Here is a 45,826-nt window from a genome sequence, read left to right on the forward strand (position 1 = left end):
TCGCCATCGACCACGGGCAGGCAGGACAATCGAGCTTCCGCCAGAGTGCGCGCAGCCATTTTGACCGGCATTTCGGGGTCGATCGCTGGCGCTCGCATTGCGGCGTATTCTGAGATGGGCCGCCTTGGATCGGCGTCTACCAGCGCGCTCTGTTCGATGACGCCCAGCACCTTGCCCGCCTCGACGACCGGGAGTCCCACTAAATGATGGCCTCGCATAAGAATGATAGCGGTTTCGACGGTTTGATCCGGGTCGATCCAGGCTTTGGCAGGACGCATCAGTTCGCGGACTTTTCTCATTGTAACGGTCTCAAAAGTGAGCGCTTTGTCCGTCGGACGGCTCGGCGGTCGCGGCTCAAACGTCGTTACATCCTTGTTCATTGCCCAATCTCCTTTAACTTTAGCCCGACTATTTGGCAACAGGTCGCAGTTTCAGGATCGGAATGATCAACTCATCCTTGACCTTCGACCGCCCTTGAGAGACGTCCCAAAGGAGCCTCGCGGCTCGATATCCCGCGTTTTCGGCGTTGTCGATTAGCAACAGCCGATACCGTCCGGTATCCAGCAGCTTGGCCTGCTCGGTGTCTGCCGTTATGGCCGCCACCGGCAAGCTCCCGCTCGCGTCAGCGCTCTTTTGAAACTCCTCGACGGCCTCTCGGCCCACGAGGAAAAGACCATTTCGACCTTCTCGACCAACTTCCTTTACAATGTTCGAGATTTCTTCTTTTTTGTTCGTTTCCTTTTCTATCACGCGGATTCTCGCATCCGAACGACCAGCCGCGAACAATCCGTTTGCCAACTCCTTCATTGCGCCAGGCGGATCGTACGACCCTGCGATCGTGATCGTCCTAGCGCCCGCGGCGATCAAATCGCCGGCCGCCTCTCTGCCGATCGCAAAGTAGTTTGGCCTAACGACGCAAGCCCTCACCGCGCCGGGCAGATCGCCGCCCACCAGCGCTACTGGCACGCCGACCGACGAAAGTTTTGACAGAAGATCCAAACTCTCGCTGCCCGGTTGCAACATTGCGACGATACCGGACAACCCCCCTGCGTCGCGCTCGATCGACCCGCCGTCAGACGGATAATACCGCTCTATTTTAACACGAAAAGACGCTAATCCGCGCCGAAATCCCTGCTCGACCCGTTGCCAATAGATTCCGTCTGGACGATCGGTCAATAAAGCGAACTGATAGGGTTCTGGCGTTGCTTTGCCTCTGCCGCAACCAGACGCCAAAATTGCGCCCAGGGCGAGCAGAACAAACCGACCCCAGCCTTGCACGACGATAGTATTAGACGCGAAGATGGCAGAATCCTGCCGTCAGGCCGCAATCAATTCGGGCGAAAGCGGGTGTTCGAGGTCGTGCAGCAGCAGGCTCCATTGAATCTGCTCGGACGGCTCGACTTGTGCCTGGCGTCCGATTACGCATCCGTGCAGACGGCTTTGCGCGCCGATCGTGGCCTGCGAGCCGACGATGCTCGCGCTCAAGATCGCGTGATCGTGAACCTGAGAGTTTTCGCCCAGAACGGTGAATCGTCCGAGGGAGGCTCCTCGTCCGACCGAGGCGCCCCGGCCTACATAGATCGGACCATCGATGCGCGCTTCGTTCGAGACCTCTGCCTCGGGGTGGATCCAGACGCCGTTGTCCGAAGGCCCAAACCCCCAAGGCAGATTGAGCCGGCCCATCAGAGCGTCAAAATGCACCTGTCGATAGCTGCTCAGATTGCCGATGTCGCACCAATAGCCGTCCATCGGTTTGCCATACAGCCCGTAATCCTGCGATAACAGCGAAGGGAAGAGATTGCGGCTGAAGTCGAACGGCCGGTCGTTCGGGATGAAGTCTAAGATTTCTGGCTCGAAGATATAGATCCCGGTGTTGGCCACGGTCGAGAACGCTTCGCTTGGCTGGGGCTTCTCGATAAAGCGAATGACGCGATCGTGCGCGTCCGTCTCCACAATGCCGTACTCGGATGGGTCTTCGACCGGCTTTAGGAGAAGCGTGGATAGTGCGCCCTTAGCCTTGTGCCAGGCAATAGCCTCGGTAAGGTCAAAGTCGGTTACCCCATCGCCGCTGACGACGATAAAGGTGTCTGTCAACTTCTCTTGAAAGGGCTTGAGGCTGCCGGCCGTGCCCAAAGGAGACTCTTCAAGGCTGTATTCGATGCAAGCGTTCCAGCGCTCTCCCGATCCGCAGTGCTCGATGATCCGCTCCGCCTGATAAGAGACCGTCATGCCGATGTTGTCGATGCCGTGCCGTTTGAGAAGGCTCAGCGTGTGGTCCAGCACGGGTCGGTCGAAGAGCGTTACAAGGGGTTTCGGCGTGGAGCGAGTGAGCGGATAAAGACGAGTACCGCGGCCGCCGGCGAGAACGACTGCTTGCATCGATAGGCCTCCTTTATTCCCCAAGATTCACGGTTCGTTTCAGCCCCAGGGGTACCGTTGATTATCGGAAAGCCTCGCAAAAATCCTTAGAGTTCAGGTAAGGATTGGGGGGCTAATCGCAGAATTCGCGATCCCTCGATTCGAACTCAAAGTTGTGCTACAAATTTTCAAAAAGCCGTTCGCGCATGAGGGTAACCTATGCCACATGCGCTATTGGCCAGCGTTAGCGATCTTGGCAGCCTCCGTGCCTGGCATCAGCCAAGTTTTTGTCGAAGGCTCTCTGCGCCTGGACTCCGATACGGCCGCCATGCTGGACGCGATGCGCGATTCGGGCGGATGGTCGGGCGCATGGCAATGGCTCACTGGCGACTGGTTCTTGCAGAACGGCTTCTATCGCCCGACGACCTGTCTTTCGCTGTTGCTCGACTACTCGATCTATGGCGAGACGGCTTGGGGCTTTCGGCTGACCAACTGGCTGCTTTGTATAGCGATCGGGTTAGGCGTCTGGCGGATGCTGGCGGTGTTGCCCGTGCCTGTGCGTCTGCAATGGTCGATTCCGATTTGGCTCATGCTTCAGATGTGCTCGGCCGTGCCCTTGGTCGTTGGTTCGTGGGCGGCCCTGGCAACGGTTGTGGCGGTTTCTATTGGGAATGCCCGAACGTCGGGGGTCGCATGGAGCCAGCTTCAGACCCGCCACCTAACGGGAGGTCAGTCTCTATTACTGTTTGTCGGCGCGGCGTTGGCCTTAGGCTACGGCATCGATCGAATGACGACGATGGAGTTTGGGAGGCTGATCGCATGGACGCCATCGCGCACGGCGCTTTTGGCGACGGCTTTTTCTGTCTGGTCGTTGGCAGCGCTTCTAGAACGTCGCATCGCAATCGGCTTGGCGTTCTTTTTGTTGGGCTTGGGCGCTTACGAACAGCCGCTCTTTCTTGCGCCGGTCGTCTGCCTCTATGCCGCGTTCAAGATGCCGAAAGGAGGACGGATCGCAATCGGCGTCGCGATGATGTGCGCCTTATACATCGTTCTTAGGCTATCGTTGGTCCAAACGGAGACCAGCGACTATCAGAAGCAGCAGATGCGCAGCAGCCCGATCGCTTGGGCGGCCAGTTATCTAGGCGATCTCTTTCCTCCCGCGGCCGAGTGGAACTTCTGGCGCAGCATCGAGCCGTCGCCCTATATGCTCTTGTCGCCCCAACCGTGGCGCAGCCTGTTGCTAATGGCGAGCGGGATCGCGGCCATTGCCATCGCCTTGAGGCGCCGCGCTTGGTTTGGTTGGTGGTTCCTTTGGCACGCTGTAACGCTTTTGCCCATGAGCTTCCTGCACAGTTTCGAGCATTACCATTTGCTGCCTCAAATCGGACGGCTCGCGCTCGATATGGGCTGGGCCTTGATGGGCTTTTCGATCTTGACGGGCAGGGCATTCTGGCCGGGCGTCGAACCAAGTGAGAAATCGGAGGCAACGAATGAACACATTGATAGCGATAGCGGCATTAGGAGCGATCTTGAGCACGATTGACGCGGCGTCGCAGAAGAAACGCATCTTGGTCGTAACGCACACGACTGGCTTTCGTCATGCCGACTCGATCAAAGTCGGCGAACCGATCGTCAAGCAAATAGGAGCGGGCGACGGCGATTTTGAGGTCGAGTATTGCCGAGACGGCGAGGACGTCAAGACGATGCTGACCCCAGAAGGCCTTAAGCGGTTCGACGGCGTTTTCTTTTTGAACACTACCGGCGATCTGGGCATTCCCGATCTGAACGCGTTCCTGGCTTGGATCAAATCGGGCAAGGCGTTTATTGGCGTGCATTCGGCCACAGACACCTATCACAATCGCAAAGAGTTTATCGAGATGATCGGCGGCGAGTTCAAGACGCACGGCAAGCAGTGCACGGTGGAGATGAAGGTGGAGCAGCCCAACCATCCTGCCGTGCGCCATCTTGGCCAATCTTGGACCTTGTTCGACGAGATATACATCATGACTGAGAACAATCGCAAGAACGTAACCGTTCTGCTCTCGCTCGATAACTATCCGGACGACGGCTCGCCGCAAGCCAATCAGCCTGGCGATCACCTCTTGGCCTGGACGCGCGCCTATGGCAGCGGTCGGGTTTTTTACACTGCGCTCGGGCATCGGCCCGACGTATGGGAGAAGCCCGAGTATCAGCGGCATCTGATCGGCGGCATTCGCTGGGCATTGGGTTTGGACGAGGCCCGATAGCGAAACGGGTAGACTCTCCTTTGCATGGCCGCCAATTGGCTGGAAGCCCTGCGGCAAAGATTAGAACTCGAACCCCCCGGCGCTCCGACCGAGTGGGCCGATCTTTGCCAAGAAGCCAAGCCCCCTCTCTTCTCGGCAGTATTCCGCTCGTCCGACAAGCCCGCGCTGATCATTGCCTCGACCTTGGAGCGCGCCGAGACGTGGATCGCAGCGCTGTTGCGACTGGGGTTTCCCGAGGATCGGCTCGTTCGACTGCCCTCTGGCGCAGCGTCTTGGTTCGATCCGTCCGGCGTCGAACTGGAAGCCCGCAACGACCGGATCCAAGCGATGACTCGAGTTCAGAACGGCGACCCAGTAGTCGTTGTGGCTCCTGTGTCAGCCGCATTGCATCGCACGGGTCGCCCCGATTGGTTTGGCGATCAGACCGTCCGCATTGCCAAAGGCGAAGCGCTCGAGCCGGAAGCGCTGATCAAACGACTTCTTTGGACGGGTTATGAGCATCAAGATCCGGTGCGTCTGCCAGGCCAGTTTGCTCGGCGCGGCGGCATTGTGGATTTCTTTCCTCTCGGCTCCGGATTGCCCGTGCGAGTGGAGTTTTTTGGGGACGAGATCGAGAGTTTAAGACGATTTGAGCCTTCCACTCAGCGATCGGTCAAAACAATGGAGCGCGCGACCGCGCCGCCCGCCAGGGAGATTCCGCTTGGAAATCCGCAAGTCGCTGCGCAGATTCGAGAGCTTTGGACGGACGTGGAGGACGATCTGCTTCATGCCGATCTGGGCGCGCTTCACCAAGGGTTGCCGTTCGATCGATTAGAGGTCTATCTGCCGTGGCTGGAGGAGCGCCCGACCTGTTTTATCGACTTCATGCCTTCGGACGGCCTGATCTGTCTGGACGAGCCGTTGCTGATCGCGTCTGCCTATCAGCGCTGGATGGAGGAATTGCAGGCTGCGCTCAACTCTCGCGCAGAAAGACACGATCTGGCATCGATGAGCGCGGAAGTCTACGCGCGACCGTTGACCGAGTTGAAAGGTCGAGCCTCCCTGGCGATGAGCGCGATGGACTCAGGAAAGTTGGATTGGTTCGCGCCCAAAAAGAGCATAAAAATAGGGGCCAAGTCGCTCGAATCGTATCGCGGCCGTCTGCCCGCGCTATTGGACACCGTTAAGCAGTGGCAAGCCAGCGGCCTCGATCTGATCGTGGCGACCGATCAGGCAACGAGGGTTGCGCGCGCCTTTCAAGACCAAGGCATCCCTTACATCAGCAACGAGGAGGCGACCGAGCTTCAACCTCGGATCGCGCTGTTAGAAAGGGGCAATTTGGGCGGCGGATTCATCTGCGAGACGGCAAAGATGGCGCTGCTGACCGACGGCGAACTGTTCGACCTCCATCGCTTGCGGCTCCCGCCCCGTCGATTTACCGAGGGTGTGCCGATCTCGTCTGTGCTCGACTTGAAACCAGGCGACTATGTGGTGCACATTCATCAGGGCATCGGCATGTTTCGGGGGCTGGTTACGATCGAGCGAGACGGCGTTACGAAGGAGTATCTGCACATCGACTACGCTCCTCCGGACAAGATCTACGTGCCGTCCGACCAGTTGGACCGCGTTCAAAAGTACTACGCTGCAGACGACAAACCGCCCGAAATTCGCCGCCTTAACAGTCTGGCTTGGGCCAAGGCCGTCGCGACTGCTAGAAAGAAGGCGCAGGAGATTGCGGGCGAATTGGTCGCTATCTACGCTCGGCGAGAGAAGGCGACCCGACCATCGTGCGGACCAGACACGCCTTGGCAACAGGAGATGGAACTGGCGTTCCCCTATACGGAGACGCCCGGCCAGATGAACGCGATTGTCGAGACCAAGAGCGACATGATGGCGCCGCATCCGATGGATCGACTGGTTTGCGGCGATGTGGGCTTTGGCAAGACGGAAGTCGCCGTTCGAGCCGCGTTCAAAGCGCTGCAGGAAGGACGCCAAGTGGCCGTGCTCTGCCCGACGACCGTGCTGGCCTATCAGCATTGGCAGACCTTTACCGAACGGTTCGGGGCCTACCCGATTCGTGTCGAACTGCTGAGCCGTTTGATCAGCGCGAAGAATCAGAAGCCGATCGTGCAGGCGATCCATGCCGGAGCGGTCGATTTGGTAGTAGGCACGCATCGTTTGCTGTCAAAGGACATCGCATTTAAGAACCTGGGCCTTGTGATCATCGACGAGGAGCAGCGATTTGGAGTGATGCAAAAGGAGAAGTTCAAACAATTGCGGGCGACGGTGGATGTGATGACGCTCACCGCAACGCCGATTCCGCGCACGCTCTACATGGCTCTGACCGAGATACGGGATATGAGCCTGATTTCCGACCCGCCGCCTGGCAGGATGCCGATCCGCACCCACGTACAGCCCCACGCCGATTGGCTGGTGCGGGAGGCCGTGCTGCGGGAGCTCCAGAGGGATGGACAGATTTTCTATGTGCACAATCGAGTCAGCGCGCTCCCCCACATTGCGGAAAAACTTCGCCAACTGGCGCCCCATTGTCGCATCGAGATCGCTCATGGCCAAATGCCGGCAGAGGAGATGGAATCGATCATGCTGGCGTTCTATCGCCGAGAGTTCGATGCGCTGGTCTGCACCACGATCATCGAAAACGGGCTGGACATCCCAAATGTTAACACGCTGATCGTCGATCAGGCAGACAAGTTCGGCCTGTCCCAGCTTTATCAATTGCGCGGGCGCGTAGGACGGAGCGATCGGCAGGCGTACGCCTACTTTCTTTATCGACCGGGGCAGAAACTGACAGACGCGGCCTTTGACAGGTTAGAAGCGCTGAAGGAGTTCAGTCACTTGGGCTCTGGATTTGCGCTGGCGATGCGCGACTTAGAGATTCGCGGCGCGGGCAATCTGTTGGGCAGCGAGCAGCACGGCGCGGTGCGGATGGTCGGGTTCGAACTCTATCAGACCATGCTGCGCGAGGAGATTCGCAGGCTCAAGCGCGGCGGCGAGGCGGTCTCGCTCGATCAGGCTTTGACGACCGAATTACCGACGCTTGAGATCCCGCTGAACGCCTACATCCCCAAGGATTACATCAAAGACGACGCCCAGCGGCTTTGGTACTACAAACGATTGGCAGGAGTAACGAACGAGCAAGAGTTGGACGACTTGAAGCGGGAGATTCGAGATCGATACGGCCCGCCGCCGACGCCCGTCAAGGCTCTGGCAAGGGCGATGAACTTGAGGCTCCTGGCATACGCCGTAGGCGTCGCAAAGATCGCCGGCGACCGGTACAAAATCGAGATCGAATTGAAAGCAACGCACCGCCTGCCGGCCAAGAGGCAGATCGAACTGCAAAAGCGCTTCAAGGGACTTCGGGCGACGCCAGACAGCATAACCGCGCTCAAACCCGCCGATCTGCCCGAAGCGATCAAACTGATCTTGACCGCGCTAACGGAGCCTGCGACGTGAGGCGGTATATCGATTCGACGGCGTCGGAGAAGGACAAAATGAGGGCGCTGCTGGCGGTGCTCGGCACGATCTTCGTCAGCCTGATGGGATTTGGGATCATCATCCCGATTCTGCCCAAATATGCCCAGGAACGGGGCGCGACGCAGTGGGAAGTGGGCGTCATTTTTGCCAGTTTTTCGATCGCGCAGATGCTCGCGTCGCCCTACTTGGGAGGGCTGTCGGATCGCATCGGACGGCGGCCTGTTTTGGTGTTCAGCATGTTCGGATCGGTCGCAAGCTTTGCGATCTTGGCGCTGGCGACCTCGATGCCGCTGGTGCTGCTGTCGCGAGTAGTGGACGGGTTGTCGGCGGCCAGCGTCGTTACGGCGCGAGCCTACATTGCCGACTTGTTGGCCGAGCACGAGCGAGCAAAGGGCTACGGCATGATGGGCGCTGCTTTTGGACTGGGCTTTATCGCCGGTCCGGCGATCGGCGGGCAATTGGCTCGGATTGGGCCGACCGCGCCCGCATGGGGCGCGGCAGGTCTGTCTCTTATCGCAATGATCCTGGCATGGCTCTACGTCTCGGAAACCCAGCATGCGTCGCAAGCGCGGGGCCCCAATCCGTTGCGCCATGCGCCGGGAATGCTCGGAAGACCGATCCTTGGACGCATTCTGTTCGTCAATCTACTGGTATGGAGCTGCTTTGCGGTCTATCACTCCACCTTTCCAGAGTTCGGGATGAAGCAATTTGGGTTCAAAGAGTGGCACTTGGGCAACATCTTGGCCTTGGTGGGCGGCACGGCGGTCGTAACGCAGCTTTACATCATGCCGCGCCTGGTGAAGCTATATGGCGAGCGATCGTGCATTGCCGGCGGTTTGGCAGTGTGCGCGTTGGGATTGGTCGGAGCGGCGACAACCCGCGATTCAAACCTGTTTATCGCGATGGCGGTGCCGATCACAGTGGGCGGCGCGTTCGCCTCGCCCTGTTTGACCTCGCTGCTCAGCCAAACAGCGGGGAAGCACGAAATGGGCCTGGTGCAAGGCGTTGCGAACTCGTTGGAGAGCCTTGGACGGATCATCGGGCCACTGTGGGGCTACATGATCATGGCGAAAGGCATTAGTTTGGCATGGCTTTCGGCGGGACTTGTAATGGTGGGCGTGGCCGCATTTGCCCTGACAATGAAACCTGCGGCTAATACAATTGAGGCAACCGGGGTATAATATAGTGTGGAACCGCATGGGCGATGCCGCCCGTGCCGACTGCCCGCAACGGTGCGGACCCGGGCCATGAGGCCCAACGCGACGCGCGATCGAATATCGATCACGGCGGGCAGACTTCTGCTTCTTCGCCGTGTCTTGCCGATCCCGCTTCGCCGCATGGAGCATAGGCTCCGCTACCAAACGGAGGTCGGGAAAACTTGAAAGCAGAATTTTTGAGCGCGGTCAATCTGCCCAGTCCGGCAGAGCAAATGCGCATGTATCGGCAGATGACCCTTATCCGCCGGTTTGAAGATCGAAGCAACCGAGCCTATCGAGAGGGCAAGGTCGGCGGCTATCTGCACGTCTATAGCGGGCAGGAAGCCGTCGCAGTGGGCTTTATCAACCAGCTGAAGCAACAAGACCAAGTTGTCGGCCATTATCGAGACCACGCCTATGTATTGGCGCTGGGCAGCGATCCGAACAAAGTGATGGCCGAACTGTACGGCAAAGCGACCGGCCTGTGCCACGGCAAGGGCGGCTCGATGCACCTTTACGACAAGCCCAATCGATTTTTGGGCGGATACGGCATCATCGGCGGCATGATCGGCATTGCGACCGGCGTCGCTTTTGCCGCCAAGTATCGGCGCGAAGACTCCGTTACCCTCTGTTTCTTTGGCGACGGATCGATGAACGCCGGGATGCTGCACGAGTGCTTTAACATGGCCGGACTGTGGGACCTGCCGGTAGTCTTCATAGTGGAGAACAACAAGTATGCGATGGGCACTCCGCTGGAGTTGCACAGCGCGGAGACGAATCTGGCCAAGCGAGCGTCCGTCTATGGCTTCCCATCGATTCAGGTCGATGGCATGGATCCGTTTAAGGTCTGGGATGCGGCCGGATCGGTCATCGAGTACGTGCGCGAGCGGAAGTCGCCCTACTTTGTCGAGGCGCTGACCTATCGATTTGCCGGCCATGGCGCGGCAGACATCACCGACCCTGGCTCCTATCGAACCAAAGAAGAGCTCGAAGAGTGGAAGCAGCGCGACCCCATCCTAACGCTTGGACGAGAACTCGTCGCGAATGGCATCGCTACCCAGGCCGAGTTGGACGAGATCGATCGGGAAGCCCAGAGCATCGTGAGCGAAGCGGCCAAGTTTGCCGAGGAGAGCCCTGAGCCGGCTCCAGAAGCACTGTTCGCCGACGTGCTGGCCTCCTAAAGCCCGATGCGAGAAATCACCTATCGAGAGGCGCTGCGCGAAGCGCTGATAGAGGAATTAGACCGCGACGAGAAGGTGTTCCTGATCGGCGAGGACATTGGCCGTTATCAAGGCACCTTTCGCGTAACCGAAGGGCTTTTTGAGAAGTACGGCCCGCATCGAGTGTGGGACGCGCCTATATCCGAGCCTGGCTTTACCGCCATTGCCGTGGGCGCCGCGATCGACGGGTTGAGGCCGGTCGTCGAGATGATGACCTGGAGCTTCGGTATCTTGGCGATGGACCAGATCGTCAATCACGCGGCTAAGATTCTGTACAAGTCGGGCGGCATGTGCCCCGTGCCGATGGTGATAAGAGGTCCTGCAGGACCTGGCAAGCAGCTGGCCGCCCAGCACTCGCACAGTCTGGAGTCTTGGTTTGCCCATTCGCCCGGATTGAAGGTCGCTCTGCCGGCTACGCCTGCCGACGCCAAGGGATTGCTGAAGACCTCGATCAGGGACAGCAACCCGATCGTCTTTATGGAGCACCCGCATCTGTACGGGGTGAAGGGCCCTGTACCGGAGGGCGAACACTTGGTTCCGTTTGGCGTGGCCGACATCAAGCGCGAGGGGAGCGATGCGACCATCATCACCTACAGCCGCGGCGTGCACTTAGCATTGGAAGCGGCCGAAACCCTGAGCAAGGAAGGCATCGAGATCGAGATCGTTGATCTGCGCACGATCAACCCGATCGACATGGAGACGGCGATCAATTCGGTTGCCAAGACGCATCGAGCCGTCGTTGTGCACGACGATTGGAAGTTCGCCGGCTTTGGCGGCGAGATCATCGCTCAGATACAGGAGCAGGCTTTTGACGAACTGGACGCTCCCATCTTGCGCGTGGCGGGGGCGGACGTGCCGATGCCTTACGCCAAGAACTTGGAGCAATTAGCGATACCGCACGCGCCGGACATTGTGGAAGCGGTCAAGCAGACGCTTCAGTGAGGGATGGAACTGAATGGTTGAAGTGATCATGCCCAAGATGGGCGACGGCATGGAAGAAGGCGTCATCATTCGCTGGCTGAAGCAGGAAGGCGACCCGGTCGAGGACGGCGAAACGATCGCCGAGATCGGCACGGACAAGGCGAATGTGGAGCTTCCTGCGTCTGGCTCTGGCGTGCTTGGCGGCGTACGATACAAGGACGGCGACACGGTTCCGGTCGGCCAGGCGATGGCCTACATCTTGGCCAGCGGCGAGGAGCCGCCCAAGGCGGATGCCGCGCCCGTTGTGGCAGCAAAGAAAGAGCCTGACCCCGTGGTAGAGGTTGCTGAAAAGCCAACGATCCGGGAAAACGATCGCATAAAGGCTTCGCCCCTGGCCAAGAAACTGGCCACTGCCAGCGGTGTTAACCTAAAGGAGGTTGCCGGCAGCGGGCCTCACGGCCGCATAGTGCAAAGAGACGTCTTGGCAGCGCAGAGCATCGTGCCATCGAAAGCGCCCGTATCCACGGCCGAGCCGATACCATACCTTCGCAAGCTCATCGCCCAGCGAATGACCGAAGCCAAGCAGACCATCCCGCATTTCTATCTCACAATAGAGGTCGAGATGGACGCCGCGTTGGCCCTGCGCAAGCAGCTGAACGAAGTGGAGGACGCGCCAAAAGTCAGCGTCAACGATCTGATTGTCAAGGCTTGCGCGCTCGCGTTGGAGAGGCATCCCAACATCTACGCTCAGATCAAAGACGACCAACTCGCCCATCCGCCCTCGATCGACATCGGTAGCGCGGTGGCCGTGCCGAACGGCTTGCTAGTGGCTGTGGTTAAATCGTGCGAGAAGAAGAGTCTTCGGCAGATTGCCGCAGAAAGCCGAGCGCTGGCGGAGAAGGCTCGCGACGGCAAGCTGATGCCGGATGAGATGAGCGGAAACGTCTTCACCGTCAGCAACTTGGGGATGTTCGGCATCGACGAGTTCAGCGCCATCATCAATTCGCCCGCGACCGCGATTTTGGCCGTCGGCGCGACAAAAAAGACCCCTGTTGCCCTAGAGGACGATTCGATCGTTGTTCGACAAGTCCTGAAAGTAACCCTGAGTTGCGACCACCGCACGATCGACGGCGCGTCGGGCGCGATTTTCTTGCAAGATGTCAAGCAGAATCTGGAGCAGGCGATTCGGTTGGTGGGGTAGAATGCCCAAATGGTCGATCGGAGGCCCTCGCAGAGCATTGCCCCGATCGTTACCGAGCCCGCCTGCGCTCTCCCGTTTGAACAAAGATGACGGCGGTTCTCGCTAGTGGCTGGCACGATGAACTGGCGCGGCTGATCCGTAGCGCTCGGCATCGACTGACCGTCGCAGCGCCGTTTATCAGTCGCGATGGAGCCGCACTGGTCGTCGATCAATTGACGCCTGCCCTAAGACGTTCGGGGCGCATCGAAGTCGTAACCGACTTGGGGCCGGCACACGTGTGCGATGGCTCGTTGGACCTGTCCGCTGTGGAGCAGCTGCTACAGGTAGCCCCCAAATCGGCGCTGTGGCACGTGCCGCGATTCCATGCCAAGGTCTATGTCGCGGATGGCGCCAGGGCGATAGTAACATCCGGCAATCTCACGGGCGGGGCTTTCTATGGAAATGTCGAGTGCGGCCTCTTGGTCGACGACCCCTTGGCTTTAGAGGCCATAGAAGGCCTCTTTCAAGATTGCAGAGCAACAGGGGCCGCTGTGGGGCAGGTGCAATTAGCAAACTATGCGGCCGTGGCTTCCAAGGCTCGCGAGCGCTACGCCCGGCAACTGAAGACGACCGACTCGCGTTTGCGGCGAGCCTTCCGGCGGGCGCTGCTCGTTGCCGAAGACGAACTGATTCGCCTGCGGTTGGCTGGCGGACCAATCCATGCCGTGTTCGCGCTGACCATCGAGCACCTTCTGCGAAAGCACGGGCCCCTGCCAACCGCGCGCTTGCATGAGTTTATCAGCCGTCTCCACCCGGATCTATGCGACGACACGATCGATCGCGTCATTGACGGCAAGCGCTTCGGCAAAAAATGGAAGCACGCCGTCCGCACCGCGCAACAACACCTTAAGCGCACGGGAGTCATCAGCTATACCGACCGGCTCTGGGACCTGTCGGACGGTCCCTGATTGGCTATTTGCGATGGGATGTCTGCGCGCCCATCCGTTCATTCTCGAGACTATAGAATTCGAATGAACGATCCGCTAAGGCGATCGGGCTCGTCGATTAGCGGGGTTGTCTAAGTTCGACCGGCAAAACCTGTAAAATTAACAGGGTGGATTCAATCCATAATTCTCTTTTCTGTCTTATAATCTCCTCACTTGACTTTGCAAAAGGAGGAGTTTCGATGAAACGCTTTATCGCTTTAGCGCTGGCTGGCGTCATGGCGCTGTCGGCAAACGCAGTGGTGATTTACGACGCATTGACCGGTACGCCTGGCCTCACCTTCACCAGCGGCACCCCGCGACACCTGATGGGCGACGGCATGGACGTGCTGGCTCCCAGCGGCACGATGGTATGGGAACTGAACCAGGTCGACTTTGTGCTGATCGCGGCGGCAGCCGTCAACTTCCAGAACGTAACCGCGCGCCTGCGCGTCTTCGACAGTTACGGACCGCTTCCGCTCGACGCCAATCCGGCCTTTGGCACGATGATCGGCGATTTCAACTACAATCTGGGCGCTTTGAGCACCACCGGAGCCGCCGCGTTCATCGTCAGTCTGGCCGTGCCTGCCGGCGTCATGCTGGGCGCGAATCTGGACAAGGGCATTGAGATCATGCTGATGGGCGACAACGTCGTTACGCAGACCCTGACGTGCGGCGTGGTCGATATGGCGCCGCTAGTGGGCGGCCAGGGCGGCCTTGTCGACGCTTTCTATCGGGATGCCAACGCCAACGGCCTGATCGACCGGAATGACGCCCGAACTTTCAGCGGCAGATTGAACGACAACACCGCTCTGCGCTTGCACGCCACCGAAGTGCCGGAGCCGGCTTCGATGATCGCTCTGGGCATGGGCTTGGCCGGCATCGCTCTGCGACGCCGAAACAAGTAGTCCGTACCTAAAGGCTGTTCCTCCAGCGCGGCTCGAATCACCGGGCCGCGCTTCACTCCTCCTGATACCTTGGCTTCCTGCGCTCCAAGAACGCCTTCATCCCGTCTTGCCCTTCATCGCCAGACCGAAGGTTCGCAATCAACCTGGCTGTTTCCTCGCGCGCTTGACCAGAATCCCATGACGGCAACTCGCTCAGCAGTTTCTTGATCGCCGCCATAGCAACGGGGCCGTTCTCTAGCAACATACGGACAACCTCGTCCGCACTATCGCCAAGCCGATTCACAAGGCCGATCCTCAGCGCGGTCTCAGCGTCAAATCGCTCGGCCGACAAGAACAAAGCCCTCGCATGGCCGATACCGATCTTCCGTACGACGTATGGCGAGATGACCGAAGGCGCCAACCCCAATCGAGCTTCCGTAAATCCAAATTGAGCGTCCAGCGCGCTCACTACATAGTCGCAGGCGGCTAACAGACCCGCCCCGCCCCCCAAGCAGGCGCCGTGAGCATAGGCGACTACGGGTTTGGGGCAAGCGGCAATCGACTCAAACGCATCGGCCAATCGAAGCGAGTCTTGATAGTTTTCTTCTTTTCCGAATGCTGCAATTTCCGCCATATAGTTCAGATCCGCGCCGGCGCAGAACGACTTGCCTTCGCCGGACAACGAGACCACCTTAACGCTCGCGTCTGTAGAGAGTTGGCGAAACGCATCCGTGATCGCTTGAATCAGCTCTGCGTTCAAGGCGTTGTGCTTGTCAGGCCGATCAAGAACGACCTTCGCGACCCGACCTTCTTTCTCAATCCGAAGCATGGCTTAAATCAAGGCGCCCAACTCGGATGCGAAACGATCGATCTCTTCCCGAGTTCGCGTCTCCGTTACCGCCACCAACAGGCAATCCCTCAGTTCTGGATAGTAGTCGCCCAAAGGCAAACCGGCCAGGACGCTCTTCTCCAACAGCCGATCTCGGGCTACCGTCGGATCGATCGGCAGTCTCAAAGCGAACTCGTTAAAGAACTTTGCATCGGGAAAAGCCATAGAGCATCCGGGCAGGGAGGAGAGTCGTTCAGCCGCGTAATGGGCCTTCTGAGCGCACGTTTCGGCAACCGCCGTAATTCCGTGCTTGCCCAAAGAGGCCATATAGATGGTCGCTGCCAAAGCGCACAGCGCTTCGTTCGTGCAGATGTTCGACGTTGCTTTCTCTCGCCGAATGTCCTGCTCGCGAGCGCGAAGCGTCATCACAAAGCCGCGGCGTCCTTCCACATCGGTCGTCTCGCCCACAATGCGCCCCGGAATCTTGCGGATATGCTCCTGCTTGCAGGCAAAGAAGCCCAACAGAGGTCCGCCAAAGTTCATCGAGAGGCCTAGGGTCTGACCCTCGCCCACGACGATGTCGAACCCAAACTGGGACGGTGGCTTGAGTACGCCCAGCGAGATCGGGTTGACCGAAACGACCGCCAACGCGCCAACCGAGCGCGCAGCGGCTACGATCGACGCCAGATCGTCAATGTTGCCAAAGAAGTTTGGATACTGCACCAATACGGCGGCGGTCCGATCGTCCAACACATCGATTACGTTCTCGACCTCGACATAGTCGCGCTCGGTCGTCTTTAGATAGGTTTCGGTTACCTCTCGATAGTGAGGATGCACCGACCTCGCGCAGACGATTCGGTTTCGCCCCGTAACGTTGCAGGCCATCAGACCCGCCTCTGCAAGCGCGGTCGCGGCGTCGTACATCGAGGCGTTGCAGACGTCCATGCCCGTCAAGGCGCAGATCATGCTTTGGAATTCAAAAATGCTTTGCAACAGCCCTTGGCTAACTTCCGGCTGATAGGGCGTGTAGGCGGTCAGAAACTCGCCTCGGCTAAAGAGCGCGGGCACAATGCTGGGCACGAAGTGATCGTAGATGCCTGCGCCCAAGAAGCAGACGTTCTCGACCATGTTGGCGTTCTGCGATGCCATGCGGGAGAGGTTTCGGAAGATCGCATGTTCGTCCAAGCCAGCGGGAACGCTGAGCGGGCCATCGATGTAGAGGTCGTCCGGAATATCGCGAAAGAGTTCTCGAACCGAACGAGCGCCGATCTCCGCCAGCATTCTTCGCCGATCTTCGTCGGTATGGGGGATGTACCGCATTAGTGATCCGACCGGTACGCCGCATACTCGTCCGCGCTCATCAAATCGTCCAACGGCGATAGGTCCGTTGCCCGGATTCGCACGATCCAACCCTCGCCATAGGGGTCGGTGTTGATCAGTTCCATCGCGCTGACCAGATTTCCGTTCGCAGCGGCTACCTCGCCTTCAACGGGCGTATACAGCTCGGACGTGGTCTTGTTCGAATCGACCGCTCCAAAGGCTTGCTCTTTCTGCAGATAACGGCCCGGCTCTGGCAGTTCGACGTAGACGATGTCGCCTAACTCGCCTTGCGCGTAATCAGTGATCCCGATGACGATCTCGTCGCCTTCGACGCGAACCCACTCATCGGTCTTGGTGTACTTAAGATTGGAAGGAACGTCCATGCCTTGCGACCTCCGGGTCGGATTTGCTCCGATTCTACCCGGGCGTCAGCGGGCAGCTTTGTCTTTGTTGGGCGTTTGGCCTCTTTGGTCTTCCTTTCTGCGCCCGCGACCGTTCAAGCGCTCCATTTTTTGGCTGTATTGGAGCGCGGTGTGCACAAAGGCCGCATGAGACCAGGTGAGCGGCGCAACGGAGAGCGGCTCGCCCGTGTAGGGATGGATCTGTTCGGACAATGCGCCTGTCGGCAGCGCCCACCGGATGCACCATTCGAGCAGTTCGAGCGGTCGCTCCATATCGCAGGGCTCATCGGCAGCCAAGATCAGGTGCTCGGCCAGCCACAGAGTGCAGATAAACCAGGGATTGCCCGGCACGCTGTGCGACTGGCGGAAGTAGTAGTCGTTTTCGTATCGCGCCATGCCGCCTACTTCTGTATTGACCCAGAGCCGTTGCTCGATCGTGCGCGCGGACGACTCGACCTCGGGATCGTCGATGGGGAACATGCCAAAAAGCGGTATCACCAGCGAACTGGAGTCGGGCACCAAGTCTGGCGAGTAACCCCCTCGTTTGGACGGATAGAGCGTGCGCAGGAAGAAGCCTCGATCGTGATCGTAAAAGTAGGTTTTGAAGTTTTCTTTGATCTGGTTGGCGGCGGTCTTAAACTTCTTGGCGCGGGTATCGCCGATCAACTCGGCAAAGCGCGCGCCGGCCTCCAATCCTGCCCAAACGGCGACGGTCGTAAAGCAGTGCACGCCGCGCCGCTCTTCCCAAAGATCCCAACTGGGAAGAGGCAAATGCGAGTGCGGATCGCGAAAATCGACCATAAAGTCGCACATCGGCACGATCATCTTTTCGTAGAGCGGCTCGACGAACTCGATGTCTTGCAGACTTTCGTAATGCCGCCACAGCGCCCACATCACTAGCCCTGTGCCGTCCTCTTGAAACGGAACTTCGGCCTTGCCATCGATGTACCAAGGATGCCAAGACGCTCCCATACTGCCGTCGGGCGTATATTTGTGCATCAGCGCCGCTCGATCGGGCGGCAGCACGCGAGCGCAGAACTTAAAAAAGTTTCGAGAGACTAGCGCAAATCGAAGCTCGTCGAAAACGCTCGTGATGATCGCTCCGTCTCTCGGCCACAGGTAGCTGTAGTGCGCCTTCACGTTCTGCATGATGTCCGAATCGTTGGCGGCGGTTACTGCGCCTCGGTCGTCGATTTGCGTCCGCATGATCAGCAGGCTGCGAGCGCAAAAATCGGCTATGCGTTGAGGAAGCTTCGAGAAGTTCTCAGCGCTTTTGGAGACCCAAGCGCGCCAAAAGCTCTCCGTTTCCCGCGCCAGCGCCTCTGGCCCGCGCGCTTGAACCAATTGATGAAGGTCCGACACCTGCTGCAAGTTTCGACCGCAGGCAATCCAATACCACATCGTTTGGGCGCCTTCTGCCGGCAGAGGCAAATGAAACGCGACCGTGCTGTCGACCGAGCCTTGCTCGATCGGATTGCCCGCTAGTTGCCCATCCTCGGCGTCGCGCCATGTTCCCACCAGATGGCTGTAGCCCTTGACGCCCGTCGTGTATTGAGAGATGCCGCCATAAGCATCGTAACCAGAAATCAAGAAGTAGTTGTCGAGCTTATAGTGGACGATGGCGTTTAGATAAGGGTTGAAGAAGGCGGTGTCGCCAATGTCGCTCTCCATGATGCGCAAGTCGTGAGAAAAGAAGATTCGCGCCTCTCGGGGGCGGTTCGCCAGGTTCTTGGCTTCGATGCGCTTGATGTAGAGGTTGTGGCCGTGATGCACGACATCGACCAAGTGGAGTTCCAACTCCAATTCTTCGTTGCGGCAAAGCACGTTGCTGGCCAGGGTGCCGTCCATGTAGTCGATCGCTTTCGACCAGGAAGGGTCTTCCAACCACGCAAATCGGTCCTCGACCCATACGCCCATGCGAAGCTTGGCGCCGCTCAGGTGATTATAAAGACCAACGTACGGGAAATAGAAGTCGCGGACGTTGAGACCGCTGTCAAAGGCGAGCAGCATCTCGCCGTTTCCGATGGCTAATGGTCTGGGCATACTCTCTCTATTTTCGGCGGCTGACCGCCTGCTCCTCGGCCAAGTTCGCCCGTAAGAGCGCCGGGAACTCTGGCCCATTTCTCGCTGTTACGTAAGAAGCCCTATGCGGGCTTTGGCTTCCAGCGGGAATCAAGGGTATACTATTATGCCCGTTGGGGCGATGTAAAGGAGGTTTTGGATGAAGCTTAGAATAACGTTTTTGGCTCTTGGGCTGCTCGCGGTATTTGTATCGACGGCGCAACCAGGCAAGCAAGAGAGCGTACTTCCGTTCGAGTACGTCCCCAACCGTTTGCTGCTCAAGTTTCGAGATTCAGCGCTGCCGACAGGTTGGCAGAACGGGAAGATCGTCAACGCCCATCCGTTGCTAGTGCAGCTCAATCCCAGCCGAGCGCAGGTCATGGACCTGATCGATGTCATCGTTCTCGATTTCGACCGGCCTGTCAGCGTCCCCAACCTAGTTCGATTTGTAGCCGGCCACCCGGACGTTGAGTTCGCAGAGCCGGACGGCATTGCTCGAATCGCGTGGACGCCTAACGATCCGAATTTCCTCAACAACAACCAATACGGCCCCCGCAAGATCGATGCAGAGCCCGCTTGGGACGTATGGAGAGGCGACGATAACTTCATCATCGCCATTCTGGATACGGGCGTGCAGTCGAACCACAGCGACCTTAACGGCAAGTTTGTCACAGGCTACAACTACATCGCCAATAATAGCAACGCCGAGGACGACCATGGCCACGGTACGCACGTGGCCGGCATTGCATCGGCGAATACTAACAATGGCGTGCTGATGGCCGGCATCTGTCCAATGGGCAAGATCATGTCGGTCAAGGTGTGCAATTCGGGCGGAAGCTGCAGCTGGAACGGTATGGCCAGCGGCGTTACGTTCGCCATGGCCAACGGCGCCCACGTGATCAACATGAGCATTACCGGCTCGGGCGGAAGCGCAACCTTGGCGACGGCCCTGACTCTTGCGCACAACAATGGCGTGCTCACCATCGCGGCGGCCGGCAACAACGGCTCGTCCAGCAGCAACTTCTATCCGGCCAACTATCCCGAGGTGATCGCGGTCGCGGCCAGCAACAACACGCCCACCAATAATAAGTGGCAGTGGAGCAACTATGGCAACTGGGTGGATGTGGCCGCTCCGGGAGAGAACATATTCTCAACCTGGCGCTTCGACAGCACGAACTGGCTCAGTGGCACCTCGATGGCTTCCCCGCACGTTGCGGGCGCGGCTCTGTTGCTCTATTCGAAACTGGTCGAACTGCCCGCTCAGCGCAGCATGGCGACCGCCTTGCAGGTTCGGACGCTATTGGAGACGACGACCGATCCGGTCAACGATACGCTCTTGGGGTCGTATGTGCGCACCGGAAAGATCAACCTGAACCGGGCGTTGCGCTCCATCTTGCTGGACGGCGACATCAACGGCGACGGTTGCGTCAACGACACCGACCTTGCGATCATTCTCGAAAGATTTGGTCAATCAGGTCCAAACCGAGCCGACCGTAACAGCGACGGTGTGGTAGACGACACGGACTTGGCGATCGTCCTGTCCCAGTTTGGCCAAGGCTGTTGATCGATAGCAGGCTCTCATCGCGAGAGCCTGCTACTTTGACTTCTCCAACTCCATCGAGAAAAACTTCTGAAACGGCTCGCCGGTGCGGGCGAACTCGCCGACTTCAATCCATCGTCCCTTTTCGTCTAGTTTGATCGTATATCGGACGTTGCCCGGGCCTGCTTTGAAACCCCAGACGATCGATTTGTCGCCTACTTCGATGTCGGAGTCTGCGGTCATTCCCTGCTGCGTGATCGATCGCATAATGTGCTTTTGCTTCGTCGTATCGTACAAGATCATGCCGAGCGCATGGTGCACGACCAACTCCTCGCCGCCCTCTCCCTTGATGACGCCCTTTCCTTCCACAACCAGCGCAAGACCGTCCAGGCGCGATTCGACCACTTCAATTACGTCGGCCGTATGCTTCTCGCCTCCAGCCATCAGCATCTCGGCTTTGCCTTTCCATGTGCCGATCATAAAGGCCAGTTTCTTCATGGCCTCTTTCTGATTGCCTGCTGGGGGCTGGGCGACAGCGCTGCAATTAAGAGCAGCGAGCGCGACGAGAAGAGCGGCCTGCCATAGGGTCTTTGTCATCCTCATGGGATAACGTTCGACCTGGCAGGCCGCTTTCCTATTGGAGGTGTGTTAGTTTTGTGCGGCTCGTTGATTCTGCTGGAGTCGAGCGACTGCCGAAGGGCCGGCAGGGTTGAGCAGGAGTTCGACCATTTCATCCGTAACCATCTCTTGGATTCGAGCGTTGCTCAACTGTTGCTGGGCCACGGTGAAGGTCGCGTTCTGCGCCTGTTGGGGCGTCATTCGTCGGATGTTGTTCAACTGCAGCATCGCATCGTTGCGAAGCTGCTCGACAACGCCTTGGACGCTTTGTCGGGCTTCGCGCTGCTGATCGCGGTTGCCCCCGCGGCCAGGCTGCCTCAAGTTGACGCCGGTTTGACGCTCGATCTGGCGCATCGATTGCCCCATCATTTGCCAAACGTATCGGTCGGATCGCCTTCGCCACTCCTCGTCCGAAATGCCGCGAATCTCTCGGATCATTTCGTTAGCCGACTCGCGACGCGAATCGGTGTACCAGATGGACTGTGTCTGCTCGGGCCTGAGGATCGTCGCCAAGCGCGCAGCCTGATTGCGGATAAAGGTCTCGAACTCTTGATCGAGCGCCCTCAATCCGTTCTCAAGCGTCTGCACCTGTGCATTCAGATCGCCGGCAAGCGCGCTCCCGCGCCCGACAGAATCGTTGGCCGATCCGATCAGGCTCGCGTTCTTGTCGATAAGGGCTTTGCGGGCCTCCTCATAGGTCGCCCGCTTCTCGACCGCGCCCTTGGTTATTCTTGCAAACTCTGCCAGCTGGCCCGAGTTGAGGTTCAGCGGCTGCATAATGCGGAGAGCGTCCAATTCGTACATCGCCAACTCGGCAGAATTGGACTGCTGTGCAACGGCGCCAATTACGGTTGCGGTTGTCAAAGCCGCCAAAGCAAATCTAATCATGAGAATGCCTCGCACAAAACTGAATTTACGTACTATCAAACGGTACGAATGAGGAGAACGAAGGTTCGGCGCTTTTGCCTAAACGGTCCAATCGGAGCGAGGAATCTCAACGCGAGATCGAGCTGCCATCGCTTCGTTCGCGCGCAGCGCCGCGACGCACGCCTTAAGAGCCTCGGATGCGGGCACGAGCGGCTTCTCGCCCTGCTGGATGCAGCGGATAAACTGCGCAAGCTCCAGCCAGTAGGCGTTGCGGTTCTCGCCGTAGGCCAGCTCTTCCGGCTTGGCGTCGCTGCGCTTGGTCGGCCCGCCTTCGACCACGATCGCCTCGCGCCCGCCGACCTTCTCGCGCTGTGCGGCGTCCAGCCAGGTCAATTGCTCGGCCTTTGCCTCTCGGAACAGGTAGCCCTTTGATTCTTCGATAAAGCCGATGCTGCCTTTATCGCCAAAAACCCATTCGGAGTAAGAGTCGTGCGCGTTGCTGGTGATGGAACTGTAAAGAGCCCGCACGCCGTTGGGATACTCGAAGACGCACGAAACGTTGTCGAACGCCTCGCGACCGTCTTGCCAATAATCCACCCCGCCAAACCCGACCACGGCGGTCGGCGCAGAGCCTAAGAACCAGTTGAAGATGTCGATTTGATGGGATCCTAACTCGGCCATCAGACCGCCCGAATACTCATCATAGAGCCGCCAGTTTAGACGCCGCTCCAGCGAGGCGTCAGGCACGGATCGCCGCCAGCTTCCGTTGCGATGCCAGACGGCTCTCAAGTGGGTAACGCGACCGACGGCGTCGGCCTTGACCCCGTTTCGGGCCTTTTGATAGATCGGGTTGTGCCTTCGCTGATGACCGATCATCAATGTTTTCCCGGTTGATGCCGCGGCAGCCGCCATCGCCTTAGCGTCTTGTACCGTTTTGGCCATCATCTTCTCGCACAGCGCGTGTTTGCCCGCCCGCAGGGCAGCGATCGTCATCTGGGCATGAAGATGAAGCGGCGTCGCGATCACGACGCCCTCGATCGAGGCATCGTCCAATACGGCTCGATAGTCGCTGACGGCCTTGGCCGCGGGCGCGATTTTTCGACCGTTCTCCAGATGCGGCGCGTAATCGTCGCAAATCATGACGATGTCTGCGCCGGGCACGGTCGTCAGTTGGCGCAATAGGTTCGTCCCTTGGGCGCCCGTGCCGACCAGCGCGATCTTGGACTTGGGCTGAGCGTTAGCCTTAGAGGTGAGAACGCCAAACGAGACGAGGGCCGCGCCAATGGCCGATTGCCGCAAAAAGTCGCGCCGAGAGAGATCCATCAAGTAAAGAAGTTCGCCGCAATCGGCAAGGACTCCTGCCTAGGCCGCTCGCTTCTCTCGACCGTCCATAATGGCCGAGCGCACCTGTTCCCACTGTTCCACGGGAATCGAGAGGAACAACTTGACCACTTCGGGATCGAACTGAGCGCCGGCGCACTTTTCGATCTCGGCCTGCGCCTCTTCGATCGACCGTCCCTGGCGATACGGCCTGTCCGATGTGATCGCGTCCACGGTGTCGGATATGGAGAAGATGCGAGCGCCTAACGGGATCTCATCGCCCGATAGCCCATACGGATAGCCCGCTCCGTCCCAGCGCTCGTGATGATGAAGCACGATCGGCGCGGCCGGACGCAGCATATCGACCTTCATGCACATGCGATAACCGACAACCGGATGTTGCTTCATGATCACCCATTCTGCGTCGTCTAACGGGCCGGGCTTGTAGAGGATGTTGTCCGGCACACCGATCTTGCCGATGTCGTGCAAGAGAGCGCCTCGCTCGATGGCGGTCAGTTCGTCGCCCTCGATCCCCATCTGGCGAGCCATCAGCATCGTATAGGCCGCAACCCGTTCGCTATGGCCCTCCGTCTCCGTGTCCCGCGTATTCAGGGCGGCCAGCAGCGCTTCCATCGTCGCCCGGTAAGTCTTCTGGAGCTCCTCGTGCAACAGATCTTCGCGCTTGGTCTCCAGCGTTCGTCGCGTCAGATTCCGCTCGATCATGATCGGAATCTCTTGCACGTTGTAGGGCTTGGTGATAAAATCGGCCGCGCCTTCTTTCAGAGCCCGTCGCGCCATTTCGATGTTTCCAAAACCAGTGATCAGGATGACGGGCAGCCCCGGACGCTTGCGATTGATGTTCGCCAGTAGTTCAAAGCCGTTCATACCCGGCATAAAGATGTCGCTGAGGACGATGTCGATCGGCTGGGAATCGATAAGGGTCAGGCCTTCTGCCGCGTTCGATGCGGCAAAGACTATGTACTTAGCGTCTTCAAGCACAAAGCGCATAGTCTCCCGCGCCAAGTCGTCGTCGTCTACGATCAGCACTCTGCGCTGTTGCGATTCGCTTATTGAAGACATCTCTGAGTTCTCTTCGAAGTATCTATAAAGCATTGACCGTGCCGCCTTCCTGGCAGGGCGCCGCCAGGCGCATGGCGCGTCAAGGCTCCATCCATCTGTTTATTATTGGCCAGCCTGGGCAGACTGACCACATAGATGAGAGAAATCCCGTATATTTGGCGTCGATCAAAGGACTTGGATGCCAATCGGAGAAGATAAGATGCGTGGCAAAAATGAAGCTCGCGGTCTACACCGTGATGATCGGACCGTCCAATGTGGAGGCCGCAGCCGACATGGTGGCCAACGCAGGCTATGACGGTATCGAGTGGCGCATCCATCCCGAATGGCACATTTCGCCCGCCGACCTTCCTCGCCATGCCAAGCAGTACGCGCAATTAGCCGAAGAGCGCGGCATCGCAACCAGCGGATTCTCGACCTACATTCCCATAAGCGATCTAAAGACTCTCGACGCCGTGTTCGCAGGCGCCGCCGAGATGGAGGCAATGGAGGTTCGGGTCAACGTGCCTCGATACGACGGCAAGAAGCCCTATCCGAGGCTGCTGGACGAGGCCAAGCGCGACCTGAAGGGCGTGGCCGACTTGGCAAAGAGGCACGGCATCAAAGCGACCGTAGAGATGCACCACGGCGGGATCATTATCGATTCGGCCTATTCGATGCGCCTGGTCGAGGGCTTTGACCCGGCACAAATCGGCGTCATCTACGACCCGGGCAACATGGTGCACGAAGGCTTCGAGCGTTGGCAAATGGGCATGGAGCTTCTGGGCGATTACTTAGCCCGAGTGCACGTCAAGAACGCAAAGTGGGTCAGCGGGCCGAAGGATTCGCAGGGAATGGGTCGTTGGAAGGCCGAGTGGGCGCCTTTGGACGACGGCGTCGTGCATTGGGGCGACGTGATCAATGCGCTTAAAGCCGTCGGATACGAAGGCTGGCTGTCGCTAGAGGACTTTCATTCCGGTATGCCGGTCGATCGAAGGCTCAAGTCGGCTCAAGAACTTTTAACCCGCTTGATAAAAGATTGACGCCCAGTCGTCCATTGCATCCTGCCAAGGCCGCATGGGCGGCAAGCCGTTCCAACCGCTTCGATACGAGACGAGCGATGTATCGGTCGGTCTTTCGGCGGGCGTCGGCCAATCCGACTTTGAGATGCCGACAACCGTGTGCGTCAGGCCCATCGATTTGAACGCTTGCTCGGCAACCTCCTTCCATGTTGCACGGCCATCGTTAACGATATGGAAGACGCCTCTCAACCGATTCTCCGCGATCTTGGCAATTTGGTTGGCAAGATCGACCGTGTAGGTCGGACTGCCCCACTTGTCGTCTACAAACCGCATGCGCTGTCCCTCTTGCGCCATCTGGATCGCGCGAGCCGCAAAGCACGGCCCCAAGCCGAACAGCCAAGCCGTGCGCACGATCGCCGCGTCGGGAAGGATGCGCTGGATCGCTCGCTCCGCTTCTAATTTCGATCGGCCATAGACATTGATCGGGTTGACGGCGTCGAACTCGTGATACGGCGCGCCCTTCTCGCCGTCAAAAACGTAGTCCGTCGAGACGGCGATCAAATGGCATTTTGCTCCTCGGCATGCGGTTGCGAGGTTCGCCCCGCCCTCGGCATTGATTCGAAAGGCGGCCTCGGGGTTCTGCTCGCACTCGTCAACCCGCGCCATCGCCGCACAGTGGATAACGACATCGGGCACTGAGGCTCGGACGAAATCGATCGTCTGATCGGCATTGGCAACGTCAAGATCGGCGCGGCGCGGCGCCAAAACAGTGTGAGAATAGAGCGCGGCGACCGCTTCCTTCCCCAACAAACCCGTGCCGCCCGTGACCAAGACTCTCATCTGACTACCAGAACTTTACCAGAGATGCGATGCCGACGATGGCGCGGTAAACGGTGAAGGGCAGGGTCGTCTTAGTTCGAAGATAGGCCAGCAAGAAAGCGATACAGGCCATCCCCACGATCATCGACGCCAAAGCGCCCGCAATCATCGGCGCGATCATGTCGTTCGGAATGCCCGCGTCCATCGCCTTTTTGAACGAAAAAACCGCCGCGGCCAAGGTGATCGGCACAGACATCAAGAACGAAAACCGCGCCGCCGCCTCGCGCTGAAGACCGAGGAACAGCCCCATTGTCAAAGTACTGCCCGAGCGCGAGACGCCCGGCATCAGCGCAAGCGCCTGCGCGCATCCAATGAGAATGGCATCCCAAAAACCCACTTTGCCGAGCGGTCGCTCCTTCTTTCCCAAATAGTCAGCCAGATACATCAGTAACCCAAAGCCGATCAGGAACGCGGCGATAATTTTGTTCTGTCCTCGGAAGACCGCCTCGATCTGATCGCTAAAGAACAGCCCGACCAACCCGGCCGGGATGCAGCCGAGTACGATCGCATACGCCATCTTCCGATCTGTCGATCTCGCAGGAGATCGGCTCAGCCCAGCTTGAAGGTAGGTCCACAAGTCCCGCCAAAAGTAGAGAATCAGGGCGCAGACCGTGCCTATGTGCAGCGCCAAATCGAACATCAGTTCGACTTCGGGCGACCCGGCGCTGATCCCGAACCACTCTCGCCCCAAAATCAAGTGGCCCGAGCTTGAGATCGGGAGAAACTCGGTCAAACCCTGAATCACGCCTAGAAAGAGGGCCTCGAGCAGGCTCAAGGCGTCACCTCGACAAACTCCTTAGGCCGATAGGTTTTGTTATACCAAAGCGCGACGTTGCGCGCGATCACAGCGACCGGAACCCCGAAAAACATCCCCATCAGGCCAAAGAACTTGCCGACCACCAGCAAGATCAAGATGACCATGGCCGGATGAAGATCGACGCTGTCGCCGATAATTTTCGGCATGATCATCTTGTGCTCGATGAAGAACAGCACGGTGATGAAAATCGCCACGCCCACGGCGGTCGGCACATCGGTTACGACCAGCGCCATCAACGTGATCGGTACGCCCGCCAGCGCCGAGCCGATGACCGGTATCGCCCGCGCAACGCCTGCGAACAGCGCCATGGTCAGCGCATAAGGCACCCCGAACAGCGCCAGGCCGATCCCCATCGCCACCCCGGCGATCACGCAGAGAATCAGTTGCCCGACGATGAAGGCCCGCATGATGGCGTTGGTCTCGGTCGCAATCTTGGTAGCCAGCCGAACGTGCCGGCGCGGCACCATCAGCATAATCTCCTTCCTCAAACTCCGGCGAAGCAGGCGACTGTCGTAAACCAGATAGAAGATCAAAACGGGCGCAAGCAAGAGTTCGATCAGAAAGTTAAAATAGGCGCCCGTGCGCCGTCCGATGTTCTTCGTCCATTCCCCTATATTCCCAAAGAGCGATCCAACCGCTGTGCTCATCTCCTCCCGCTGCTTCTCCGCCCACTCCTGCGTTCCCTCAGGCAGCGACTTGTACCAATCGTCGTATGCGGCAGAAATGTCCTCGATAAACGCCTCGACCTTGGCTTGGTGCTTCGAAGAGTTGTCAATGAACTTCTTCGTTTCTTGCACGAACGGCGACACAAACGCGCGAGCCCCTAGAATTATGAGAACGACCAGACCGACGACGGCCAACAACGTAACAAACCCCCGCCAAATGAGAGGCGGAATCGAGGTCGGTTTGTAGCGGCAAACGGTATCGACGACAGGGCAGAGTATATAGGCGAACGCACCCGACACAAGCATCAATCCGGCCACGTGCAACGATTGCCACGCAACGTACAGCACGACCGCGATCAGCGCCAAGCGCACCAACAGCCAAAGAAGGCTGAATGCCCAGGGCTGTGGGACGCTCTCGGTCGGCTTCACGGTCGAGCGTGATTATACCGTCAAGCGTCTTACGACTGGTCGGATACAAACTCCTTCCAAAGCGCGTCGGCGCTCTTGCCGGTCAGCTTCTCAAACAGCGGCATCGGGTCTTCTCGGTGGCGCAGGGCTTTGTCCAATGCAGGCACAAGCCGCATATCGTACTTGCGAGAGCACCATGCCAGCCACTTGGCCGTCGTCCGATAAGAGTCGGTGTAATTGCTTTTCTCAGCGTCGATCTTGGTGCGGCCAGACCCGGCATGGAGTTCCGGTTCGTAGCGCCACCATCGAATGTAGTCCGCAATCCCCTCCACCAGCCAGCCGGGTTTAGCGCGACTGGGCGGATACTGCTGGACGATGTGGGTCAGTTCGTGCACCACCATCCCTAAATCGTTCGGATTTCTCGCAATCCAATCGGCGCTGATGGTGATCGTATCGCCCGATGCATGAGCCGGCACGTTTAGCGTCTTCTTGAAAACAAGTTTGATCTGTGCCGGCGGCTTGTACGCTTCGCCTCTTGAGCCGCCTGTAACAGGGTCCCTTCCGTCGGTCGCCAGAAGCTCCGTTACTTTCGGATGCCAAGCCTCAACCAGCGCTTTGGCCGTCTCGCCCCACTCCTTCGCCTCCGGCGCGTCAGAAACATCCACTGCGACAGGCGGACAGGCAATGGCCTTCGCAAGGGGATACATGTTCTTAGAATCTGACGACAGACCGACCAACAGGCAAAGCAGCGAGGCGAGAATCATCTTGCCCGACCGCTATTCTTCGCTCAGAAATTCTTCGGCTTGGAACAGGTTGATGCCGCTCTCTATTAGGCTGATATACTTGCCCATCAGCGCCTCTTCTTCGACCTGCTCGTCCAAGAACCATTGCAAAAATTGGAAGCCGACATAGTCGCCCTCGGACAGCGCGACCTGAGCCATGCGCTTGAATTGCGCCGTAACGGCCTGCTCGCTGGTCAAGGCCTTCTGACAAGCCTCGAGCGCCGACTCGAACCGCGTTTCGGCGGCCGATACGGCAGGGATGTTGAACGGCGTGCTGGTATCGATCAAAAACTTGACGATCTTCAGCGCATGTTCGCGCTCTTCTTCGCTTTGAGCGTAGAACGCTTTGGCCCAACCGTCTAAGTCGTTGCTTGCAAAGTAGGCGGCTGTTGCCAAATAGTGATTGCTGGCTTTTAGTTCCCAGCCGATCTGCTCTTCGAGCATGGCGGCAAGTTGTTTGCTGATCATGTGTTGAAACCTCCAGACAGATAGTTTACTCGGCTTCTTCGCTTGCTAAGACGGACTGGTCGATCATGTGGCCCAACTTCTCGACCTTGGCCAAGAGGTAGCCGCGATTGTGCTCGGTTGGCTCGGCGACGATGGGCACATGCTCGACCACCTTCAAGCCGTAACCCTCCAGCCCGCTGATCTTGGCCGGATTGTTGGTCATCAGCCGTAGCGACCGAATGCCGAGCAAGAGCAGTATCTGCGCGCCGATGCCGTAGTCTCTTAAATCGGCCTTGAATCCCAAAGCCCGATTGGCCTCCACCGTATCCAGCCCCAAATCTTGTAGCGCATAGGCTTTGAGCTTATTGATCAGGCCAATGCCGCGACCTTCGTGCGGAATGTAGACCAGCGCCCCCCGCCCTTCGCGCGAGATCGCCTTCATCGCCAAGTGCAATTGATTGCCACAGTCGCATCGCAAGCTGCCTAACACATCGCCGGTAATGCAGCTGGAATGCATCCGAACCAAAACCGGCTCGCCCGAAGCCACATCGCCGACCGTCAGGGCGATGAACGGGTTGGAGTCCACCTCGCTCTCAAAGGCGTAAAGTTGGAACTCGCCAAACTGCGTGGGAAACTTGAGAGGCCCGGCCGCCTGCTTGACCAATCGCTCGGTGCGCCGCCGATACTCGATCAGTTCGGCGATCGTTACGATCTTCATGCCGTGCTTCTTTGCAATTTCGATCAACTGCGGCATACGCGCCATCGAGCCGTCCTCGTTCAAGATCTCGCACAGGGCGCCCGCAGGGCTCAGCCCGGCCAAATGCGCAAGGTCTACCACAGCTTCTGTATGCCCGGCTCTCTTTAGCACGCCGCCTTCTTGCGCTCTAAGAGGGAAGACGTGCCCAGGCCGCACAAAATCGCTCGGCTGAGCGCCAGGATCGACAAACAGCCTCACCGTCCGCGCCCGATCAAAGGCAGAAATGCCGGTCGTGGTGCCCTCGCGCGCGTCGATCGCCTCCGCAAACGGCGTGCCGTGGCGAGTGGTGTTGTCCTTGGTCATCATCGGGATGCCCAATTCGTCCAGCCTCTCCCCGGTGGCCGGCAGGCAGAACAGCCCGCGCCCATGAGTCACCATGAAGTTGACCGTCTCCGGCGTGATCCAGTCGGCAGCGATCACAAAGTCGCCTTCGTTCTCCCGATCCTCATCGTCGGTTACAATCAGAATCTGGCCCTTTCGAAACAGATCGATCGCTTCGTCAGCCGATGCAAAAACGCCGTCTTTCCCTTCCATCGCTATGGAAAAGAATACCCGACCTATCGGGCTCCGCGAACAAGAATCAGGCAGGTTTGCGGGCAATCTCAACCAGCGCTTTCAACGCCGCCTCCTTGTCGCCCGGTGCAATCTCGCCCTCGATCACCTTCTCCGCCAGTTCGTGCTTTAACCGCCCGATCTCAGGTCCAGACGTCAGTCCTAGCGCCTCCATGATCTCCTTGCCCGACAGAGGACTGGACCAGAGCGCTGTCGGTACGGGTTGCAATGCGGCATCGGCCCGGCGCCGCAGATCGGCCATGTCGGGCCGCTTTCCCGACGGGCGCCGCGCCTTTGCGTCCGCCTCTACCAAGGTCGTTAACTCCGCAAAGTTCGATCCGGCATCCCTCATCAAACGCCTCACCGCCCCCATGCTCCAACTCGTCTTATAACTCCCCGCGCGCATGTGCAGCCGCACCAACGCCGCGACCCGATTGATGTCGCGATTGGAGAACGTCAAACGACGCATCAACCTTCTCGCCAGACCCTCGCCTTCATCCTCGTGGCCAAAGAATCGATATCGCTCGCCGTCCCAGGTTCGACATTGGGGCTTGGCCGCATCGTGCAAGAGCGCGGCCAAACGCAACCGCCATCCAGCCTCCTCAGAAAGATTGTCCATCGCGGCCAAAGAGTGATCCCAAACGTCGTACAGGTGGTATCCGCCCTGCTCGCAACCGACCATAGGCAACAACTCGGGCGCGAATTGAGCCAGAAGGCCCAAATCTAAGAGCATTCGCATCCCTCTCGAAGCCTTGGGGCTGCTCAGCGTCTTCGTCCACTCTTCGCGGATGCGCTCTGCGCTGATGACCTTTAGGCGCTGAGCGTTGCGGCGGATGCCTTGAGCGGCGCTTTCTTCTATCTCGAACTCCAACAGCACGGCAAATCGCACGGCCCTCATCATGCGCAACGGATCGTCATGAAAGGTGATGTCTGGATCGCGAGGAGTGCGAAGGAGGCGAGCCTTGAGATCGGCCAGTCCGACGCCGGACGAATCCCAAATCTCGCCGGTGTGCAGGTTTTGATACAGGGCATTGACGGTGAAATCTCTTCGCAATGCGTCCTCTTCGAGCGTTGCCGCCTTTACGCTCGGTTTGCGGCTGTCGATCGCATACGATTCCGATCGCGTTTGGGCAAGTTCGACCGTCCTGCGCCCGATCCTGACAGAGGCGGTCCCAAATCGCCCATAGGTTGCGGGCCAGGTCGTCGCAATGCCCTTTGTGTACAAAAACTCAGCCAATCCGACAGCATCGCCAAGCACCGCAAGATCGAGATCGCCGGTTGCTCGAACCCCGCGCAGCCGATCGCGAACCGCCCCGCCGACCAGGTAGACGCAACCCTCCCACTCGGTCCCGACGGTCGCATCGCGAATGCGCCTAAGCGCAGAGACCATTCTCAGCCTCTCGCAGCCAAACGGATTGCCGAGCGCAAGAGATCGTTCTCGTTCGCCTCAGGGTTCTCTTCCATCGCCGTTTCGACCGCCTTCCGCGCCAAAGACTTCGTATAACCCAATTTTACGAGCGATTCCACCAAGTCGTCCAACTCCGATGGGCCCGTCTGAGCCACCACGGCGGCGACTTTGCGCTCAAAGCCTAGCTCCGCCGCCTTGTCGCCCAATTCGATCACGATGCGTTGCGCCAACTTCGAGCCGACTCCAGGGCATTGCTGCACCTGCGAGGCGCTTCGGTCGGCGATAGCGGCGGCCAGTTTGCTCGGCTCCATCGCGCTCAGCATGTTGAGCGCCAGCTTGGGCCCAATGCCGCTGATCGAGACCAAAAGATCGAACAGCCTTCGGTGCCACGCCTCTGCAAAGGCATAGAGCACGATGCCCTCTTCCTCGTTAAAGATTGCGCGCGTGGTGATCTGGCGACCTTCGCCTACCATTAGCGACCCCAAGAGCCCCGACGGCGCGCGAAGCTCATAGCCGACCCCGGACACGTCTAAGATGAACCGGTCGCCATCGATCGAAACCACCTCGCCCCTTAGCAAGCCGATCATCTTAAGGGATCACCTTGTTGAGCGGATACTCCACAATGCCCTCGCCCCCCGCCCGCCGAAGGCTGGGGATGAGCTCCCGCGCCTGCTTCTCGTCAAGAATGACCTCCACCGCGAACCAACCCTCGTCGCTGAGCGGCGAGAGCGTCGGTCGCCTGAGCGCGGGCATCAGAGCCAGCACCGACTCCAAGCGCTCGGACGAGACGTTTAGCTTCAACCCGACCAGACCCTCCGCGGCGATCGCGCCCTGCATCATCAAAAAGATGCTCTCGATCTTCGTCCGCTTCCATTCGTCGTCCCAGGCCGTCTCGTTTGCGATTAGGCGCGTGGTCGAAACGAGCAGCTCATCGATAATCTCCAAATTGTGCGCCCGCAACGAACTGCCGGTCTCCGTATTGACGACGATGGCATCGACCAAGTTCGGGGTCTTGACCTCGCACGCGCCCCAAGAGAACTCGACCTTGGCGCGGACGCCCTTCTCAGCCAGCCATCGCTCGGTCAGGCGGACGTACTCGGTCGCTATGCGCTTGTCCTCTAAATCCTGGACCTTTGTGAAGCCGGAATCGCGATGCGCGGCCAGCACAACGCGCACGGGATTCGTGCTGTTCTTACTGTACTGAAGTTCGCCGATCTCGGCCACTCTGGCCCCGCAATCTTGAACCCAGTCGTGCCCGGTGATCCCCGCATCGAGAATGCCGTCCTGCACATAGAGCGGGATCTCTTGAGGTCGCAAGAGCACCGGCGAGATTTCGGAATCGTCCACCACAGGATGGTACGAGCGGCCGGAAGTGCGAAAGTTCCATCCAGCGCGGCGAAACAGGGCAAAAGTCGCCTCTTCTAAACTTCCCTTGGGCAATCCTAACTTGAGCAATCAAGAGCCTCCACTGAGAGCCGATTCTACCTGCGAGCCTGGGGTAGACTTCCGACGCCCCATGCGATTCTATCGAGCAGTAGAGGTTTCCCCGCAACAGCGCCGGGCTATCCTGAGGCCGGAATCGGATCGGCCGACTCTTGAACAGATGGTCGAGGCCTTTGCTCTGATCGAAGAGATACGGCTCCACGGCGACGATGCGCTGTTAGAAATCGCCAGGAAGTTCGATTCGCCCAACCTCGCCCAACTGGAGGTCCACGATTGGAAAGACGCTCGGTGTCGACCCGAACTCCAAGCCGCGCTGGAACTGGCCGCCGAGCGAATTCGCGCGTTTCACCAAACGGATGCGCCCGCCGTCGAGCCCGCGCCCGGTTCGATCCTCCAAACCGCGCGCCCAATCGATAGAGCCGGCATTTATGCGCCAGGCGGCAAGGCGCTCTATCCGAGCAGCGTCCTAATGACCGCAATACCGGCAAAGGCAGCCGGAGTGCAAGAGGTCGTCCTTTGTACGCCGGCCCAACCCGGTGGTCGGCCTGCAGACGTCGTGCTGGCTGCGGCCGCCGTGGCAGGCGTCGATCGAGTCTTCGCGATCGGCGGGCCTGCAGCGATCGCGGCAATGGCTTATGGAACCGCGAGCGTGCCAAGGGTCGATGCCATCGCCGGACCGGGCAGCCAAAGAGTGAACCTGGCGAAGCGGCTCGTTTGGGGCGATGTGGGCGTCGATCTCTTTGCCGGCGCCAGCGAATCGGCCATCATCGCCGACGGCAGCGTCGCCCCGGCCTGGACAGCCGCCGATCTGCTGACCCAACTAGAGCACGGCGACGATTCAAGATGTCTCTTGCTCTGCACCGACGAGAGCGCGCTCAGCGCGATTCTCCAAGAAGCGCAAACGCAGATCGAATCGGCGCCGCGAAAAGCCATTCTACAGAAAGCGTTTGAAAACAGCCCCTGCGTTCTGGTCAACTCGCTAGACGAGGCGGTCTTATGGGCGAACGAATTCGCTCCTGAGCATCTCAGCCTACTGATTGAATACCCGGACAAGGCTCAGCCTTACATTAAGAACGCAGGCTGTATCTTGGTCGGCGCATGGACCGCGCAAGCAATGGGAGACTATGTCGCAGGCCCCAGCCATTGCCTGCCGACAGGCGGCGCCGCGCGATTCGCATCGCCGCTCGGCGTCGACTTCTTTATCAAGCGAACCAGCCTAATCTGGCTGACCCAGCAGGAATCGACAGCGCTGATCCAATCGGTCAGCGCTCTGGCCCAAGAAGAAGGCCTGCCCCAACATGCCAAAGCGGCCGAAATTCGACTACAATAATAGAAGAACCATGGCAAACCCAGGCATACGATACGCAGAGATTGAGCGCGAAACCAGCGAAACGCAATTGCGCGTAGCCATCGACTTAGATGGCAGCGGCGCAGGCGAGATCGATACAGGCATCGGTTTCTTCGACCACATGCTCACCCAAATCGCCTGTCACGGCCTCATCGATCTGGTCGTAACCGGGCACGGCGACCTCTATGTCGACGAGCATCATTTGATCGAAGACGTGGGCATTTGCCTCGGCAAAGCGGTCAACAAGGCGCTGGGCGAGCGCCGAGGCATTCAGCGATATGGATGGGCGACCGTGCCAATGGACGAATCGCTGGCTGCCGTTGCGATCGACTTTTCTGGACGGCCTTACTTGGCATTTGACGCCGCTTTCTCTCGAGAGAGCGTCGGACTGATGCCGACCGAAATGGTCGCCGAGTTCTTCCGAGCCTTCTCAACCCATGCGGCGGCCACCTTGCACATTCGGTTGCTTTCCGGCGAAAACGACCACCACAAGATCGAGGCCATCTTCAAAGCCTTCGCATTGGCTCTAGAACAAGCCGTCGCGCTGCACCCGAGGCAGAAAGTCGCGCCATCAAGCAAGGGCATCCTAGAAACCGCCGAATGATCGCCATAGTCGACTACGGCATGGGAAACCTGCAAAGCGTCGCCAAGGCATTGCGCTACCTGGGCGAAAACTGTGCGATAACAAGCGATCCGGAAGTCGTTGCGAAGGCGGACAGGCTCGTTTTGCCGGGCGTTGGGGCTTTTGGTCAAGCGTCGTCTCGCCTGCAAGAACTGGGCCTGGACGAGGCGATCAGGCAAAGCGTCTTAGCGGGAAAGCCCTTTCTAGGCATCTGCCTTGGCTATCAACTGCTGTTCGATTCCAGCGAAGAATCACCGAGCGCGCAGGGCCTTGGGTTTATTCAAGGGCAGGTAAGAAAATTGAAGCCGACCGCAGACGCGCGCATTCCGCACATCGGCTGGAATACCGTTCAATCGGTCGATTGCAATGCGATACCCGGATTGATAGACAATGCTCTCTTCTACTTTGTGCACAGTTTTGTGCCCGAGCCGACGGAGCGCGAGGCAATTTCTGCCTGGAGCAAACACGGCGAGACCTTCGTATCGGGTATTATGTGGCGCAACATGATCGGAGTGCAGTTCCATCCAGAAAAGAGCGGCAAAGCCGGGATGGAACTTCTCAAGGGCTGGATATCGTCAAGAAGTTGTTAAACCTGGCGAAAACTTCAGGTTGGCGCCCTTGCAAAATGGCACAAACCGTGCTATACTATAGGGCGTCGGAGAGCCCGACGAGAAACAAAACTTCGAAAGGAGGACGTACGCAATGAAGAAGCTTCTGACTTTGGCTGTAGCTGCGATGGTCGCTTCGCATTCGTTCGCGCTGATTGTCGAGAGCGAGCCTAACAACGACTCGACGACTGCCGATTCGATCGTGCGAGGCGCGGCCCCGTGGTCCGATGTTGGCGTAATGGGATTGAACGCTGGCGATGTCGACTGGTTCACTATTCACCTGAATCAGGGCGAGATCCTAACGGTTATCACCACGCCGATGGATGACACTTCCCCGTTCTTTGATCCTGACACGATGCTTGGTCTGTTTGACGCTGGTCTCGCCGAGCTCCGGTTCAACGACGATGCGGGCGGCGGATTTGGTTCGGCCGTTCGATGGGATGCTCGATACACGGGCAAGTACTACATCGCTGTAACCGGCTTTGGCGATCGCGACTTTAACGGTTCCGGCCACACCGAAGACGGCCAGTACGCTCTGACGGTCAGCATCGTTCCCGAGCCGGCCAGCATGGTCGCTCTGGGCATGGGCCTTGCCGGCATGCTTCGCCTGCGACGACGCAGCAAGTAATCCGTTACAGCCTGTAAGCTACGTCTGAATGGCGAGGGGGATCTCCTCCTCGCCATTTTTCTATGTCGACAAATCGTTGCTCGTCCCCAAGACCTTCATTCCGCCATCCCCAATCTGCTCTGGCGTTTGGCTTAACACGGCAAACCGCGCCTCCATCCCCGGCGCCAGCGAACCGATGCTCGAATCGAAAGTTGCATAGGCCCCGCCTACCGTAAACCGCTCTAACGCCTCCAACGGAGCAAGCCTCTCGGAAGCGCCAAACTCAAAGCCCGACGCGCTGCGCCTCGTAACCGCCGCTCGCCACCCCACGATCGGATCGCCCGGCACCACCGGCTGATCCGAGCTGAACGCAAACTCGATGTCCGCGTCCGCCCAAGATCGATACGGCATCAGATAATTCGCCCGCTCCCCAATGCCCTCCAGATAAGCCGGTCCAAGCCAATGCAGAAACTCGGGCTGGGCGACCGCCATGACGCCCAACCGCCGCATTCGATCCATCGAATCGGGATGCATCATCATGCAATGCTCAATACGATGCCGGTGATCTTGCACAGGGCGAGACTCAAGCGCTCGTTCGTATCCGTCTAACACGATGTCCACCGCTCGATCGCCAATCGCGTGCACGGCAATCTGCCAGCCCGCTCTATGAGCGCGAACAATTCGTTCTATCAAATCCTCCGGTTCGTAATTCAATATCCCACGGTTGGTTCCGTCTGCGTAGGGTTCTCGTAGCGCAGCCGTCCTCAGGGTCAAAGCGCCGTCGGCGAAGAGTTTGATCGGGCCAATCCTCGCGCCAGAAAAAGCAGTCCGCATCGCCGACGGATCGTCCAGCCATCCGCGCTTTAGCACAGAGCCATAGAGCGGCATCAGCGTCATCTTCACCGGGCAACCGGCCTCGCCTGCGCGAGCGTACGCCCTCAGCTCCGTTTCCAAGTCTATCCAACCGGTCGAAGCGTCCGAAGCCGCCAATATTCCCCTGTCTGCCAAACTCTTGCCCGCTGCCAGTATCCGTTCCACCATCTCGTCTTCGTTCGGTTTGGACATCAAGCGACTGACCATCGAAGAGGCCGACTCCATCAGAATGCCGGTCGGCTCTCCCTTCTCATCCCGCTCGATCTTGCCGTCCGACGGATCCTCGGTCGAGGCGCCGATCCCGGCCAACCCAAGAGCGACCGAATTGACCGCCGCCCCATGCTTGCTGACGTGATTGAGGTAAATCGGCCTCTCGGAGCTGACCGCGTCCAAATCTTTGCGCGTCAGATGCTTGCCTCCCGGCAGAAGATTCTGATCGTACGCCAAGCCCAATATCCACTCGGCAGCCGGATTGCGCGCCGACCAATCCCGCAATCGCGCCTGAATCTCTTCCACAGATCGACAGCCCCGCAGGTCGGCTTTGGCCAGATCGATCCCCAGCGAAAGAATATGGCAATGGCAATCGTTAAAAGCTGGCACGATCGAACCCTCGACGGAGACCCGCCGCGCATTGGCAAATCGAGCCCTCAATTCGCTCAATGCGCCGACAGCGGCAACCAAGCCGTTTTCTATCGCCAAGGCTTCTTGCGCGCCATTCGCCATCGTGTAAACGGTCGCGCCCTCGATAATCTCTACCATGCTTAAAGATTCCCCGCGTCGAGTTCGCTTCCTATAGGGGTAAACTCTCTATCAAACCTATTAAGGAGGGAACGCTCGTGGCAATACCCATAGGCTCAGACGCTCACGATTTCTCGTTGCCGACCGTAGATGGCGGCACAGTCTCCCTCTCCCAGTATCCCGAGGCGGTCGCATACTGCATCGTCTTTTGGTGCAACCATTGCCCCTATGTCGTCGGATACGAAGACCGCTTCATCGACCTAGTCAACCGCTATAAAGATCGAGGCGTGGTCTTCATTGCGATCAACGCGAACGATGCAAACCAGTATCCTCAAGACAGCTTCGAAGCCATGAAGCGGCGGGCGCAAGAGAAGAACTACCCGTTCATTTACGCCTATGACGAAGAACAGTCGGTCGCCCGCATGTACATGGCCGAGCGAACGCCCGAGTTCTTTCTGTTCGACTCAGAGAGAGAATTGCGCTATCATGGCCGCTTCGACGACAACCACGAAGACCCAAAGGCAGCGCAACGACACTTCTTGGAAGACGCCATCAACTCGGTCTTAGAAGGCGAGCCGCCCCACATGCCCAACACCGCCCCCATAGGATGCACGATCAAATGGAAACCATGAGAGGCGCTCTTTGAGCTTGAACTGCGTTGCGATCTACGCCGATATGGAGGGCGTTGCGGGCATCTCCGTGTGGGACCAAGTCAACGGCGGATCGCCGCAGTACGAAGAGGGAAGAAGGCTCTACACCGGAGAGATCAATGCCGCCGTTAGAGCCTGCAAACGAGCGGGCGCCAAGCGAATCGTCGTTGTGGACGGACATGGCGCAGGGGGGCAATGGTCGTTCAAAAGCCTGATCCCTGATGCATTAGAATCGGGCGCCGAATACGTCTTCTCGCTCCGCTGGTGCCGACACATCGAGCCGTTTCAATCGGGCTGCGATGCTGTGCTTTTAGTCGGCGCTCACGCAATGGCCGGAACGCCCGACGGTGTGCTGTGCCATACCGTATCGACCGAAGGCTGGCACAACGCCTGGATCAACGGCACGCTGGTCGGCGAATCGGGTTTCATTGCCGCTCTGGCAGGGCACTGGGGCGCTCCCATTGTTTTCGTATCGGGCGACGAGGCGACCTGCAAAGAGGTAACCGATCTTTTGGGCTCTAAGGTCGCGACCGCGCCTGTCAAGAAAGCCCTCCACCGATACGCGATCAGCACCTTGAACCATGCGGACGCATGTGAAATGATCGAATCTCGGGCTTATGAAGCCCTGACAAAGCGCGACTTCCCGCCCGCATGGCGACTGCCCGCGCCGGTCGAGGTGAGAGTCGAAATCACTAACCCCGACAAAGCCGCCTACTTCTTGCGCAAACCGGGAGTAACGCAAGAAGGGCGATGCGTGGTGGCCAAAGGCGAAAGCTTCTGGCAAGTTTGGGACAACTTCTGGTGGGAGACCTGATGAGCGATCTGAAAACTTCCTTGTACGAGGCGCACGTTCGGCACGGCGGAAAGATGGTGCCTTTTGCCGGTTGGGTAATGCCGATTCAGTATCAAGGCATTCTAGACGAGGCGCGCGCCGTTCGCACTGGCTGTGGCCTGTTCGACGTCAGCCACATGGCGCGAGGCTGGTTTCGGGGCGATCGCGTTCTCGACTATCTGAGCAGTCTCGTCCCGAGCGACTTGGGTCGATTGACCGATATGAGCGCGATGTACACCATTCTGACCAACCCTAACGGCGGCGTAATCGACGACATCATCATCTATCGCTTGTCCGAACCAGAATACATGGTCGTCTTTAACGCCGCAAATCGCGAAAAGGACCTCGCCTGGTTCCGCCAGCACGGGCAGGGTATCGACATCGACGATCGCACTTTGTCCACCGCAATGATCGCGGTGCAGGGTCCAAAGGCGGTCGAAACGCTGGCAGCGCTTGGGGGAACCAATCTGCCCGACGTTCCGCGATTTGCCGCCGCCGAAACGACCATTGCAGGCGTCCGTCTGTTAGCGGGCCGAACAGGATACACGGGAGAGGACGGCTTTGAGCTGATCTGCCCAGCCGACCAGGCCGACGCGCTATGGGAAGCGCTGACACAGGAAGGCGGCGTTCCATGCGGATTAGGCGCCAGAGACTTGCTGCGAATAGAAGCTGGACTGCATCTATACGGCCATGAGCTTTCCGACGAGATCAACCCGATCGAGGCCAACCTCGGCTGGGTCGTGCATCGCCTAGAGGGCTATTGGGGCTCAAAAATCATTGCACGAATCAAAGCAGAGGGCCCAATCCGGAAGCTCATGGGCATCGTGATGGACGACCGCGCCGTGCCCAGAGAAGGAAACGAAATCTGGTCGGACGACCAACGAATCGGCACGGTCAGCAGCGGCACATTTTCGCCCGTGCTGGGCAAGAGTATCGGAATGGCCTTCATCGCAACCGATTATGCGAAGGCTGGCAATCGTTGCGAAATGCGGGTGCGGGACAGGGCGTTTGGGGCGTCGATAACAACGAGGCGGTTTCTAAAGGACCAATAAAGAAAGAAGCCCCGAATGATCGGGGCTTCGATGTCTTTCAATCAGTTACTGCTTGTCCAGACGAACCGATTAGGCGCGTCGGCGTCGGGCGGCCAGCAGGCCGACCAAACCGGTGCCCAGAGCGATCATGCTGGCAGGCTCCGGAACGACTTCCACGTTCAGTCCACTGCGGGTGGCGTAGAGAGTCGTCGTAGCGTTCAGCATGCAGGTTCGGACGGTAACGCCCTCGGAGCCCACGCCGCTCAAGCGGGTCAGATCGATGACGTAGTTGCCAACCGCCGCATTGTTGGCGACCTTGATACGAACTTGGCCGACCCAGAAGCGGAACGGATCAGCAGTGCCGCCCGTCTTCAGCATCTTCAGGCTGAAGCCGTCTTCAGTGGCAATGCCGAAACTTGTGTTGGTCGGGGAGGTCGAATTGGCGCGCACTCTGCCGCCGGCTCGACCGCTGGACGACCAATCGTTATCCGCCACGTCGCTGTGGAATCGGGCATTGTTCTGAGGGTTGGTCGCATTATCAGCGCCAAAGAAATGAACGTCGAACTCAGAACTACCAGCCAGGTCGCCAAAAATGTTGACCGTAGTGGTGCTGGCCAGGCCACCGTCGCCAGGCGTAAACTCCACGCCGACCGTGAGAGTGAACCAGTCGCCAGGGTTGACCTGAATCGAAGTTCGAGGGTTGCTGGAATCGCTATCCGTCTGCGTAGCCACGCTACCGGCGCTCTGGCTGATGTTGGAGCCATCCAGGAAGAACCCGGAAGCGGCCGAAGCGCTCGCAACCATCATAACAGCGACGGCGGAAGCGACCGCAAGATGCATCAGACTCTTGTTGAAACGCATCACACACATCCTCCTTTCGAGGTTTTGGTTTAGTATCGTTGAAGCCCGACCCTCGAGCTCAACTTCGTTATTAAGTAGAATCGCGGACGATTCGAAACCGCCCACCACAGTATAGCACGGTTCGTGCCAGACTGTCAAGGGAGAATTTAAAATCCGGACAAGAGCCCCGATTGGCCGTTCATCCCTTCTGTGGGCCGTGTCGACCCCGCTTATTACGACCGAGAATAGTATAGCACAGGTTTCGCCGATTCGCAACAGATTCCGTTAAACTTCCGTTAATCGCCGCCCTTCGGGTAATATCGCCCAGACATGTTCCCCAGGCGAGGACAAATCGCCCTCTCCCTTCTGCCCGGCGTCGGCGCCAAATCGTTGCGTCGAGCCCTGGAGCGACAAGCCGCTATACCCCGGTCTTGGGACGAACTGGTCTCTCTGCCCGCTCCCCAAATCGCCGAAGAATACAGCCTGCCCGAACAATCCGTAACCGAGCTCCAATCCAAGGCCTCCCAATACGACGCCCAAGCCGCAGAAATCGAATCGCTCCTCGCCCGCGCCGGCGCCTACTGGATGACGATCGCCGATTCGGCCTATCCCAACCGCCTGCTCGCGCTAGACGAGCCGCCGCCCATCCTCTACGGCTACGGCGACTGGGAACTGCTCTCCAAGCCCAAAGCCGCCCTCATGCTCTCTCGCAAGTTTAGCGACGCCGCCGGACAAGAGACCGAAGAACTCGCGCGCCTCTTTGGAGAGCAGGGCTTTACAATCGTAACCAGCCTCCACCCAGAAGGCTATCGCCGGTCGGTCATGGCCTGCCTCAGACACAACTTGCCCTACTGCTTGGCGCTCGATAGAGGCCTGCTAGACGCATTTGGCGACGACCTAAGAAAGGAGCCGCTGGCTGCAGCCCGCATCTGGCGAGCCGAGTTCGATCCCTACCGTGCATTGGCAATCAGCGCCTTTCGACCCCGAGACCCCTGGAGAGCGCCCTCCGGTTTGTTGCGAGACGAACTGGTTATAGCCCTCTCCGATACCGTGATCGCGGTCGAGATCAGCCAGGGCGGACAGATCGACCGATTGCTCAAAGACGCCGTCCGCAGAGGCCAGGACGTTCGAGCGATAGCGACCGAAGACCGACCGGGCAACCAAGAGCTGATCGAAGCGGGCGCAACGCCCTTTGGCGCCCCATGAAACTCTCGATCTGCATCGTAACCTGGAACTGCCGCGACCTTCTGCGCGCCTGCCTAGAATCTATCCCCCGGCGCGACGACTTTGAGACCATCGTGGTGGACAACGCCTCTAACGACGGCACGGCACAAATGGTCGAACAGGAGTTCCCCTGGGTTCGCCTCATCGCCAACGATCAGAACCAACTGTATGCCAAAGGCAACAATCAAGCCTTCGAAACTGCAATGGGAGAATTCGTCCTCATGCTCAACCCCGATACCGAACTCGAACCCGACGCGCTGGACAACGCCTTGGCCGTTCTCGATGAGCATCCCGATGTCGGCGCGGTCGGCGGCCTCCAGAGATTCCCAGACGGCACAATCCAGCCCTCAGTGCGCGGCTTTCCGACGCCCTCCGCGCTCTTTTACGAAACGATCGGCCTGGCCCGGATCTTCCCACGCTCAAAAAAACTAAACGTCTATCGGATGCGATGGTTCAAATACGACCAAGAAATCGAAGTCGATCAACCAATGGCGACCTTCCTCATGACGCGGCGAATCGTCATAGAGCAAGTCGGCGGTATGGACGAGCGCTTTCCCCTCTTCTTCAACGACGTCGATTGGTGCTATCGGGTCAGGCAGGCCGGCTGGAAAATCCTCTTCAGCCCCAACGTCCGCCTCGTCCACCACGGCGGCGCCAGCACTAGCCAAGCGCGCAAGTGGGCGATCCGAGAATCCCACCGCTCCCTAGAAGAGTTCTATCGAAAACATTACCAAACTCGCCTCTGGCCCTCGCTCTACTGGACGATTGTCGGACTGATACGAATAACTGGCTTCTTACGCCCGCTCAAAGCCAAGAACTGAAACCTCAGACCAAAGTCCCTGGGCGCGATCAACCGCGCCCAGGTATTCTCACGAGTACTATGAGCGTGCTACCCATCATCTTAGTCCGCGGTTTCGATCTGTTGGGCGGAAGCGCCGCCGACCCTTTCCACGGCTGGAACGAAGGAACCGTCAACCCGCACAAACTGGGCGACAACTACATCTACGAAGGCATGGTGGTTCGATTCCTCAAAACCGAACTCAAACTGCCGCAAGATCAAGGCTCCACCACCTACCTCGATGCGACCAACGCCCTCAACTACGCCGCCAGCACGCGCCAACAGACCGGAATCGACCCCAACCGCCTGGCTAGGCTCAAGACAGACTTCGGACACCTGCCCGAATCCACCCTGACCGAATGGCTGACAGGACGCATCTGGGTGGACGAAACCATCGCCAAACAGTACAAGGGCAAGCATAACACCTTCTGGGTCTTTCGATACTACGACTTTGCCGGGGCGGCGGCCAAACGCAGCCTGGAAGTGGAGGCCGACGGCCTGGCCGAGACCATCGAGCGCGTCCTGGCCATCACCGGCGCGCCGTCCGTCTATCTCATCTGCCACTCCATGGGCGGCGTCATCGCCCGATGCATGATGCAGCGAACCTACCTGCTAAAGCAGAAATCGGCCGGCCTGAACATGACCGACGACCAATTCGTCCTCACCGCGCCCCCGGCAGCCCGCACCGCCGCCAAAAAACTCGCCCTTAGCCGCGTGGCCAAATGGATCACTATGGGCACGCCCCATCGCGGAGTGCCCTTCCAAGTGGTCCCGACCGACTTCTACGCCGAGACCGAGTACTTTAACGCAGAGTTTTTTGCCCGCAAAATGGGCAAGAAGAGCGATGACAAACGGACGCCAGACCAGTTCTTGGGCGACACGAAGGCCTTCTTCGATCCCGAGCGCGTCCTCTGTGTCGTAGGCACTAATCACCGCGCTTATGGCGGCGTCATGGGCAGCGTAACCCGCTCCGCAAACCAGGTCGTGTCGTGGCTGCAGGGCAAAGAAGCCAACCACAGCGACGGTTTGATCAAGCAATCTTCCGCCGCCCTGGCCGGAGCCTACAAAGCCTTCGTGCACAAGCCCCATACCGGGCGCGACAGCCTCATCTCGTGCCGAGAAAGCTTCGAACTCGCCGTGCGCTTCCTGTTCGGCGACGTTCGAGTCAGACTGCGACTGGAAAGCCTGACGATCCGAAGAAGCAAGAAGATCATGTCGCGATTAGGACAAATGCTGGACGGCAAGCCCGAATACTTCATCGGCTTCTCCGTCAAACCGCGCCGAGTGGACTTCTTCCTCAATCAGATGACCAAAGATTCGGAAAACTGCTTCGGCCCCTTCAGCACAGAAGCGATCAAAACGGACCAGATCAAGTGGGACAAAGAGGACAAATCGAAGGACGGTGTCGTGTTCGAAGGCGTCTTCAACTCCGCGCTGGCCAACTTCAACCCAAAAACCGATGAGTTCAAAGACCTGGCCTATCGAGTCGACATCTACATCGGCGAGCGCGATTCCTACCTCCTGGGCTTTTCCGACACCAAGATAGTCGACGATACCTTCTACATGCTCTTGGTCAACGAGGGCGGAGCGCTAAAGGCCGTGCTGGTGCCCAACGACAGAGGCACGAACGCAGGCATGATCGCCCAACCCCTGGTCAACAATCGATGCCGGTTCGTCGTCCCCAGCGGCCTCGTCCACGAAAACGTCGCCATGACGCTCTCGTTAGAAATCGACCCCAGCCAAAGCGCCCTTATGCCGACTGGATAGCGCGACCTCTATGGAACCCGCTTAAGAATCGCGCCGCGAGGTCGAGCGTTCGGAACGCCAGGCTTCTGCCTGGCAGACGAAACGGGGCCGCCCGGGAGGGCGAGCGTCCCCGCGAGCCCAAAACGGACCCGTCGGGAGGGCGAGCGTCCCCGCGAGCCCAAAACGGACCCGTCGGGAGGGCGAGCGTCCCC

The 45,826-nt window shown here is 58.8% G+C and carries 43 protein-coding genes (1 of these 43 running past the window's edge); 21 read left to right on the forward strand and 22 right to left on the reverse strand.

The genetic code is table 11. The features are described from left to right. The 3 genes in view from HUU60_01150 to HUU60_01160 are tightly spaced (at most 39 nt apart) and all read right to left on the reverse strand, a layout consistent with a single transcriptional unit that may run on beyond the window. A protein-coding gene (locus HUU60_01150; protein NUL81311.1) for a diguanylate cyclase crosses the window boundary here: on the reverse strand, window positions 1-380 show its beginning. It extends 964 nt beyond the left edge of the window; only the first 380 of its 1,344 coding nucleotides appear in the window; it begins with the start codon at window positions 378-380; its stop codon lies beyond the left edge, outside the window. A 28-nt stretch (window positions 381-408) separates the two neighbouring features. Further along, window positions 409-1,278, reverse strand: coding sequence for a hypothetical protein (locus HUU60_01155; GenBank protein NUL81312.1), 870 nt, complete (start codon window positions 1,276-1,278; stop codon window positions 409-411). A gap of 39 nt (window positions 1,279-1,317) precedes the next feature. Beyond that, window positions 1,318-2,379, reverse strand: coding sequence for an NDP-sugar synthase (locus HUU60_01160; GenBank protein NUL81313.1), 1,062 nt, complete (start codon window positions 2,377-2,379; stop codon window positions 1,318-1,320). A 205-nt stretch (window positions 2,380-2,584) separates the two neighbouring features. Here HUU60_01160 and HUU60_01165 point away from each other — a divergent pair, with 205 nt between their 5' ends. The 9 genes from HUU60_01165 to HUU60_01205 all read left to right on the forward strand — a co-directional run bounded on the left by HUU60_01165 (window position 2,585) and on the right by HUU60_01205 (window position 14,486). Next, the gene (locus HUU60_01165) at window positions 2,585-3,901 is read left to right on the forward strand and encodes a hypothetical protein (GenBank protein ID NUL81314.1); all 1,317 of its coding nucleotides are present in this window, start codon (window positions 2,585-2,587) and stop codon (window positions 3,899-3,901) included. Further along, window positions 3,849-4,604, forward strand: coding sequence for a ThuA domain-containing protein (locus tag HUU60_01170; GenBank protein ID NUL81315.1), 756 nt, complete (start codon window positions 3,849-3,851; stop codon window positions 4,602-4,604). The genes HUU60_01165 and HUU60_01170 overlap by 53 nt, the downstream gene beginning before the upstream one ends. 24 nt (window positions 4,605-4,628) lie before the next feature. Beyond that, the gene (gene mfd, locus HUU60_01175) at window positions 4,629-8,057 is read left to right on the forward strand and encodes a transcription-repair coupling factor (protein ID NUL81316.1); all 3,429 of its coding nucleotides are present in this window, start codon (window positions 4,629-4,631) and stop codon (window positions 8,055-8,057) included. 38 nt (window positions 8,058-8,095) lie between these two features. Beyond that, complete coding sequence (locus tag HUU60_01180) at window positions 8,096-9,259, forward strand: MFS transporter (GenBank protein NUL81317.1); 1,164 nt, start codon at window positions 8,096-8,098, stop codon at window positions 9,257-9,259. Between the two features lie 248 nt (window positions 9,260-9,507). Continuing rightward, complete coding sequence (gene pdhA / locus HUU60_01185) at window positions 9,508-10,455, forward strand: pyruvate dehydrogenase (acetyl-transferring) E1 component subunit alpha (GenBank protein ID NUL81318.1); 948 nt, start codon at window positions 9,508-9,510, stop codon at window positions 10,453-10,455. Window positions 10,456-10,461: 6 nt separating this feature from the next. Continuing rightward, complete coding sequence (locus tag HUU60_01190) at window positions 10,462-11,436, forward strand: alpha-ketoacid dehydrogenase subunit beta (protein NUL81319.1); 975 nt, start codon at window positions 10,462-10,464, stop codon at window positions 11,434-11,436. Window positions 11,437-11,449: 13 nt separating this feature from the next. Beyond that, window positions 11,450-12,616 carry a 2-oxo acid dehydrogenase subunit E2 gene (locus HUU60_01195; protein ID NUL81320.1) on the forward strand — a complete coding sequence of 389 codons (1,167 nt, stop codon included), beginning with the start codon at window positions 11,450-11,452 and terminating at the stop codon, window positions 12,614-12,616. Window positions 12,617-12,702: 86 nt separating this feature from the next. Beyond that, window positions 12,703-13,563 carry a hypothetical protein gene (locus tag HUU60_01200; GenBank protein ID NUL81321.1) on the forward strand — a complete coding sequence of 287 codons (861 nt, stop codon included), beginning with the start codon at window positions 12,703-12,705 and terminating at the stop codon, window positions 13,561-13,563. A 218-nt stretch (window positions 13,564-13,781) separates the two neighbouring features. After that, window positions 13,782-14,486 (forward strand): PEP-CTERM sorting domain-containing protein, encoded by a 705-nt coding sequence (locus HUU60_01205; GenBank protein ID NUL81322.1) that lies wholly within the window; start codon window positions 13,782-13,784, stop codon window positions 14,484-14,486. Between the two features lie 52 nt (window positions 14,487-14,538). Here the strand turns inward: HUU60_01205 and HUU60_01210 are convergent, their stop codons facing one another. From HUU60_01210 to HUU60_01225, 4 genes are read right to left on the reverse strand one after another with little or no spacing between them, the layout of a single operon-like run. Further along, a complete protein-coding gene (locus tag HUU60_01210; GenBank protein ID NUL81323.1) occupies window positions 14,539-15,294 on the reverse strand; it encodes an enoyl-CoA hydratase/isomerase family protein in 756 nt (251 codons plus the stop codon). A gap of 3 nt (window positions 15,295-15,297) precedes the next feature. Continuing rightward, window positions 15,298-16,614 carry an aminomethyl-transferring glycine dehydrogenase subunit GcvPA gene (gene gcvPA / locus HUU60_01215; GenBank protein NUL81324.1) on the reverse strand — a complete coding sequence of 439 codons (1,317 nt, stop codon included), beginning with the start codon at window positions 16,612-16,614 and terminating at the stop codon, window positions 15,298-15,300. Continuing rightward, window positions 16,614-16,997 (reverse strand): glycine cleavage system protein GcvH, encoded by a 384-nt coding sequence (gcvH, locus tag HUU60_01220; GenBank protein ID NUL81325.1) that lies wholly within the window; start codon window positions 16,995-16,997, stop codon window positions 16,614-16,616. Before gcvH ends, gcvPA begins: the two co-directional genes overlap by 1 nt. A gap of 45 nt (window positions 16,998-17,042) precedes the next feature. Next, a complete protein-coding gene (locus HUU60_01225) occupies window positions 17,043-19,058 on the reverse strand; it encodes a glycoside hydrolase family 15 protein (GenBank protein NUL81326.1) in 2,016 nt (671 codons plus the stop codon). 178 nt (window positions 19,059-19,236) lie between these two features. On the opposite strand from HUU60_01225, the gene HUU60_01230 reads away from it, so the two are divergent. Next, window positions 19,237-20,640, forward strand: a complete 1,404-nt coding sequence (locus tag HUU60_01230; protein NUL81327.1) for a S8 family serine peptidase — start codon at window positions 19,237-19,239, stop codon at window positions 20,638-20,640. Between the two features lie 30 nt (window positions 20,641-20,670). Here HUU60_01230 and HUU60_01235 read toward each other — a convergent pair whose 3' ends face one another. From HUU60_01235 to HUU60_01250, 4 genes are all read right to left on the reverse strand, one after another. Next, window positions 20,671-21,219, reverse strand: coding sequence for a hypothetical protein (locus tag HUU60_01235; protein ID NUL81328.1), 549 nt, complete (start codon window positions 21,217-21,219; stop codon window positions 20,671-20,673). 45 nt (window positions 21,220-21,264) lie between these two features. Next, window positions 21,265-22,122, reverse strand: coding sequence for a hypothetical protein (locus HUU60_01240; protein NUL81329.1), 858 nt, complete (start codon window positions 22,120-22,122; stop codon window positions 21,265-21,267). A 78-nt stretch (window positions 22,123-22,200) separates the two neighbouring features. Further along, entirely contained in the window at window positions 22,201-23,424 is a 1,224-nt protein-coding gene (locus tag HUU60_01245; protein NUL81330.1) for a Gfo/Idh/MocA family oxidoreductase, read from the reverse strand. 39 nt (window positions 23,425-23,463) lie between these two features. Further along, the gene (locus HUU60_01250) at window positions 23,464-24,501 is read right to left on the reverse strand and encodes a response regulator (protein NUL81331.1); all 1,038 of its coding nucleotides are present in this window, start codon (window positions 24,499-24,501) and stop codon (window positions 23,464-23,466) included. 212 nt (window positions 24,502-24,713) lie between these two features. Here HUU60_01250 and HUU60_01255 point away from each other — a divergent pair, with 212 nt between their 5' ends. Next, entirely contained in the window at window positions 24,714-25,520 is an 807-nt protein-coding gene (locus HUU60_01255; protein ID NUL81332.1) for a sugar phosphate isomerase/epimerase, read from the forward strand. Here HUU60_01255 and rfbD read toward each other — a convergent pair. From rfbD to HUU60_01300, 9 genes are read right to left on the reverse strand one after another with little or no spacing between them, the layout of a single operon-like run. Further along, on the reverse strand, window positions 25,497-26,339 hold the full coding sequence (rfbD, locus tag HUU60_01260; GenBank protein ID NUL81333.1) for a dTDP-4-dehydrorhamnose reductase: 843 nt from the start codon (window positions 26,337-26,339) through the stop codon (window positions 25,497-25,499). The genes HUU60_01255 and rfbD overlap by 24 nt on opposite strands. 4 nt (window positions 26,340-26,343) lie before the next feature. Further along, window positions 26,344-27,153: an undecaprenyl-diphosphatase UppP gene (uppP, locus tag HUU60_01265; protein ID NUL81334.1), complete on the reverse strand. Its 810-nt coding sequence runs from the start codon at window positions 27,151-27,153 to the stop codon at window positions 26,344-26,346. Continuing rightward, on the reverse strand, window positions 27,150-28,289 hold the full coding sequence (locus tag HUU60_01270) for an AI-2E family transporter (GenBank protein NUL81335.1): 1,140 nt from the start codon (window positions 28,287-28,289) through the stop codon (window positions 27,150-27,152). The genes uppP and HUU60_01270 overlap by 4 nt, the downstream gene beginning before the upstream one ends. Window positions 28,290-28,318: 29 nt before the next feature. Next, window positions 28,319-29,032, reverse strand: a complete 714-nt coding sequence (locus HUU60_01275; GenBank protein ID NUL81336.1) for a hypothetical protein — start codon at window positions 29,030-29,032, stop codon at window positions 28,319-28,321. Window positions 29,033-29,044: 12 nt separating this feature from the next. Then, window positions 29,045-29,518, reverse strand: a complete 474-nt coding sequence (locus tag HUU60_01280) for a ferritin (GenBank protein ID NUL81337.1) — start codon at window positions 29,516-29,518, stop codon at window positions 29,045-29,047. A 25-nt stretch (window positions 29,519-29,543) separates the two neighbouring features. Then, window positions 29,544-30,788: a bifunctional 3,4-dihydroxy-2-butanone-4-phosphate synthase/GTP cyclohydrolase II gene (locus HUU60_01285; GenBank protein NUL81338.1), complete on the reverse strand. Its 1,245-nt coding sequence runs from the start codon at window positions 30,786-30,788 to the stop codon at window positions 29,544-29,546. 46 nt (window positions 30,789-30,834) lie between these two features. Further along, window positions 30,835-32,196: an HD domain-containing protein gene (locus HUU60_01290; protein ID NUL81339.1), complete on the reverse strand. Its 1,362-nt coding sequence runs from the start codon at window positions 32,194-32,196 to the stop codon at window positions 30,835-30,837. Window positions 32,197-32,198: 2 nt separating this feature from the next. Further along, window positions 32,199-32,801, reverse strand: coding sequence for a Holliday junction branch migration protein RuvA (gene ruvA, locus HUU60_01295; protein ID NUL81340.1), 603 nt, complete (start codon window positions 32,799-32,801; stop codon window positions 32,199-32,201). A gap of 1 nt (window position 32,802) precedes the next feature. Then, complete coding sequence (locus HUU60_01300; protein NUL81341.1) at window positions 32,803-33,669, reverse strand: ATP phosphoribosyltransferase; 867 nt, start codon at window positions 33,667-33,669, stop codon at window positions 32,803-32,805. 61 nt (window positions 33,670-33,730) lie between these two features. Here HUU60_01300 and hisD point away from each other — a divergent pair, with 61 nt between their 5' ends. The 4 genes from hisD to HUU60_01320 all read left to right on the forward strand — a co-directional run bounded on the left by hisD (window position 33,731) and on the right by HUU60_01320 (window position 36,863). Next, complete coding sequence (hisD, locus tag HUU60_01305; protein NUL81342.1) at window positions 33,731-34,987, forward strand: histidinol dehydrogenase; 1,257 nt, start codon at window positions 33,731-33,733, stop codon at window positions 34,985-34,987. A gap of 10 nt (window positions 34,988-34,997) precedes the next feature. Then, the gene (hisB, locus tag HUU60_01310; protein NUL81343.1) at window positions 34,998-35,609 is read left to right on the forward strand and encodes an imidazoleglycerol-phosphate dehydratase HisB; all 612 of its coding nucleotides are present in this window, start codon (window positions 34,998-35,000) and stop codon (window positions 35,607-35,609) included. Next, window positions 35,606-36,217, forward strand: a complete 612-nt coding sequence (gene hisH, locus HUU60_01315; protein ID NUL81344.1) for an imidazole glycerol phosphate synthase subunit HisH — start codon at window positions 35,606-35,608, stop codon at window positions 36,215-36,217. The genes hisB and hisH overlap by 4 nt, the downstream gene beginning before the upstream one ends. A gap of 112 nt (window positions 36,218-36,329) precedes the next feature. After that, window positions 36,330-36,863 carry a PEP-CTERM sorting domain-containing protein gene (locus HUU60_01320; protein NUL81345.1) on the forward strand — a complete coding sequence of 178 codons (534 nt, stop codon included), beginning with the start codon at window positions 36,330-36,332 and terminating at the stop codon, window positions 36,861-36,863. A gap of 60 nt (window positions 36,864-36,923) precedes the next feature. Here the strand turns inward: HUU60_01320 and HUU60_01325 are convergent, their stop codons facing one another. Next, entirely contained in the window at window positions 36,924-38,474 is a 1,551-nt protein-coding gene (locus HUU60_01325; GenBank protein ID NUL81346.1) for an amidohydrolase, read from the reverse strand. Between the two features lie 77 nt (window positions 38,475-38,551). On the opposite strand from HUU60_01325, the gene HUU60_01330 reads away from it, so the two are divergent. The 3 genes from HUU60_01330 to gcvT are packed head-to-tail and all read left to right on the forward strand — an operon-like array spanning window position 38,552 to window position 40,987. Then, on the forward strand, window positions 38,552-39,085 hold the full coding sequence (locus HUU60_01330) for a thioredoxin family protein (GenBank protein ID NUL81347.1): 534 nt from the start codon (window positions 38,552-38,554) through the stop codon (window positions 39,083-39,085). A gap of 43 nt (window positions 39,086-39,128) precedes the next feature. Then, a complete protein-coding gene (locus HUU60_01335; protein NUL81348.1) occupies window positions 39,129-39,917 on the forward strand; it encodes a M55 family metallopeptidase in 789 nt (262 codons plus the stop codon). Then, on the forward strand, window positions 39,917-40,987 hold the full coding sequence (gcvT, locus tag HUU60_01340) for a glycine cleavage system aminomethyltransferase GcvT (GenBank protein NUL81349.1): 1,071 nt from the start codon (window positions 39,917-39,919) through the stop codon (window positions 40,985-40,987). The genes HUU60_01335 and gcvT overlap by 1 nt, the downstream gene beginning before the upstream one ends. A 69-nt stretch (window positions 40,988-41,056) precedes the next feature. On the opposite strand, the gene HUU60_01345 is transcribed toward gcvT, so the two are convergent. Then, window positions 41,057-41,827, reverse strand: coding sequence for a PEP-CTERM sorting domain-containing protein (locus tag HUU60_01345; protein ID NUL81350.1), 771 nt, complete (start codon window positions 41,825-41,827; stop codon window positions 41,057-41,059). 369 nt (window positions 41,828-42,196) lie between these two features. On the opposite strand from HUU60_01345, the gene HUU60_01350 reads away from it, so the two are divergent. The 3 genes from HUU60_01350 to HUU60_01360 are packed head-to-tail and all read left to right on the forward strand — an operon-like array spanning window position 42,197 to window position 45,635. Beyond that, window positions 42,197-43,012 carry a DNA-processing protein DprA gene (locus HUU60_01350; protein NUL81351.1) on the forward strand — a complete coding sequence of 272 codons (816 nt, stop codon included), beginning with the start codon at window positions 42,197-42,199 and terminating at the stop codon, window positions 43,010-43,012. Then, window positions 43,009-43,851: a glycosyltransferase family 2 protein gene (locus HUU60_01355; protein NUL81352.1), complete on the forward strand. Its 843-nt coding sequence runs from the start codon at window positions 43,009-43,011 to the stop codon at window positions 43,849-43,851. Before HUU60_01350 ends, HUU60_01355 begins: the two co-directional genes overlap by 4 nt. Window positions 43,852-43,910: 59 nt before the next feature. After that, a complete protein-coding gene (locus HUU60_01360) occupies window positions 43,911-45,635 on the forward strand; it encodes an alpha/beta hydrolase (protein ID NUL81353.1) in 1,725 nt (574 codons plus the stop codon). Window positions 45,636-45,826 lie beyond the last annotated feature (191 nt).

The sequence above is a fragment of the Armatimonadota bacterium genome (assembly GCA_013359125.1).
GTDB lineage: Bacteria > Armatimonadota > Fimbriimonadia > Fimbriimonadales > GBS-DC > JABWCR01.

Coding starts and splice junctions, on each gene's coding strand:
- HUU60_01160 (NUL81313.1), bottom strand. CDS start 2,379: ATGCAAGCAGTCGTTCTCGCCGGCGGCCGCGGTACTCGTCTTTATCCG.
- HUU60_01165 (NUL81314.1), top strand. CDS start 2,585: ATGCGCTATTGGCCAGCGTTAGCGATCTTGGCAGCCTCCGTGCCTGGC.
- HUU60_01170 (NUL81315.1), top strand. CDS start 3,849: ATGAACACATTGATAGCGATAGCGGCATTAGGAGCGATCTTGAGCACG.
- mfd (NUL81316.1), top strand. CDS start 4,629: ATGGCCGCCAATTGGCTGGAAGCCCTGCGGCAAAGATTAGAACTCGAA.
- HUU60_01180 (NUL81317.1), top strand. CDS start 8,096: ATGAGGGCGCTGCTGGCGGTGCTCGGCACGATCTTCGTCAGCCTGATG.
- pdhA (NUL81318.1), top strand. CDS start 9,508: ATGCGCATGTATCGGCAGATGACCCTTATCCGCCGGTTTGAAGATCGA.
- HUU60_01190 (NUL81319.1), top strand. CDS start 10,462: ATGCGAGAAATCACCTATCGAGAGGCGCTGCGCGAAGCGCTGATAGAG.
- HUU60_01195 (NUL81320.1), top strand. CDS start 11,450: ATGGTTGAAGTGATCATGCCCAAGATGGGCGACGGCATGGAAGAAGGC.
- HUU60_01200 (NUL81321.1), top strand. CDS start 12,703: ATGACGGCGGTTCTCGCTAGTGGCTGGCACGATGAACTGGCGCGGCTG.
- HUU60_01205 (NUL81322.1), top strand. CDS start 13,782: ATGAAACGCTTTATCGCTTTAGCGCTGGCTGGCGTCATGGCGCTGTCG.
- HUU60_01210 (NUL81323.1), bottom strand. CDS start 15,294: ATGCTTCGGATTGAGAAAGAAGGTCGGGTCGCGAAGGTCGTTCTTGAT.
- gcvPA (NUL81324.1), bottom strand. CDS start 16,614: ATGCGGTACATCCCCCATACCGACGAAGATCGGCGAAGAATGCTGGCG.
- gcvH (NUL81325.1), bottom strand. CDS start 16,997: ATGGACGTTCCTTCCAATCTTAAGTACACCAAGACCGATGAGTGGGTT.
- HUU60_01225 (NUL81326.1), bottom strand. CDS start 19,058: ATGCCCAGACCATTAGCCATCGGAAACGGCGAGATGCTGCTCGCCTTT.
- HUU60_01230 (NUL81327.1), top strand. CDS start 19,237: ATGAAGCTTAGAATAACGTTTTTGGCTCTTGGGCTGCTCGCGGTATTT.
- HUU60_01235 (NUL81328.1), bottom strand. CDS start 21,219: ATGAGGATGACAAAGACCCTATGGCAGGCCGCTCTTCTCGTCGCGCTC.
- HUU60_01240 (NUL81329.1), bottom strand. CDS start 22,122: ATGATTAGATTTGCTTTGGCGGCTTTGACAACCGCAACCGTAATTGGC.
- HUU60_01245 (NUL81330.1), bottom strand. CDS start 23,424: ATGGATCTCTCTCGGCGCGACTTTTTGCGGCAATCGGCCATTGGCGCG.
- HUU60_01250 (NUL81331.1), bottom strand. CDS start 24,501: ATGTCTTCAATAAGCGAATCGCAACAGCGCAGAGTGCTGATCGTAGAC.
- HUU60_01255 (NUL81332.1), top strand. CDS start 24,714: ATGAAGCTCGCGGTCTACACCGTGATGATCGGACCGTCCAATGTGGAG.
- rfbD (NUL81333.1), bottom strand. CDS start 26,339: ATGAGAGTCTTGGTCACGGGCGGCACGGGTTTGTTGGGGAAGGAAGCG.
- HUU60_01275 (NUL81336.1), bottom strand. CDS start 29,032: ATGATTCTCGCCTCGCTGCTTTGCCTGTTGGTCGGTCTGTCGTCAGAT.
- HUU60_01280 (NUL81337.1), bottom strand. CDS start 29,518: ATGATCAGCAAACAACTTGCCGCCATGCTCGAAGAGCAGATCGGCTGG.
- HUU60_01285 (NUL81338.1), bottom strand. CDS start 30,788: ATGGAAGGGAAAGACGGCGTTTTTGCATCGGCTGACGAAGCGATCGAT.
- HUU60_01290 (NUL81339.1), bottom strand. CDS start 32,196: ATGGTCTCTGCGCTTAGGCGCATTCGCGATGCGACCGTCGGGACCGAG.
- ruvA (NUL81340.1), bottom strand. CDS start 32,801: ATGATCGGCTTGCTAAGGGGCGAGGTGGTTTCGATCGATGGCGACCGG.
- hisD (NUL81342.1), top strand. CDS start 33,731: ATGCGATTCTATCGAGCAGTAGAGGTTTCCCCGCAACAGCGCCGGGCT.
- hisB (NUL81343.1), top strand. CDS start 34,998: ATGGCAAACCCAGGCATACGATACGCAGAGATTGAGCGCGAAACCAGC.
- hisH (NUL81344.1), top strand. CDS start 35,606: ATGATCGCCATAGTCGACTACGGCATGGGAAACCTGCAAAGCGTCGCC.
- HUU60_01320 (NUL81345.1), top strand. CDS start 36,330: ATGAAGAAGCTTCTGACTTTGGCTGTAGCTGCGATGGTCGCTTCGCAT.
- HUU60_01325 (NUL81346.1), bottom strand. CDS start 38,474: ATGGTAGAGATTATCGAGGGCGCGACCGTTTACACGATGGCGAATGGC.
- HUU60_01335 (NUL81348.1), top strand. CDS start 39,129: ATGGAGGGCGTTGCGGGCATCTCCGTGTGGGACCAAGTCAACGGCGGA.
- gcvT (NUL81349.1), top strand. CDS start 39,917: ATGAGCGATCTGAAAACTTCCTTGTACGAGGCGCACGTTCGGCACGGC.
- HUU60_01345 (NUL81350.1), bottom strand. CDS start 41,827: ATGCGTTTCAACAAGAGTCTGATGCATCTTGCGGTCGCTTCCGCCGTC.
- HUU60_01355 (NUL81352.1), top strand. CDS start 43,009: ATGAAACTCTCGATCTGCATCGTAACCTGGAACTGCCGCGACCTTCTG.
- HUU60_01360 (NUL81353.1), top strand. CDS start 43,911: ATGAGCGTGCTACCCATCATCTTAGTCCGCGGTTTCGATCTGTTGGGC.